Raw genomic sequence first — 48,856 nt, forward strand, 5'->3', positions numbered from 1 at the left:
ATCTCCTGCTGGAGTACTAGATCAGCCTGATGCATTGACACCCATAGCGGTGGCCTTGACGGCTCGGACCCGCTCGCTCGGCCGGGCCGCGGCCGTCTGGCCCAGGTGGAGCGCCCCACTGGACGAACGACCTGGACCAGACGGGCGCGGTTTGGTTGCCTCCGGTGCGCGACCTGCCTCGCTGGATTAGGGCCATCCCAAAGCGCCCAGGGTGGATCGTTGACGACGACCTGTGGAACTTGATCGAACCGCTTCTGCCGCCGTGGCCGGACAAGGCACCCGGACCGCGGCCGGTCCCGGACCGGTGGTGTCTGCAGGGCGTTTTGTGATGACGGTCGCGAGATAGAGCCACCCTTCCCAGGTCGGGATGAATGTGGTCGAGACCTTCTTCGGAATTATTACCCCAAGCCATCCGCCGTGGCACATTCACCAGGGCGCCGGATCTGATCGGCGCAATCCGCACGTTCATCGACGCTTGAAAACTGCGATGCGAAACTTTTCGCCGGACCAAGACCGCCGACCAGATCCTCACCAGAGACCGCGGTCAAAGAGACCAGAAACGCGACACTTGCTTGGCCGCCGAACCAGTTACCGGAGACCTCTTCAGTTATCGACCACCGCCATGCGGTGGCCTTCAAATCGGCAGCTCAACGTTCCAAGAACACGCCCTAGATCTACCAGCAGCAGGAGCATTCCACATGCCTCTCGGCACTGATTGCCAGGACCGTGCCGTCCATCGATTTGATGGTCACCTGACCGTCGAAAATCCATCCGGGAAGAAATGAATCGTGGTAGCGGGCAGGCGCCTCGACGGTGCCATCGGCCTGAACGGTAGTCGTCTCTGCTTCAGACTCCTCCCATATCCTTTGCCCGCTGCTATCCCGGCCCGTCCAGTACGTTCGGACCACGGACACACGAGTGCCGGGCACGAATCCGCTCCCTCGGCCAAACATCTGGGCGCCGCTGTCACAACCCATCAAGGCAACAGCGGTCGGCTCTGCCGCTGATGCGATACTTTGCATCGACGGCTTTTGGCATAGGCCAGCGGCCGTGGCCGCAGCAGGAGGCATGAGTATGGACAATGAGGACGCCAACAGGCCGACCACCATCGTCGCTCCGCTCATTCGCCAGCGCATCTGAACTCCCTTTTGCTGGAGACGATTACAGTAGCTTCCGACTGGAAGCTTCACAGCGTCGAGCATAGAATGTCGTCATATATACCGGCTATATCAGTTTCCACGCAGGCTGCTGTCAACGGTTCCTGAAATTTGACCCACTAGGGATTCCGCCAAACCCACCGGGGTCATTCTTAAGGCTTACTCATTTTTCAAGAAGCCAAGACGGCGTACCGCCGGTGGGGAGCAATAAGCGCGCGACCTCTGTTCCTTCAGGAGTTAGTTCATACCATTCGTATTTGTCTGCGGGATGCGCGGCGGCACAGCCGAGCGAGTGCAGTAACGAGTCACCCCACCAGAGACGTGAGTCGCGCTTCGGGCCTCATGCGCGGCTACCAACGGCTGCAGGGGGTGCACTAGCACGGATACGGTCAGAGCCGGGCTTTCGGAGGCGACTATGTGCGAGTCTGTCTATGACCTTGGTGGCCGCACGTGACGACGGCTTGCCCGGCCGAGATCAGGCGTTGCACGACCTCGCGTAGTTGAGCGGCGGTCACCGTCGCGGCGTCGTTACCGGGGATGAGCCGGCGGGCGTCCAGCGGCGCGGTCCACGAATGACGTCCGCTCTGCAAAGCGACGACTACCGAATACGGCCAGCCCGGGACACCGATGTGGGTGTCCTTGGTGCGGCCGTAGGTATGACTCCGGTGCGCCTCGACGCAAGCTTCAGGCCATCATCGGCACTCCGCTGGACGACATCCTCGACGACATCGCCTGGTTCGAGCAGGATCCGCGTTCGCTACCCGCAAGGTGCATCAGTTCCCGGAATCGAGCGAGCGATGTCGGAACCCAGCAGGGACTTGAAGGTATCGATCCGGCGTCGGGCCTCCTCCGGTCCGCTCACGTCCTGCTCGAACCACTCACCGGGGTAGTCGTGCCAGACGATGCGCAAGGCGTCGAAGGGGCGGCCCTTCGATGCCGAGGGATTGGACCCGTCCTTCAGCTTGACCGAGAAGGAGTAGGTCGTGGCGGAGAAGCGATTGGCCGCGGGCAGCCGCGCCGAATTCTTCATGCGGGACCTGGACGTGGTGGCGAACGGACGTCGCGTGGGGCGCAGCACCCACGGCTCGTGGACGACCCACGTCTGGTCGGAGCGCGCGCCCATGGCGACCTATCTGGCCACCGTCGACGTCGGGCGGTGGCAGGTCCGCAGCGGCGCGACGCCCGGCGGGATCCCCGAGTACGTCGCAGTCGATCCTGCGCTCACCAAGCCGGATCTCGTGTCGCACTTCTGGCGCACGACGGCCGCCGTCACCGACCGATGGGCGAGCAGCTTCGGCCCGTACCCGTTCGACTCCACCGGCGCGATCGTCGTGGGGGCGAGTCACGACGGTGTACAGATCCCGTTCTCCGCGGAGACCCAGACCCGTCCCGTGTACTCGGCGGCGGACAGCGACACGATCGTCGCCCATGATCTCGCCCACCAGTGGTTCGGCGACAGCGTCGGCTTTGCCCGGTGGAACGAGGTGTGGCTCAGCGAGGACATCGCCATGTTCGCGACCTGATACTGGGAGGAGCTGAACGGCAGGGCGAGCGCCCACGACCGGGCGCGGCAGATCCACCAGGACCACCCCGAAGGCGATCCCTTCTGGAGCGTCCCCCTCACCGGCCCGGCGCAGCCGACCGACGAGGCCGGCGAACGGATCTACTTCGGCGGCGCCATGGTGCTGCAGATGCTGCGCGAGGAGCTGGGCGACACGACATTCTTCGCCGTCCTGCGGGCCTGCACGCAGACCTACCGGCACCGCACCGCGACCACGGCGGACTTCACCGCCACGGCAAGCCGCGTGTCCGGCCGCAACCTGGATGGCTTCTTCAGGACCTGGCTGTACTCCCCGGCGCGCCCGCCAGTGGCGTGAGGTGGTCGAAAGAGGCGGGCCCGGATGGAATCCGGGCCCGCCTCGTCGCATCATCTACTCGTCGATCAGCGGCGCAGGGTCAGCAGACCCGGACGGTACGGCAGGATGCCGTAGTCACCGCTCGAGTTCGGAGCGCGGCCCTGGTACAGCAGCTGCAAGTTACAGGGGTCGATGGTGTTGGTCTGGTCCGCGCTGGTGCGCAGCAGTTCACCGTGGCTGATGTCGTTGGTCCAGGTGGCACCGCTGTTGGCCTTGCCCGCGAACGGGTTGTTGTAGGTCACCGCGTTCGGCGTCCAGGTACCGCCGAGGCTGGTCGCCGTGAACGAGCGGAAGTAGCGCTCCCAGGAACTGGTCCTGGCCTCGACGATCATCAGGTACTGGTCGCGGCCCTGCACCTTGTAGACCTGCGGCCCCTCGAACAGGTTCTCCGAAGTGTCGCTCATGATGGTGGTGTAGTTGGATCCGAAGCTGCCCGGGAAGTTCCCGATCGGCATGATCTGGCGGTAGATCCTGCCGTTGTCGCCGGCGAAGAACAGGTACATGTTCTGGCTGTCACCGATGATCGTCTGGTCGATCACGCCGGTGCTGGAGTCGGTGATCTTCGCGGTCGACAGGGGCTGGGGAGCCGACCAGCCGTTGGCGTTCGCCGGGTTGGTCGACGTGCGGTACGAGAACGAGGTCGGGCCCCACTGGTGGGCGAGGACCCAGATGTTCTTCGGCGCGAAGTAGAACAGCGACGGCGCGACGGTGCCCTGGTTCATGGTGTTCTGGGTGGCCGAGCTGAGCTGGTTGAGGTTGTCGACGAGACTGAAGTTCATCGAACCCCAGCTCCCGGGGACGGAGTTGGTGTGCGTGGTGGCGTACACCAGCTGCTTGCCCTGGTACGGGGCGATCGTGAAGTCCTTGAGGGACGCCCAGCCGGACTTCGGCTGCGCCAGCGGACCGGTCGACGTCCAACGGTAGGACGTCGGCAGCGCGCACGTGGCCGGCGGCTGCGAGGTCGGCGGTGGCGACGTGGGCGTGACCGGTGGTTCTGACGGCGGCGTGACTGGTGGTGTGGTGGTGGTCGGCTGTCCGGTGCACGCGACGCCGTTGAGGGCGAAGGCGGTTGGGACCGGGTTGCTGCCGGTCGACGCGCCGTTGAAGCCGAACGACACCTCGCCGTTCGGGCCGATCGCACCGTTGTAGCTGACGTTCCTGGCCGTCACGGCGGAGCCGCTCTGAGTGAGGTCGGTGCTCCATGCCTGGGTCACGGTCTGCCCGGCGGCGAACGTCCAGGTCAGCGACCAGCCGTTCAGAGCGTCTCCGAGGTTCTTGACCGACACGCCGGCGGTGAACCCGCCCTGCCACTCGGAACCCACGGTGTAGTTGACCGCACAGCCCGCCGCGGCGGCGCTGGCCGGCAGCGCCACCGCGAGCGCAGCCGATCCCAGCAACGCGGCTCCGACCGAGGCCAGGGCGACATTCGTACGTCTGGATCTGTTCACAGATTCTCTCCCGGATAGGGGGCAGCGGCTCGCAAAGGCGGGCGCCGTCATTGTTACCGTTAACAGCCGCCACTCGCATGTTACGAGGGTGTTGCCGGACGTTCAACGCGAGCCGGCCCGAAAGTGACAAGTATCGATAAATTTTTGGTTGTCCAGCCCCGCCTCGGCCGCCAGGAGCCGTCAGAACCACTCTGCCGACGTCCACACCGGCGGGCGCTCGTCGAGCTCCGCGCCCCGGACGTGGCGTGGCGCGCCGAGAAGGACCGCCGGTCAATGTCCAACGCGATCGCCGGCCGGGGTCGCGCAGCATCTGGTCCGCGTGGGTCGGCCGCCCGCCGTTCACTGGTTGCCAAGGCCGCGGCTGAGGGCAACTTCGAGATCACCCTCACCTGGGGGGCCGACCAAGCTCATCAACCCGAGTAACAGGTACTTGAACGCGGTTCGGCTCTCCAGTCGTCAGCGGAGTGCGCTTCGGACCCTGGAGGAGTTATTCACACGTTCTGTCGCCGCTGGTCAGCAGGCTGATCCACTCGGGACGCCTTCGATTCGAGGCCACACAGAGACTGTCTCGGGTGCCGTTCGTCCCCCTCGGCGCCGGCCAAGCTCATAGGAGCGCGCGTAGTTGGCTCCTCGAGCGGCACAGGTCTCGCTTGCCGCCGCGGGCGACATGGCGGCGACGCTCCCGGTCGGTGATTCGGCTCCTGGGCTGCACATCACCCCCGGCTGCCCTTAACGAACTCGCCGGACAGCGCGCAGAGCTGAGACCGAAGCGGTTTGATGTCGCCCGGTGCCGAGCCTGGCGCGAGCCGGCGTATCGACACAAACCAATACCCCATTAGGGCAGATCGTCGACCTCGAACTATTCATAGCCTAACCGCTCCGCACCCTGCCCTGCACTCCCCCGACAAAATGACAGAGGGCATGAACCCCGACAGAACCTCGGTTCGGTCACCGCGCCTCGCGCGGTGACCGAACCGATTCCACGGCAGGCGCACCCGGAGGCCAACGACATCCGACATGTCAACGGCGCAACGGCAAGCTCGCGGGCCGAGGAGGCTAGATGCGGCCGAGGACGCGGCCCGCGAGGCCGCGGTCGTGGTAACGCGAGTAGGAGGTTCCCCCGTCGCGCAGCAACGTATCGGTAAGCGCACGCGCAGCGATGCGTAGTTGGCCACGCGCGTAAAGCGAGGCTTACTGCCCTTCGGGTCGGAGGCCGACAGCCATGAGCGCGGCGTCGGCGGCGTCACGGAGGACCGATTCGTCCATTCCGGCCTCAGTCAGCGCCTCCATGCCGCGCAGCACCGCCAGGAGATGATGGGCCGTCCGCCGCGCGTTACGGTCGGCGGGGATGTCGCCCGCGGCTTGAGCGCTTTCCACCTCAGCCTGCAGCAGGTCGGCGATGGTGGCGAACGTCTGCTGTGCCCGGGCGGCGACGTCGGCGTTCGTTGCCGCTAGCTCCGCGGTTGACTTCGCGAGCAAGCAGGCCCGCGGTGGGCCGGACGAACCACTTGCGGCGGCGACCATCATGTCGAACAAGGTCCGGATACGCGCGGCCGACGACGATTCCGGGCCGCTCAGCCGCTCACGCAAGCCTGCTGCCGCGTCCGCGCAGTAGCCGTCGAGGACTCGCTGAAATAGTGCCTGCTTGTCACCGAAGGCGCCGTACAGGCTGCCCTTGCCGAGGCCGGTCGTCCGCATCAGGTCGTCCAGCGACGTCGCCGCGAAGCCGGAAGTCCAGAACGTCTCGGTCGCGGAGCGCAGCACCTGCTGCTCGTCGAACTTCCGGGGACGGGCCACGCTGTGACGATAATGGTTCTGGACCGCACGGTCAACATATGCCAATATCTGACTGAGCAGTCCAGAACTAGAAGGAGCGACGACTCATGACCGAACTCGAAGGAAAAGTAGCCCTGGTAACCGGTGGCGCGTCCGGCATCGGACTGGCGGCGGCTACCCTTTTCGCGGCCGAGGGCGCCCAGGTCTTCATCACTGGCCGGCGGCAGGCCGAGCTCGAGGCGGCCGCCGCGACAATCGGTGCCACGGCGATCCGCGGAAACATCGCCGACCTGGCCGACCTGGACACGATCGCGGCCCGGATCGCCGAGCGCACCGGACGACTGGACGTGCTGTTCGCCAACGCCGGCGGCGGCTCCACGCTCGCCCCGATCACCGAGCTGCGCCCCGACGACTTCGACCGGGACTTCGGCACCAACGTACGCGGGACCGTGTTCACCGTGCAGAAGATGCTGCCGCTCATGCCGGACCGATCCTCGATCGTGGTAACCGGCTCCACCTCGGCCAGCCGCGGAAACCCCGGATTCGGCACCTACTCGGCTTCCAAAGCGGCGATCCGGCAGTACGCCCGGGTCTGGGCCGCGGAACTGGCCCCCCGCAACATCCGGGTCAACGTGCTGGTCCCTGGACCGACCGACACACCGGGCCTGCGCGGCCTCGCGGGCGACGAGGCGTACGTTCCTGCTCTTCTCGCGCAGATGGCCGCCACCACGCCCCTGCGCCGGGTCGCGGACCCCGCCGAGATCGCGCAGGCCGCGCTCTTCCTGGCGAGCACCCGATCAAGCTTCATGACCGGCAGCGAACTGTTCGCAGACGGGGGCGAGGTGCAGGTGTTCCCCGCCGCATAGCGGCAGACCCCGCGAACCTGTGCTTCAGCCCGACGCAATCGTCGTAAGCGAACCCGATCGAGGCGCAATTCGGGCCGCCGCACACGTTCCTGGTAGCCGGCTCGAACCACCCGAACCACGTCACCCGCGAAATCCAACGCGAGCAGCAACCGCTGCTCAGCGACGCTTTCGAAGCCGTGATAGCGACCTGTGCTCACCAGGCACTGAAGCACGGTCCGATGGCGCTGTCTGGTGTGCCACGCAAACCGGCGCACCGGCTCCCACCCCCTCAACGGAAACTCGCCGAGGTCGCGGACCGTGCAGCAAATCGCGGACATGTTCAGCGTCCCCGCTCCATCGTCTACGGCCACCTCGACAAGAACCGGATCGGCACCCGGCCCGCCGTACCCGCCACCGGCCAAGCCGCCCGAAAGGCCAACCTGCCCGTCGAACCCGGCCAGGCAACGCATCCCTTCCCGACGAATTGTCGGCCATGGCGAAGCCGCTGACACTTCGATGGCGAACTGGCGATGACCTCGGCGTGACAACCCCAGAAGGTCGATCAGGGGAGATGGCTGGTGGCAGCGTTGGCGGTGGGTCGAGGTCTCTACGCAACGCGGCCGTCGGACGGTTGTCGGAGCTGGCTGAGGTCGGACGTCCCGCGAAGCGACCGCCCGGCTCCGCGCCGGTCTGACGTGGCCGCGGCGCGCTTCCGGGCCAGCGACCGCACGACGCCGGTACCGCGGGGGTGGCCGCGCGCTACTGTCCCGACCATGGGACAGGTCACCGACGCTTGGTCGGCCATCGAGAGGTGGATGGCGAGACACGCACCGCGGAGCGCGGAGCTGCTGGCCGGCCCCGCCGACCCGGCCGAGATCGCCGCCGCTGAGGCCCGGCTCCGGGTGGCGTTCCCGCCCGAGCTGGTCGAGTCGCTGCGCCGCCACGACGGGCTGAGCCGGTGGGACAACCTGTTCCCCGGGCAGCCCCCGCTCCAGGTCGCTCAGATCGTCGCGCATCACGAAATGTGCATGGAGATCGCCGGCGACGTTGACGGGCTGGAGCCGGTCGAGGAGGGCGGCGAGCCGTGGTGGCACCCGCTCTGGATCCCGTTCGCCGAGATCGACGGCGACGCGCAGATCATCGACCTGCGACCGGGCCCCGGCCACGGGCGGCTGGGCTGGTCCTACCACGACGACCGCGGCACCTTCCGCGACGCGTGGCCGAGCCTCAGCGCCTACCTGGCCGCGACGGCCGATGCGCTCCTGCGCGGCGGCGGCACCAGCGGGTACGCCGACGGTGGACGGTACTGCTTCCCGTACCTGACGCCGGACGACACGCTGTGGTGGGCGTCTCCGGGCACGTCCGACCTGGACGGCGAGCCGCTGCGCCCGGCACCGGTCGGCCTCACCTGATCGCGGACATCAGAGCCCCGGAGCGCCGGCACCGATAGCCCGGCACGCAGCAGCGAGTCGCGGATGCCGATCAGCGCGACCGCGGTTTCCGCGCGTGCCGGCACGGCTTCGGGCATGCCGGCGGGCCGGCTACTGCTCGTCGGCGCCGTCGGGGTTACGCAGCGTCCGGTAGGTGCCCCCACGCAAGTCGGACAACGTGAACGTGTAGTGCCCGTGGACCCGGATGTGGTGGCGCACGTACGGCGAGAGCCGGGCGACGTCGGCGTCGGCGTCGGCGTCGGCGTCGGATAGCCCCGCCCGCGCAGGCCCACAAGGCGAGGTCCAGGTAGACGGGGTTCCAGAGCAGACGATCGCGTTGGTGGCCGACGAAGACCGGTACTCCGGCAGTTCTAATACCCGACGTTGCCAGCAGATGTCGTCGCCGCGGTGCGCGAGACGCTGCCGCCGGGCACCGTGGTCGACGGCGAGCCGGTCGTATGGGACACCAAGTCTGGCCGCACCGTGTTCCCGGCTCTGTTGGGCCGTATTACCGCCGGGCGTCGTCTGTCGCGAGGCGGCGGCTCGGCGGGCGAGTCTCGTGTTGTTCGACGTGCTCGCCGACGCCGGCCTCGATCTCACTGGCCGGCCGCTGCGCCACCGCCGGACCCGACTCGAGGACCTGCACGCGGGCGCGCCAGCCGCGTTGGCCGGGTGCCCGCAGACCCAGGACGTGGATCTGGCGCGGGTCTGGTTCGACGAACTCGCGGTGACCGGCGTCGATGTCCTGGTCGTCAAGGACCTCGACGGCCTGTACCGGCCGGGTCGGGCCGGATGGTGGAAGCTCAAGCGGCGCGTCACCACCGAGGCGATCATCGGCGCGGTCGACGACCCGCGTGTACTGCTGCTCGGCCGTCTCGACGACCGGGGCCTACGACCAGCGCCTGCTGCGCGAGGAGATCCGTCGTAGGGGCATCACCGTCCGGATCGCCCGTAAAGGCGTCGAAGCCTCTCACCGCCTTGGCCGGCACCGCTGGATCGTCGAAGCGTGCCTGGCCTGGCTGCTACGCAACCGCCGCCTCATACGCCGCTACGACCGCAAGGCCGAACACTTCCAAGCCTTCGCCAGGCTCGCCTGCGCCCCTACTTACCTACCGCCGACTCCGCAAAGCCACCAACTGAGACACGCCCTTAACGAAGAGTGAAGCTGAAGTCTCGAAACCGCAAGGCCTTCGTCAGAGCCAACCCTCCTGAGCGCCGGAGGCCGGGCCGATAACGACGCATCATGACCTCGCGGAGCGTACCGGCGGTGGCTGGGTCACAGCGGTGGCACAAGCTCCGAGCAGGTGGACTTCATGTAGCCGCCGACATTCGTACCGTTGCAGACTTCGACGCCGTCGACGAGCGCCCGCACCGGCTGCCCTTCGAAGCCGTTCTTCGTACGCCGGGCGGTGATCTGCACGAACGACACGGCGTGCGGTGCGAGCTCCACTCGCCAGGGCAACTGCTGATTCAACAGGGTCGTGGTTTCCGTACGTGCCGGGTCGGTGTACCAGATGTCCACTCGCCCCTCGCCCGACACCTCGTACGTGACCGCGGCGACTCGCGGGGCTCTGCTCGGCGTAGTGGCGACGGACGCGGACGGCTGCGGGGCCCCAGCCTCGGGTATTGCCTGCCGCCCGTACACCCAGACGACAGCCGCCGTCGCCACCACCAGGACGACCGCGATCCCGACCACCAGCGTGGAGCGACGGCGTCGCCGCCATAGCCGGTTCTGTGCCGTAGCGCCCACCGATTGTCCCCTCGCGTGCATCGTGATGATCGGCGACATTCTCCACAACGACGAGACGTTGCGCGATCCGCACCTGGCCTCGAAACCTCGTCGAAGGCCGCCCAAGAACCGGCCTGAACGTAGATTGCCTTCCGACCGGACACACAGGGCTCATCGAGAGCCCTACGTTCCTGTGCCCAACGACGCCTGCAGAGCGCTGATCACCTAACCGCCCGACGAGGATGGTCGCCTGCGGCAGGCGGGCGTGGCGGGTCGCGTCGGCACATGCCTGCTGGCCGCTCTCGTCGACACGACCGCTGACCACGACCCGATTGGAAGCGGCAAGAAGTTCCATACGCAGCGGGTCCACTGCCGCCGACTATCCGACCACCGTTTACATGAGAACTTCTGACGCCGGATCTTCACGGCCCAACCGCATCCTGCGATCGATGAATGCAACAGTGCCGGACGAACACCCACTACGACGGTGTGCCCGTCGGGCAGATGGGCGGATTGCCGCGGCTGCCCCTGCCGTTCGCCAGGGACGGCTTATCGAGGCTGAGTGGTGAGCAGCGCCGCACCGTCCACCGAGACGGTCGCTTTCTCGTCCTGCACGACAACCTCGACGCGACGTACACGTCCAAGCTCAGTACCGGTCAACGCGGCCTTGACCTCGTCGGTGACGCCGTCCTTGGTGTCCACGCCCAGCCGGACCTCGGTCTCGCAGAGCGACACCAGGTAGGCGTTCGCGCCGACCGTACGGAACCAGATTACCGCGCATGCTCCCGGTGTGAGGATCCCCGCGTCGACGCTGATCGCCTGGTCGTTCACGAAGGACTCCTGCGGCCCCTCGCACCGATACTCCGGTGACATCCCGGTCCGGGCCTCGAGCCGCCCCCTCGCAAAGACGCACCGGCCTTCGTCGTCGTTCCGCGTATCTCTCCATTGGCCCGGGCGGTCCAGGCGGTCGATGATCGCCAGGCCGCCCGCGGCCCGCCGCCAGGACGGCGCCGGCGAGGGCGTCGGCGCGGTCGTGCGCGCGGTGCCCGTCGCGGTCGGGTTGTCGGTCGGAACGTTCGACCCCATGCCCAGCTGGGGCAACGATTCAGCGATGACGAGACCGGCCACGGCCAGCACCAGGAGTGCCACGCCGACCAGGGCCATCCAGCGAATCCGGCTCGGTCGGGAGCCGCCGAGCGCAGGGGTCCGCTGCGCACCCGTAGCTGCCCGGAGCAGCTCCGGGTGGATCGGCTCGGTTTTGTCGTCGGCGTCCAGCAGCAGTTCAAGCAGCTCGTGCGCGGTGGGCCGCCTTGCCGGGTCTTTCGCCAGCGTCCGGGCGACCACCCGCCGCAGCGGATCCGGCAGCCCTGAGAGCTCCGGCGGCTGGGTCAGGATCCGGGCCGCGGTAGCCGCGGACGAGTCCGCGTTGAACGGGGTGCGCCCGGTGCCGGCGTACGCCACCACCGCACCCCAGGCGAACACGTCTGCGGCAGGACCCACCGCGCCCCGATGACCGGTGTCGAAGCGTTCCGGCGCCATGTAGGCGACCGTCCCGACCATTTGATCGGTACGGGTGTGCTGACTGGTCGCCTCGAAGGCGCGGGCGATACCGAAGTCGATGACCTTGGGGGTGCCCAGCGCGAACAGCACGTTGGCCGGCTTGAGGTCGCGGTGGATCACCCCGGCACCGTGGATCGCGGCGAGTGCGGTGGCCACCCCGACCGCGACGCTGTGCAGGCTGCCGCCGGTGAGCGGGCCGTGCTCGGCGATCACCTGCGCCAGGCTCGGCCCGTCCACGTACTCGACCACCAGGTACGGCGTGCGATGGTCGGGGTCGGCGTCGAGCACCTCGGCCGTGCAGAACGGCGGCACCTGCCGGGCCCGGTTGACCTCGCTGCGGAAACGATCGCGGAACTCGGTGTCGTCGGCGTACTCGGGCCGAATCATCTTGACGGCGACCAACCGGCCATCGGCGTGCTGTCCGAGGTAGACGGCGCCCATGCCTCCCTGGCCGAGCCGCTCGAGCAGCCGGTAGCCGCCCAGCTCGACTGGATCCCCCGGCAGAAGTGGATCAGTCACCCGCGGGACGTTACGTCGAGGGCCTCAAGCCGCTGGGCCGCGCCGCGCGGGTCAAGCGGCGCGCGGCAGGGCGTCGAAGTCGCGTTGGTCCTTGCGTCTCCCGCGAAGTCCATCGTGCTCAACTGGCCAGGTTGGCGAGAGCGAGTGCCGTCACACCGTCGAAACCGTCGGTCGGTGTTGCCGGAAAGCGCCCGCCGGAGGCACGGACACGGTCGAGCACTCGGGCCGCGGCCTCGTCGGCTTCGGCGAGCAGCTTCGGCAGGTCGTGGCCGACCAGGACGCCGTCACGTTTGACGAACTCGCCGTCGACGAGCACGTGCCGGACATCGGTCGGCGTGGTCTGGAAAATCAGCGTGCCGGCGCCGTCGATGACTGGATGCTGGCCGATGCCCGGGCCGCCGACCACCATGAGGTCCGCTCGCTTGCCGACCGTGATGCTGCCAACCTGGTCGCCGAGCCCGCACGCCTCCGCGCCGTTGATCGTCGCCCACTGCAGCGCCTCAAGCGTCGTGGTCGTGACCTGCTTGACGTCCTTGCCCGCCAGATTCAGATGCTCGGTGTCGGCCCAGCGCTTGAAACCCAGCCCGAACCGCGCCTGGGAGAACAGGTCCCCGTGGTTCAGCGACACCACGTCACACGACAGTGTCGGCTTCACACCGTGCTCGACGCATTGGGCGAAGACCGGCCGACCCATGCCCATGTTGAGTTCCGTCTCGACCGAGATCGAGACCTTGGCACCCGCATCGGCCAGCCGGGTCCACTGCTCGCCGGTCAGCGTGTTGCAGTGCACGAGCAGCAGATCGGAGCCGAGTAGGCCGGCCCGGGAGAGCTCGTCGAATCCGGACGGCATCTGCCACACGGTTCCCATGTGGGTGGCGATCAGCGCCCCGTGCTCACGGGCGACCTCGATCTCCCTACGGGTGTTCGAGAACGGCACCAGACCGGGCTCGTTCAGGGACACGCCGAGCGTGACCCGACCGGCCCCGCTGAAGTAGCCGGCGGAGATGCGCTCGAAATCCTCCACCCTCTTGCCGTGGTCGGTGAAGTACGGCGGCCCGAAAGGGCTGCTCTCGAAGAAGCCGTAGCAGAACTTCGCCCGCACTCCGGAGTCGAGCAGCCCCGTGACCGCGGCGTCGGAGTGCTCCGGAGTGTTGTTGCAGTGCGAAAAATCGAGCATCGTCGTGACGCCCGCATTCAGGGCCTCGAACGCACCAAGTTTGTTGCCCAGGTACACATCCGCAGGCGTGTAGGCGGGCGAGACCGCGAGACGGATGCCGTAGAAGTAGTCCGCCAGGGTCCAGTCCACGCAGATGGCCCTGGCCAGGGTCTGCCAGGTATGCCGATGCGTGTCCACCATGCCCGGCGCGATCACGTGCCCGGACACGTCGACCACCTCGGTATCCGTTACGTCGAGATCCTCGCCCACCGCGACGATGACTCGATCTTCGATCAACAGGTCACCCCGTGGCACCACGCCGACGGCAGGATCCATGGTGACAATCTGAGCGCCGCGGAGAAGCAAACGCACGGACATGATCATGATCCGTTCTCTTCATTGAGCGGGCAGAATGAAGCCGAGGAGCACGGTGAGACCGCAAGCACGTCCTCGGCGGAACTCTTGCCGGCCAGCAACATCGACCGAGCTAGGCCTTGCACTGTCGACGGTGTGCTTGCCGATCACGACCGTAGGCACTGATCTACCCTCCGGCTCAGATGCCGGCGCACACTACTATTCACACCGCTTCGATCTCGATCAGGCTGTAGAGCGACCGCGTCGGGCTGACCCCGGTCCGGCGCCATCCCGACGCCGCGAACAAATCGTCGAATTCGGCCAGTTCCCGCTCCCGTCCGTCGTGCATGGCGAGCATGTTCATGTCCAGCAGCGCCACCGTGCCCGGCTGGGCTCCGCCGCTGATCAAACCCTCGACCACCAGGGCACGGGCACCCGCCTGGGCGCTGCGCCGACAATTGCGGAGGATTTGCAGGCAGTCATCGTCGGACCAGTCATGCAGGATCCACTTCAGCAGGAAGTAGTCGGCCGGCGGAACCTCCTCGAAGAAGTCTCCGGCGACCGCGGTGAACCGATCAGTCACCCCGGCCTCCCCGGCGGCATGCCGCGCGCCGTCAACGGCATGCGGCAGGTCCAGGACAACGCCTTCGATTCCCGGGTTCGCCCGCATCAAGCCGAGCAGCAGCATGCCGTTTGCGCCACCGACGTCCACAACGCGGCGGGCGGCACCGAGATCGAGAAGCGCGACCGTGTCCTCAACCACCAGACCCGTCATGTTCGACATCGCCTTGGCGAACAACTCCCCTTCCTCGGGATGCGCGGCCAAGTACTCGAACATGCCGGTGCCGATCGCCGATTCCACCTGGGTCCGCCCGGACCGGACCGCGGCCGGCAGCGTCGCCCACACCTGCCACATCCCGTTCGCGTTCTGCACCAGAGCCGCGTTCCGCAGCGAACCCGGGACGGTTTCGCGCAGCAGACTGCCCAGCGGGGTCGCCCCGAACCGCCCATCGCCGAGAACGTCCAGCAACCCGAGAGCCACACCGGCACGCATCAGACGGTACGTGGTGCCGGGATCGCTGCCCTCCAGCTTCGCGATCGCATCGGCGCTGTCGGCACCGGCCACCACGTGATCGACGACCCGCAACTCCGCCGTGGCGCGGACCGTCTGCGCCACCCAGTGCCCGGTGAGCATCTGGAACAAGGTGTCGACGTTCCGGCCGATTTCGGCCTCGACGGCACTCGTAGACGGCAGGGACCCGGACAACGGCATGTGACGGTTCCAATCGCTAGAACTCTCAACTGACGAACAACGTTGTCCACCGTAGGTTCGCCGTCATGCACCCGTGTGCCGATGCCTGCAGACCTCTTGCCGTTCCCTGCAGGATCGGCCATGAGCCGCCGCGGCCTGGGCACGTGCCGGCCGTGCAGAAGGCCGATCCCGATCGGTTCTACCCCTCGACCGGCAGAGCGTTGCTCGTTTCGGGCCCGATGGCCGCCGGTGTCAGAGACGGCGGGCGATGACCCCCGTCTGAAGCGGCCCGTATGCGGAGACCGAGACGAAGCCCGCCGCCTCCAGCTCGGGACGAATCTCGGCGGCGTTCGGGGCTGGGATATCCCAGGCGTGCAGTCGCAGGACGTTGATCGAATTCTCGCCCTCCGACCCGGCGGGGCACGTTGGCAGGACCGGCGCGACCAGGATGCCGCCCCGTCGCAGCGACCGTTACGCGGTGGCCAAGGTCTTCCCGGCTCGACGCCGGGAAGTAGAACTGGCTCCAGAAGACCATGTCGAATGGCTCAGGGTCGCTGAAGACGGTGGCGTCGTCGACCACGAAACGGACCCGGTCGGCCGAACCGAGCGCCTCGGCTTCGGCCCTCGCCCGCCGGATCAACTCGGCTTGGACGTCCACGGCCACGGCGGTGAGGCGCGGGTAGAGCTGCATCAACGTGAGGAGGCGACCGCCCAGGCCGCAGCCCAGTTGCACGGGCTGATCCGCCGGCGCCGCCTGCACAAGGCCCGTAGCGACCTCGGCACCCCCGACCGCAGCCAGCTCCCGATCGCCGCCATTGCCACGAGCTGGGGGTTCGTGGACGCGGGGCATTTCAGCCGAGCCTTCAAGGCCGAGTACGGCCAGACAGCCACCGACTAACGCAGAGGAAAGCGGGAGGCGCGGCCGTCTGACTGGCCGTTCGGACGCCGCGATCTATCAGTGACGGTCACGACCCAGATCTCATTAGCCGGATGACGGTGCGGAACATGGCGATGATCGGTGATCCGCCGTCGAGGATCGGTACCAGTTCGTGGGTGAGGCCGAGCCGAGGCGGTACCGTGCGGTATGGCTAACCTGTCGGCGGGCGCACCGCCACGCCGGACTCAGGCGCAGCGGCGGGCCGCGACCAAGAATGTGGTCTTGGAGGCCACGATCGACTGCCTGGTGCAAGACGGCTACCACCGGTTGACGACTGGCCGCGTCGCGGATCGGGCGGGTGTCTCCCGGGGGGCGCAGCTGCATCAGTATCCGACCCGGCAACAGCTGGTCGTGGCTGCCATCGAGCACCTCACCGAACTGCGGGCTGCGGAGTTGCGTGCCGCCGCGGATCGGTTACCCTCCGGAGCCGATCGAACGACCGCCGTACTGGACCTACTCTGGTCGCAGTTCTCTGGACGGTTGTTTCAGGCCGGGGTCGAGCTTCTCGCGGCGGGGCGAACCGACGCCGCGCTTCGGGAGGCGTTAGTTCCGTTCGAGCGGCAACTGCGCCGCATCAACCGCGGTGTGCTGGCCCAGCTTTTCGGTCCGGAAGTGACCGAGCACCCGGACTACCGTGAGATCGTCGGCCTGGTGGTCAACGCCATCTATGGGGCAGCGCTACTGCGGGTGGTCCAACCGAATCTGAACCTCAACCCCCAACGCGACCTGCTCGAACGCATGGTGCGCATGCTACTGGGATAGGACGCCCTACTCCATCCGCAGCGGCAGCCGGCTCAGGCCCCAGATCGTCATGAACGCCTGCCGCTCCGGTGGGCCAGCCAGCTCGATGGTGTGAAAGCGACGCAGCAGCTCGGTGAAGACCATCCGCGCCTCCAGCCGGGCGAGCCCGGCTCCCAGGCAGTAGTGGATGCCGTTGCCGAAGCTCAGTGGCGGCGCCTCGGCGCGCCTGAGGATCAGCCGTTGCGGCTCGGTAAAGACTCGCGGGTCGTGGTTGGCGGCACCGAGGACCACGAGCAGGAACCGGTTCTCCGGAACGATCGTGCCGTCGGGTAGGACGATCTCCGCGCTGGTGACCCTGCTGGAGGCCTGGACCGGCGAGTCGTAGCGCAGCATCTCCTCAACGGCCGACGCCATCATCGACGGGTCCGCGCGCAGCGCTGCGAGCTGGTCCGGATTTTCCAGCAGGGCCAGCATGCCGTTGCCGATGAGGTTGGTGGTCGTCTCGAATCCGGCGGTGAACAGCTGCACCAGCGTGGCCACCAGCTCATTCTCGCTGAGCCGGTCGTCGTCGTCGCGTGCGCTGATCAACGCGGAGGTCAGATCTTCGCACGGGCGTGTCCGGCGTTCCCGGACCAAGTCCTTGAAGTATGCCTCGAGGGCGTCCGCGGCAACGTCGGCTGCGGACAGGTCGCCGCTGTCGGCCAACGGCTCAACCACGGCATTGAGGTCACGCACCATCTGCTGGAAGCCCGGCTGTTCCGCGGCCGGAACCCCGAGCATCCTGCCGATCACCGCGACCGGCAGCCGGAACGCGAGCCCCGCCATGAGGTCGACGACCGCACCGTCGGCGGCGCGCTCGGCGAGGTCATCCATCTGGCTGGTGAGCAGCTCCGTGATCGCCGGCGCCAGCCCGGTGACCGACCGCGGGGTGAACGCCTTGCTGACCAGGCGCCGCAGGCGGGTGTGGTCCGGCGGGTCGACCATCAGCATCGTGCGGCCGATAAGCCGTCGCGACGAGTGTTCCTCGACGCGCGGCAAAATCGATCGGCCGTCCGGCCGGTTACGCCTGGCCGCGGGGTGGCGTAGCACCGCGTCGGCCGCACGGTAACCCGTAACCAGCCGGCCCACGAGCCGGGACCGGTGAAACTCGCCGAGCCCGTGCAGCTCGGTGTACAGGGCACCCATTTGGCTACGGCCCTGCGGCGTGAGGACGTCCGCGAAGATCTCATCGGCCGTGCGGTCTGAGCGGTCGACATCAGTCACCATGGTCAAACAGTCCCAGTCCCGCAAGATACAGTCAACCCTGCTTGTAAGTCATGGGCGTAGGTCATAATGTGCTCACCAGCAGCTGTGGCCGAAGTCGCGCCGCTGCCCGCCTAGTCGATCCGTCGACGGGCTTCGCCGGGCCGGTTGGCGCAACCCGTACTAGTGCCGTAGGGGTGGGTGTGGCGGCGTATCCTGATCTTCATCGATCCCGCGCAGCGGTGGCCCCTCGTCGGCAGAACGCCACGGTCGTGAGCCAGCACAGGATCGACCAGTGGACGGCGGTCCTGGCGGATTCGTATTTGATCGTGCGGGTGGATCCGCCGGGCCGGACGGCCGATGTTCTGGACACTGCTATGGAACTGCACAGCTTGGGCGTGTTCGCTGCGCTGGACAGCAACGGTGGCCAGGGGATCCGCTCCGTGTGGCGGCCGAGCGGTCCGATGGATCCGGCCAACACCATCGCGATGATGGTGGTCGAGTCCGGACGGGCGGTGGCGGAGTATGAGCAGCGCAGTTTCGTTGTCGTGCCCGGCGATGTCGTGTTCTGGGATGGTGGGGTGCCGCTCGCCCTCGAGGTGACGGAGACGGTACGGCGGCGGATCCTGTTGTTTCCCAGGGCCTCGGCCGTGCGGTTCTGCCCTCGGTACGAAACCCTGCTGGGCCGGGCGATCGCGGGCCGCGGTGAGCTGATTGGCACCCTGTTCGAAGTGGTGGATCTGCTCCGTCCGCGGTTGGGGGAGATGGCCGTGACGGTGCGCCAGGCCGCCGCGAACCTGCTCGCACAGCTCGTCTCGGGACTCGATCCGGAAGCCGGCCGGCCGAACAGCGAGCCAATGCTGGAGGCGATCCTGCGCCACATCGACGACCACCTCGGTGATGCCGACCTCAGGCCGGCTGGAATCGCTGCCGCGCACAACATCTCGGTCCGGACCCTGTACTCGTTGTTCGCCGAGGTCGGCTCGCCGGTCAGCGCCTACATCAGGCAGCGCCGGCTCAGCCGCAGCTACCACGATGTATTGCACGATGACGGCGAGTCGATGGGGGTGATAGCGCGTCGCTGGGGATTCACGAACGCGGCCCAGTTCAGCCGGCTCTTTCGTGAGCGGTACGGAATCCCGCCGAGCCATCTACGTGGGCTGCGGAACCCCATCGGATTGAACGTCCCGGCCGACCGGCAACCCAAGAGCACCCGCGGGCAGACAAACTCCTATGGTTCGAGGGTCTTCCGTGGCCCACCCGGACGGCTTGAAGTAGTCCCACCAGTCGAGTGAATCGGATTTTGTGACGGCCTGATGTGGCCCCAACGGGCCGGGAACGGGAGTATCGACTCTCCGTAGTGGAGGCCGTCGGGTGGCCCGTTCGCGTGTGGAGTTGTTCGAGGCGATTCGCCGGGGCTACCGGCGGGCGTCTCACTTCGTGGTCTCGCGGAGCGGTATGGGGTGCATCGGCGGGTGGTGCGGCAGGCGGTCGATTCGGCGGATCCGCCGCCGGCGCGGAAGGCGCCGGCGCGGGCGGCGCCGAGGCTGGAGCCGTTCAAGGCAAGAAGGCAACGCAGGCGCGCCTCGGTCTGACCGAAGCGCCGCCACAGCGAATGAGCGAGGAACAGGTCGCGGCAGTCGTGGAAGCCTTCGGCGGGTTACTCGGTCTGCTTCGACAGGCAGAGCCGCATGACCGCGCGGAGATCTACACGCGCATTGGCCTGCGGATGAACTACCGTCCGGGCACCGAGACGGTGCTCGCAGAGGTTCGATCGACTAACGCCGATCGTTTACCGATGCGGTGTTTGAGAGGGACTTGAACCCCAACGAACGCACTGCCACTGACCTAGGATAACACTATCTGTCCGGGTATGACACCGTCAAACTTGTAGCCCTGTGTGGCTGATTGTGGCCTGCGCGCTCAAGTGGTGTTCCCCGCGGGAACACCGATGATCTTGGAACCGGAGTCCATCCCTCGTCGTCCAGGATGAGGCGCCGGCGCAGTTGACTGGTCCGACAGCGGTCGTGCTCAGCCGCGTTCCCACACGGCGACGGCATCCCCGTCGGGTTGCGCCACCCAGCCCAGGGCCTCAGGTCGTGCGGGGGTGCCGGTGAACGTCAGGGTGAGCGCGGCGGTGCCGGCCCCGAACCGTACCGGCTTGCTCTGCTCCGCCTCATTCTCCCAGCCCTGGGCGTCGTAGAGGATGAACATCGCCGGGTCGACGATGATCGGACGGGTGGCGGTGACCTCGAGGACGGCCGTGGCGGAGTGAGCCGACCAGGTGGTCGAGGCGAGCGTCACGGTGGCGACCGGAGTGGACCTGCGGGTGACGGTGACAATGCGGCCGTTCTGCGCGAACGCGAGCGACGGGTCGCTGTCCTTGATCGCCGGAGGTGCTGGCACGGCCACGCTCGCCATCGGGGTGGAGGCGACCACGGCCGGCACGGGCTGCTGGCCCGCCGAAGCGACCCCGATGGAGTTGAGCGACGCGGCAGCCGCCAGACCGATGACCACGAACGCAACGCCAAGGGGCTTCTTCATGGCTCCACCCTATCGGGACCAATCTATTCCGCCGCCTCCGATCCCGAGAATCGGCCGGGAGCTCGCCGACCGGGAGCGGGAGAACGATGCCCGTGGGCGGCCCGCCGACCGAACCTCGATGACGAGACCGCCGCGTGGTGCTGTCCTGCCCAGCGGGACAGGAGCGATGGGATCGTCGCGGCTGTCGCTACGCGGCGTCCGGTAGCGGCATCGACCGGCCGTCGACGTTCAGCTGCACGTTTACCGACAACTTCGACACTCGGCTGCGTCTGTCCTCTCCCGCTCGGGCAGAAAGGACCGGAACGCAGCAGCACCGGGTCAGGACCCCAGGATGGGTACCTGGACCGGCGTCCGCATCCCAGGGATGCCACCGCGCGCTGCGGCGCATCGCGCCATCAGCACCTCAGTCCAGCTGGTCGTCGTCAATCCCTGTCACCGGCCAGTGGACGCGACTGACCGGCCAACACCAACGATGGGATGAATCAGCGAGTCGCGTCGTCCTCACCGCGAGGCAAACCGACTCTGGCCAATATGGGCGTCGTCGTTGCAGTGAGGTGATCTGATCATGTCCGACACCACCACTCCCCCGGACCCGCATGACAGCCCGGACCTGTTCACTGCTTTGCTAATTAGGTGAGACGACAGAGAGGCGACACCATCAGCAAGCCCATCCTCTGGCCCACGGCGAAGCAGTCGCCGATGCCGCCGCCCGGTCCCCATTCCTGTACGAGCTCGGGGCCACCCAACGAAGACGGCATCGCCCGACTGAAACGCCACCGCGGTGTCGCCACCTGCTACGACAAGTTGGCCGTCCGCTTCCAAGCCGGGAGTGTCAAGAAAAACGGTGTAACTCGATCTTGTGATGGGTTAGTTGCGGCCTGCGGACAGGCGGCCTTCGAAGGCGAGGTCGAAGGCGTTGAGGGCGGGTTTCCAGCGCATCGTCCAGCGGCGGTGCCCGGCGCCGGTCGGGTCGAGGGCCATCACGGCGAGGTAGACGCATTTCAGTGCGGCTTGCTCGTTCGGGAAGTGCCCGCGGGCCCGGACGGCCCGGCGGATGCGGGCGTTGACGCTCTCGATGGCGTTGGTTGAGCAGACGACTTTGCGGATCTCGGCGTCGAACGCGAGGAACGGCACGAACTCGGCCCAGGCGTTCTCCCACAACCGGACGATGGCCGCGTACTTCTCACCCCAGGTCTCGGCGAACTCGAGGAACCGTTGCTCGGCGGCGGCCTCGGTGGGTGCGGTGTAGACCGGCTTCAGCGCTGCGGCGATGGCGTCCCAGTGCTGCCGGCCGGCGTACTTGAACGAGTTGCGCAGCAGATGGACCACACAGGTCTGGACCACCGTCTTGGGCCAGACGGTGTTGATCGCGTCGGGCAGCCCGGTCAGGCCGTCGCAGACGGCCATCAGCACGTCCTCGACACCACGATTCTTCAGCTCGGTGCACACCTGCAGCCAGAACTTGGCGCCCTCGCCGCCGTCGCCGGCCCACAGCCCGCCGATGTCGCGGGTGCCCTCGCCGGTGACCGCCAGAGCCACGTAGATCGGCCGATTCGCGACTTTTCCATCCCTGATCTTGACGTTGATCGCGTCCAGGAACACGACCGGATACACCTTGTCCAGGGGCCGGTTCTGCCACTCGGCCATGCCATCCATCACCTTGTCGGTGATCGTGGAGATTGCCTGCCGCGACACCCACTGAAACCCGCGCGCAGAAACCGGGGCCCGAACCCCTGCCCAAACGGGACCGCTACTCGCGCTCAGAGTCAGGGTGTCGGCGGCACGATGGCGGAATAGCGATCAAGCGGTACTTCAGCGCGGTCCGTGCTGACCGCTTCGGGCAAGGCGCATGGTGGTGATGACGTGGGGCGATGGCCGACCGCGTCCGCGGGCAGCGTGATGGTGAATCGAGTGCCGCCGCCCGGGTTGGCCTGAGCTTCGATGTGGCCGTGATGGCGCTCAATAATGCGGTGGCAGATCGCCAGCCCGAGACCGGTGCCGCTGTAGCCTTCGCTGCCGCGGGCACGCCGAAAGGCGTCGAAGACCGTGTCGTACTCGTCGTCGTTGATGCCGATCCCGCGGTCGGCGACGGTAATCTGCCAAGCGTCGACGGTATGTCGCCGGGCGGAGATCTCGATACGGGCCGGCCGTCCGTGCGGGGTGTACTTGATCGCGTTGCCGATCAGGTTGTCGAGGACCTGACGCAGCATTCTGCCGTCACCGGCGACGGTGGGCAGGGCGCCGACGTCGATGCCAGGCGGTCCTCCGAGTCCAGGTGCGAAAGGCGTTCGGTGACGATCTCCGCGGTCAGGGCGGCGAGGTCGACCGGTTCCCGGCGTATCTCGGCATTCTCCGCAGTGGCGTAAGCCAGCAGGTCGTCGATGAGATCGGACATGCGGCGCAGCCCCGACTCGACGCGGTGCAGGTAATAGCCGGTTGAGTCGTCGAGGGAGTCGCGGACGTCGTCGCGCAGCAGCGCAAGGTAGCCAGTGGTGGCGGACAACGGCGAGCGCAGGTCGTGCGCGACCACACCGGCGAAACCGGTCAGTTCGGCGTCGCGCCGGCGTAGCGCGGCCTCGACCTTCTCACGGCGGGTGATGTCCTCGTGCAGCGCGGCCGTGGCTTGCATCACGCGCTTGACGGCGCGGTCACGTGAGGTTGCCAGCACCACCACCAGGCCCGCGAGCAGCACGCTGATGATGAACCCGCCGGCTCCGACGGCCTGTACCAGCTGGCTCTGGCTACGCTCGATCAGCGCTGTGGTCGGCTGAACGGACAAGGTCCATCGCCGTTGAGCGACCTGAGCCGAGACCACGCGGGCCGGTCCGCTGTAAGGCTTGCCGGGAGGGCGCCATTCGGCGACGGGGATGCCGGGCCCGGCGGTGGAAGTGTCCAAGAGCTTGACACCCGCTTTGTCCTGGGCGACTCGTGACAGCACTTGCGACAGGAAGTCGCCGCCGCGTACGCCCATGAGCAGCCATCCGCGGACGCTGATCGCGTCCGGCGCGGCGCCGACCTCGTACACCGGCGCGGTCAGCACGAACGACAGCTGCTGTTCGCCAGCCGGCGCTGCGCGATCGCGTAGCAGCACGTAGGTGCGACTCGCGGTCACCTGCCCGGTGTCGCGGGCCATGTTCATCGCCTCGACCGCCTCGGGTGAGGCTGCCGTATCGACACCGAGAATGGCGGTGTCCGGGTCCAGGCTGCGGCTCAACACCACGAACCGGTGCTCGGCCGGGGTAGGTCGCGCCGGTACGAGGCTCAGCGTGGTGCTGCCCTGGCGCCGCCATTGCCGCTGCAGTTGCGCCACCTGGCCCGGCGGTGAAGCCACCACGAAGGAGATACCTGTCGCCCCGGAGAGCCGACCGCGGCTGACGGGCCGGGTGATGGCGGCGAAGTCCGCTGCGGTGAGGTCCTGCTGAGCACCGACCGCCGCCGCGACGTCGAGCAGAGCATTCACATATCGGCGCCCCTCGGTGGTCACCGCCGTGACAATGGCATCGGTGCGTCCGTTCAGAGCCTCGGCCTGCACCCGACGCTCGGCTCGCTGCAGCCCAGTCACCGCTACTGCCGACATGGCCAGACCCCCTACCAGCACTGCCACAGCGAGCGCAATCCGCCACGCTCCGGGCAGCCTCGCGCGCCAGCCGGCAGCTCGGACATGCCAGATGCGCCCGATCTGCCCCATGCTTATCAGGCTAGGACCTGCATCCGACGCGCATGGCCGATTCGACGACCGAACAACAGCGCACTCGCACCGATCGGACGCCGGCCGATGCGATGATTCAGATGTCGGCGCCGGGCACCGCCCGGAGGGTTCGTGCAGAAGCCGCTCACAACAACTGTCCCCGACATTTTCGGACGCCGAACCGGACATCGCCGCATTGACTGCCGCGGTCGAACGGGAGGACCTGGCCGGCTGCGTGCAGAACATCGGCTGGCAGAACTGGCAGTGCACCCGCCGCAGCGGGCAGGTCCAGATCGGCATCGTCGGCCGTTCGCTGAGCCTCGAGGCGCTGCGCGTCCAGGTCTGACCTTCTCCCCCATACGAATACGCCCGCGGAAGCCCTCCGACTTCCGCAGGCATACCCGTTGCTCAGCCGGCGGTCCCCGCCATCAGCACCGCCACCACCAGTGAGCGTCCGCGCCGCACACCGCACGTCAGGAAGCCCCGGGCGCCTGAAGAGTCAGGACACCCGGACGATGCCACTGATGGCACCCGTAACCGTCGTCGTACCGAAAACCACCACGCGGTAGCGCTGGCCGCTGGTCAGGCCGGTTATGATGCGCGTCGGCCGGATGGTGTACGTCGACACCGTCACCCAGCGGTGCCTGGTGTATCGCTGCACACGGACGAGCTGGCCCGCCGCACCGCTCACCGATGCGGTCAGCGCCCCGGTCGACCGCTTGGTGAGCACGGCCCGGGATCCGACGGTGATGACGCTCGTCGGTGACGTCACGGGCAGGAGACTGGCCGTCTCCCTGATCACCAGCCGCATCCGGAACAGGGCGGTGGCGGCCCGGGTGACGACGACCCTACCGCTGGCGTCGGTGATGCCGTCGCGGAAGGCGAAGGCGCGGTTGCCGACCGAGATGCCGACTCGCACGGGCAGGTGGACAGCTGCCTTGTCCCCGACGGTCACGGCGTAGGTGACGGTCACGGTGCTGCCGTAGACCGCCCTCAGATGCGAGGACTTCACCGTGATGACCGGACGTGCCTTCGGCGCAGATGTCGGCGTCGGACCGACGGTGCTCGTGGGTACGGGCGTCGACGGGGTCGGGTCGGCCGACGGGGTGGTAGTGACGCCGGCCGATGGGACAGCACTCGTCGTGGTCGGCGCAATGGCGCTCGGTGCCGTCGTCGGTGCGCTGGTCGGTGGCGTGGTCATGGTCGGGGCCGTGGTAGCCGGGGTAGTCGTGGTCGGGACGGTGACGGCGGCGAGGGCGGCTAGAGCGTCGATCCGGCCGTGGCCGTAGTCGCTGTCCTTACCGGCGGGCCCCAGGTCCTTGGCCGAAGTGGAAAGAGCCGCCTCGATCTGGTCCGGGGTCAGTGCCGTTCGGTACGCCTTGAGCAGCGCGGCGACCGCGGCGACGTGCGGGGCGGCCATCGAGGTGCCGGACATGGTCGCGTACCTGTCGCCCGGGTAGGTGTTGTAGATGGCGCTGCCAGGTGCGGCCACATCGACGTAGCTGCCCTGGTTGGAATAGGAAGCGACCGCGTCGGTGCTGTCAGTGGCCGCTACGGCGATGACACCGGCGTCAGCGGCCGGGTAACTCGTCGGGCTGCCGCTCTGCCGCGAGTTACCGGCTGACGCGACGACCGTGACGCCCTTGCTCCGGGCGTAGGCGACGGCGTTGCTCACAGCCGTGATCTTCGAGGTGGATCCCAGAGACAGGTTGATCACCGTGGCGCCGTGATCCGCCGCGTAGACGATGCCGGTCGCGGCATCGGACATGTAGCCGGTGCCGTCCGCGTCCAGCACGCGGATCGGCAGGATCTTCGCGTACGGTGCGACGGCGCTGACTCCGGCGCTGTTGCCGGTGGCCGCGGCGATGGTTCCCGCTACGTGGGTACCGTGGCCGTTCTCGTCAGTAGCGGTTCCCGTGGTGTCGGTGATGACGTCGTAGCCGGTCAGCACCTGACCCGCGAGATCGGGGTGGCTCGCGTCGACGCCCGTGTCGACGACCGCGACCGTGACACCCTGGCCGGTGGACTGGGACCAAGCATCGATCGCCCGGATCGTCGCCAGACCCCATTGCCTGCCGCGGGACGGATCAGTGCCGATCGGCTCGCCGAATGCCGTGGCGACCGCGTCCACCTCGACACCCACGGCATTGCTGGCCCGCTGAGCATCCTTGACCAGGGACACGGCGGTGCGCTCGTCAATGGCGGTACGCACCGCGATGACCGGCCGTCCGACGCTGTCCAGAGTCGTGCTGACCACGCGGACGGGATGGGCGCTGGACACGTTGTCCGGCAGCAATTGCTCGGGAGAGGCGCTCAGTCCGTACCGGATCGGCTGCCAGGACGCCGCCTCGCCCGGCAGCGCAAGAGCCACGCCACCGGCCATCAAGCCCACGCCGAGAGCGCCGGTCGCGCATTTGCCCAGCTGATTCCGCATCGTCGTCCTCTTCCGCAAGCAGGGGTCGACAACAACACTCGGCAGGCAGGCACCGTTCTCCACAGAATCCGAGGAGCGAACAGGTTGCACCCGCGTCACCTGCTGGTGCGATCCGGTTGCGCGGCGAGGAAAAGCCATCAGTACGGCCACCGGATGCCGACTGGACAGGCATGACGGCATCACAGAACACACCCGGTCTCACCCGCCGTCGCGTCGTCCGTGGTGCCGCCGCGGTGGCCGCGGCCACCGCGGTTCCACTCGCGCTGACCACGACGGCGGCCGACGCAGCCACCGGTGCGGCCGCTGCCGAAGGCCGGGCCCTCGACTTCGTTCCCGCGGACCCGCTGCTGCACCTGCTGCGCCGGGCCACCTGGGGGCCGACGCCCGCATCGGTAACCGAGATCCGCCGGCTCGGCGCTGCGGCGTGGCTGAACCGGCAGCTCGCAGCGGGCACCATTCCCGACAAGGTCTGTGACTCGGTGCTGACCCGGCTGCCGCTGACCCGGCTGAGCGTCGGCGGTGTCCGCGCCAAGGTCAAGGCCGGTGCCGTCAAAATGTACGGGTGGGACACGCTGCTCCAGGTCGGCTACGCCGCGATCGCGCGGGCCACGTGGAGCAACCGGCAGCTGTTCGAGGTCATGGTCGATTTCTGGTCCAACCACCTGAACGTGACGTGCCCGTCGGGTGATGTGTGGGACAGCCGGCAGGACTACGACCGGACAGTGATTCGGGCGCACGCCCTGGGGCGGTTCTCCGACATGCTCAAGGCCAGCGCCCGGCACCCGGCGATGCTGACGTACCTGGACAACCGGTTCTCGTCGAAGGCCGCGCCGAACGAGAACTACGGTCGCGAGCTGCTCGAACTGCACACCGTCGGGCTCGTCTACTCGGAAACCGACGTCAAGAACGCCGCCCGGCTGCTCACCGGCCGGACGGTCAGCTGGCAGACCGGCACCTACCGCTACGACCAGAAAGCACACGCCACCGGGCCGGTGACAGTACTGGGTTTCAGACATGCCAACAAAACCCCGGCCGGTGGCGAGGCCGCTTCCACGGCGCTGCTGGACTACCTGGCGACGCATCCGGCGACCGCGAAGCGGATTGCGACGAAGCTGTGCATCCGGTTCGTCTCCGACGAGCCGCCGGCCACCCTGGTCGCTGCGCTCGCCAAGGTGTACCTGGCCAACCGGTCAGCGATCGCGCCGGTGTTGCGGGCGCTGTTCACATCGGCCGAGTTCGCGGCGTCCGCCGGGGCCAAGACCCGGACACCGTTGGAGGACGTCGTCGCGACGGTCCGGATCCTGGGGTACGGACCCGAGACGACCGGAATCAAGGGTGTGCAGGCGCTGTACTGGATGGCCCAGGAGGCCGGTCAGGCACCGCTGGCGTGGGCCCCACCGAACGGCTACCCCGACGTCGCCACCGCATGGGCCTCACCGTCCGGGCACCTCATGCGCTGGAACATGCACCTGAACGTGGCGGCCGGGTGGTGGCCCAACACGCTGGTCCGGCCGGCGAACCTGATGACCGGCCTCATCGGGACGCTCCCCTCCACCTACGGCGGTCTCATCGACGCGGTGGCGGTACGGTTGTTCGGCCGGACCCTGAACACCGAACACACGGCGGCACTGACCGCCTTCTACGACAAGAGCCCGGCCAGCGCGCTGAAGCCGAGCGACGCTGCGGCCGGATGGGCGTCCCCGTACCTGGTGGCGCTGATGCTGAACTCCCCCTACTTCGCGGTCAGGTGACGACGATGAGCCATGCAGACACAGTGAACGAGCCGGATTGCGGCTGCGCCGACGACCGGCGTACCGCCGTCAGCCGGCGCCGGGTCCTCGCAGCCGGTGCGGCGGGCGCGTTCGCCGCGCTCGCCGGTGACCAGCTCTCCACCCAGCTCGCGTTCGCCGCGGAGGCATACACCGGCGACGTGCTGGTGGTGCTGTCGCTGCGGGGCGGATTCGACGGCCTCAGCGCGATCGTCCCGGCCGGCGACGCCGCGTACTACGCGGCCCGCCCGACCCTGGCCGTGCCGAAGTCACAGCTCATCGGGGGCAGCGGGGGCTTCGCGCTAAACCCGGCGCTGCGGCCGCTGCTGCCGTTCTGGCAGGCAGGCACGTTCGGTGCGGTGCACGCGGTGGGTCAGGCGGCTCCGAACCGGTCGCACTTCGCCGCGATGGAGGAACTGGAACGCGCCGCTCCCGGTACGTCGGTGCGCACCGGCTGGCTCGACCGGATGCTCGGCGGGCTCGGGGCGAACAGCCCGTTCGCCGGCGTCTCGCTGGGCGGTGCCATGCCGGCCCGGACAATGGCCGGACCCCTTCCTGACCTGGGCATCAAGTCGATCGACAAGTTCGATCTCGGCGGCGAGGACAAGCACCGGCCGATGGCGGCGACCATGGCGGCGCTGTACTCCGGCGCACCCGCTACCCTCGCGCGGACGGCCGGGCAGGTCACCGGCGCGCTGGCCACCACAAGGCGGCTCACCGCGGCCGGCTACACCCCGGCCTACGGTGCGGTCTACCCGGACACCGATCTCGGCAAGGCGCTGCGTGACGTCGCCCGGCTGATCAAGTCGGACGTAGGGCTGATGTCGGCGTGCGTCGACTCCGGCGACTGGGACATGCACGAGAACCTCGGCGCGGCCGTGCCCGGCAAGAAGATGTACGACAACCTGAGCAAGCTCGCCACAGCGCTCGCCGCGTTCGCCACCGACCTGGGCGCGGCCGGGCTCGGCCGGGTCACCGTGGTCACGGTCAGCGAATTCGGCCGCCGCGTGCAACAGAACGGATCCGGCGGTCTCGACCACGGCTACGGCAACGCGATGCTGATGCTGGGCGGTGCCGTCAAGGGCGGCCGGGTGCACGGCCGCTGGCCTGGCCTGGCCCCGGCCAAACTGGTCAACGGAGACCTGGCCGTCACCACCGACTACCGGGCCGTCATCGGCGAGATCCTGCAGAAACGCTGCCGGGTGTCCGACGTGCGAAGTGTCTTCCCGGGCGTCACACCGACATCGCTGGGCGTGGTCGCGCCGGCCTGAGCCGGCGCGCTACCGAAGGATCACGAACCTGGGCGCGCGGACTGAGGAACAGTCAAGCGGCTCTGACTGCAGTCGCGCCTTCCGCGGCGGCCGTGCGCCTGATTTCCGACGCCGAGGACAGGTACGCCGGTGCTGTCCGCAACTCGCCGGAGGCTGACCCGGGCACACCCAGGGACCCGCCGAGGCCATGATCGAGTCTCCACACAACAATCATCCTGACGAAATCTCCGGCGGAATGAACCGGCTACTGGACCGCGAAGTGGGGCTGGACCAGTTCGATGCTCCCCAACCGCGGGACTGATCAAGGTGCTTGGGGAGTGATCGGTTCGACTACGCCAATCTGCGGCGTTACTTCCGCGGAAGTGCGTCGGCTGACCCCTTCAGTACGACTCAGGGCCTTGGTCGTGAAGCTGGGGCACGGCCACCGATTCGCCCGAGGCGGGCGACTGCGGTGCAACACCGTATGGATCCGGCCCGCGGCTGCCCAGCGAAGCCAACCGGAACGTCCACAGCAGGCGGCACAAGCGAGGATTCCGGCCCGGATCTGAGTGCGTCGAAGGCCTGAGGCCTCGGGCCCAGTGGGCACTCGCGGCGCAGATTCGCGTCCGCGCTTCCCCTGTAGACAGCTCTCCTGCCCTCAATTCAGCCGATCTCCTCTCGGAGCATGACGACGGTCCCGGGAGGAGCCTCCCGTTTTACCCCCGTAGAGCCGACAAACGACTGGTAGCAGTGCGGACCGGCGCGGTTCCGGGGTGTCAGTCCCTGCGATAGAGCAGGTTCTCCGTATGTTCGGCCACGTTCATCGCCCACTCGTCGCGGCCCACCAGGGTGCCGACCGGATACCTGGTGGCGGCCTCGGCCAGCGAGTCCCTCTTGTTCCGGAGGTGCTGCGGTGTCGCCGTACCCGCGCGGTGCGGCGAGTCCGCACGTGCAGGCATTGGGAGCTGAGACCGGGCGGAGGGGCCACGGCGCGAAAGATGACGTCGGTCCGTCCCCGCCCGATGTCGGACAGACCGCCCGCGAGCGTGTCAGTCGGGTGCCGGAGCCAGCCCCGGCACCCGACTGAACCGCTCCGCCGCGACGGGATCCAGCGCTGCCGTCGGTGATCCCGACACCGCCCACCGCTCCACCGCCCGCTGCAACGAGGAGACCGCCAGGTCGTCGAACGGTACATGGTCCCGATCCGATTCTTCCGGCGACAACTCACGCAGCAGCAATCGCCGCTGGGCCGTCTCCAGCACCTTGAACCGGGTTCCGGGGCGGAACAGCACCCGCGCCGGCACGCCTGTGCCATCCCCGAACTCCAGCAGTCGCGTGCGGCGGCCGGTCATCGACCAGATGAGGATGTCGACGGAGCCCCGCAGGGCGGCGGCCGGTTCGGTGAGTGCGTTGGTGAATCCCCAATCCGTGAGGGTGCGCCGGGCCGAGATCGCCGCTAGGTCCGCCGTCGACAGGTCCGCCCGCAGCATGGCGATGCCCCGGTGGGTGGGGAGCCGGGCCAGCCCCGCTGCCACGCAGCGGGCGAACGGGACGTGCGGCCCCGGCTCTCCGCCGCGCAGGGCCGCGTCAAGACCGACGGCGACCGGCGACAGATACAGGCGTACGGCCACCGCGTCGGTCATCGTCTCTTCGCCGGCGTGGAACCCGGCGTGCGAAGCCAGGACTCGGGATACCGAGCCGGCCGCCGCGTCGAACTCCTGGCGTAGTTCCTCGCGGAGCCACTTGCGTTCCGCGACCAGGCCGTCCTCCCCCGGTAGCCCACGGGCGGCGGGCGGCGGATCGTTCTGGAAGCGCAGCCCCCGGTCCGTGGAAACGCTCTGCAGCGAGTTCAGCACCCGGAACGCCACGTCGGCGGTGAGAGACGGCGGCGGCTGTTGGCTGCGGGCGGGCGCGGCGCGGCGGGAGGGCAGCTCGGGCTCGGCCGGGCCTTGTTGCCAGAGCGGTACATCGCCGCTGACCGGTGGGACGACAGTCGGTATGGGCGTCGCGGGTCCGGCGCCCGGCCGTTTCCTTTCGGACAGGACCGGCAACGCCACCGTCGGGCCGTGGATCTCCTCGGCGACCTGGTGGAGCATCAGGTCCGCGGCGGTGAAGCGGTAGGTCGCACCGTCCGGCAGCGCACCTCCGGCCGGCTGGGCGGGGCGGTTCGTCGTGATCGCGACCGTGCTGGCCAGGTGCAGCATGCTGCGTTCCCGGGTCGCGTCGTCGAGCCGGGCCACGAGATCGTCGGCGAGCGCCCGCAACCGCGGCACCACAGCTGGTTCGGCGTCGTCGACGATCACCGCGTGCCCGGCGGGGTCCGCCGGGCGGGCCCGGATGAGGTCGGCATACCGCGCCGGCTCGGGCGGCCTGATCCACAACCCGGACTGGACGATCTCCACCACCACGTCGTCCGTGTACCGATAGACCATCGGCGCGACCGGTTCGCCGAGCACCAACGGCGCACGATAGCTGAGGATCTTCGGTGTCCTGGCCTTCGCCGACGGCCCGGAGCGGGGCTCGTAGGCCAGCTCGCGGGTGTACACCTGCCAGCCCAGCCGGCCGTCCGGGGTGACCGTGTGCATCCGGGGCCGGTCGGGGTTGCCCACGGGTACGCCCGTGAAGCACACCACCTGGGTGGCGAGCACATCCGCCAGGGCCTGACCGACGTGGTCCCCCTCGGGTATGCGGACCGGTCCGTAGTGGACGAAGCGGGCAAAGTCGCGGCCCTCGTCACCCAGGCCGTGCCAGAAGCGGGCGACATCGTCCAGGGCCAGCGGCGGGGTGCCGGGACAACCCAGCACGACCGTGAAGGCCTGCGGCTGGCAGGGTACGGCCGAGGTCAGCCACTGCCAGTGCTCGGCCACCGCGGCATCGTCGCGGGTGTCGCGGAGCCACACTCCGCCGGGCAGCGGCTCGCTGACGCCGTACGCGCTGGTCGGTAGGTACGTGGCGGCCGCGCCGTCCCAGGCCGGGCGGGGATGGCGTTTGCCGTCCCAGTCGGGCCCGCGACCGGGAGTGTGCCGGATCCAGCCACTTTCGTGCTCGGCGTGGACGAACAGCGCACCCGCGGTGCCGCGGATCAGATGACCGTAGGGCACCACGACCGGGCGGGCGAGCCGGTCCGACAGCCATTGCCCGGCCAGGCTCGACACGTCCTGGCCGGCGCCGCACACCATCAGACGGATGCCGCGGCGGCCCCGGGGCAGGGCCGCGGCCACCGATTCCCAGATGCCCGCCGGTAGGTCGTCGTGCAGATCCAGCACGACGATGTCGTGGTGCGGGTCGTCGGCGACGGCCAGGGCGAGCGCCTGCGCCTCGGAGCTGATCCGGTCCCGTGCGTGCAGGACCAGGGCGTTGCCGACAGTGTGCCGGCCGACCGTTGCCGTCAGCCCCGAGCCGCGCATGTTGTCCTCAGTGGAGCGCAATCTCGATCGGGCCCATTTTCTGCTGGGCCAGTCTGCCGGCGTTGTCGGCCGCTGCCTGGACAGCCTCGGCGATGGCGGTCTGCAGCGCCACGGCGTCGCGCGCGTCGTAGACCTTCGGGTCCACCCGTACCGCTTGGAGTTTGCCCATCCCGCTGGCCATGACCACCACGGTGCCGTCGCCCGAACGCCCGGTGACGACGGCCTTGGCCAGATCGCTCTGGGCGGTCCGCATCCTCTGCTCGAAGTCGGCGGCTCCGGCCAAGAACTCCGAGATGTCAGGCTTGTCGATGTCCATGATTCCTCCGGGTCGGATCAGCCGACGGCGGCGAGGCCGCCGGTCGGGAGGGCAGGGGCGGTGCGCTCGGCGAATCCGTTCAGATCGGCGAGGGCCAGGGTCCGCGAGGCGGCGGTACGGGTGAGCCCCCAGGAGAACAGGTGTGCCGCCCGGACAGTGCGCTCGGGCAGTCGCGCCGCCAGACCGGTCAGCGCCGCCCGGACGTCGTCGGGGACCTCGTGGCCACGCCGGACCAGGTGCCTGACGACGATCTCGGCGAGCTCCTCGGTGGAGTAGGCCGGCACAGCCCACTCCTGTCCGAAGACCTCCGTCAGCAGGGGTACGGCCGAGCGCAGATTCCGCAGTGCCGCGTCCTCACCGATCAGCACGACCACGGTGTCCCCCATCGCGGTCCGCATCTGGTCGGCCACCTGTTCCAGCACGTCCGGCGCAGTGCCGGTGCCGTCGTCGGTGTAGTCGATCATCAGTACGCCGCCGGCGGCGTCCGTCAGCGCTGCCCGGACCAGGCTCTGGGCCTGGCCGGGCCACTGCGGCGCCAGCTCCTGGGCGGTAGACACCCGGATGAGCTGACCCACCGGGACCAGGTCCAGCTCGGACAGTCCGGCGGCGTACAAGCGGGCGAACTCACTACGGCCGCTGCCGGCCAGGCCGGTGACCACGACATTGGCGTGCTTGCCGTACGCGCGGCGCCGGTTGCGCAGTTCGCACAGCTGCAGCAGGGTCGCGCCCAGCGCGTCGCGGACCGCAGGCGCCCCGACGAGCCGGCACACCCGGCCCCAGCTGCGGGTGGCGTTGATCGCCCCGGCCGGGTTGTTCGCCGCGTCCGGCTGGTCGGTCTGTTCCACCGGCAGGTCCTCGAGCAGGGCCAGCTCCGGGGCGAGGTCGGCCCCGGTGAGCCGGCTGAGCTCGATGTCCTTGGTCGGCGGCGTCTCGGCGAGCCGCGAGGCCTGGTTGTTGATCAGCGCCTCGAACAGTTTGCGGGCGACCCGGCCGTTACCGAACGTGGAGTTGCGCGGCACCCGGGTGAAGTACGTGTTCAGCGCCTCCATCGCGTCGTCGGTCAGTTCGTAGTAGTGCTTGCTGCACAGGTTCGAGGTGATCGTGACCAGTTCCTCGACCGAGTAGTTCGGGAACTCGACGGTACGGGTGAACCGGGACGCGAGACCGGGGTTCGACTCCAGGAACCGTTCCATCAGCTCCGAGTAGCCGGCCACGATGACCACCAGTTCGTCGCGGTGGTCCTCCATCATCTTCATCAGCGCGTCGATGGCCTCCTGGCCGAAGTCGGGCCCCGACCCGCCCGACCCCGCCGACAGCGTGTACGCCTCGTCGATGAACAGCACGCCGCCCAGCGCCTTGGTCACCAGCTCGGTCGTCTTGATCGCGGTCGAGCCGATGTACTGGCCCACCAGGTCGGCCCGGGCCGCCTCGACCATGTGGCCCTTGGTGAGGATGCCGAGTTCCTTCAGGACCGAGCCGTACAGCCGGGCGACCGTGGTCTTACCGGTGCCGGGCGGGCCCGCGAAGACCAGATGCCGGCTCATCGGCGGCATCGACAGGCCCATCCGGGACCGGACCTGGGACATCTTGATCAGATTGATCAGTGCGGTGACCTCGTGCTTCACCCCGCGCAGGCCGATCAGGCTGTTCAGCTCACGGAGCGGGCCGGCCAGCTCGTCGTCGGGCTCCGGGGCCGCCTGTGGCGGCGGTTCCTCGTCGCGACCCAGCGGCGCCGGGGACACCGGCGCAGAGGCGGCGGGCTGCGGCGGCCGGCCGGTGTCCAGCGCCTCAACCTCGAGTTGCACGCCGACCGCCTGCCGGAGGTTCTCGCCGGCGCTGTCGTGCACCGCGCACCGGGTGATCGTCACCGGCTCGGTGGTGTCCACGTCGAAACCCGCCGCGCCGCTGCTCAGCACCTCGCAGCCGGTGAACCCGCCCTGGCCACCGGGTGCCAGGGCGACACCGTTGCGGCGCGCCCGGCGGATCCTGGTCTGGGTCGCGGTCACCGCACCGCCGGCCCCGATCAGCACACCGTCGGCGGATGCGTCCACGATCTCGCTGTCCCGCAGCTGCAGCCGGCCCTCGCCGACCGTCAGCCCGGTGCCGCGAAGCAACGCCGACTGCAGTTCCAGGGCGGAGCCGCCGCCGACGACAACCGCGGCTGCGGCCGTACCGGTGAAACGGGCCTCGCGGACCGTGCCGTGCGCGGCCTCGCTCAGCTCCAACGCGACCGCGCCGCCGGCGTCCACCGCCAGGTCCGTGCCGTCCAGCCGGGCGCCGCCCTTGACCAGCAGCCCGGCGCCGGAGGTGACGGTGGCGCGCAGCCGCTGCACCACCGCCGACGCGGCCCCGCCGATCACCGCGAGCTGTTCCCTGGTGCCGCGGACGGTGACGCCCTCCAGCCGCGGGGCGGCCTCGCCGTCGACGTTCAGGCCCACCGGAGAGTCGGCGAACGTGCAGTCGGTGAAGGTGGGCCGGGCCCCGCCGGTGACGTGCACGGCAGTGTGTCCGGTCTCGCCGAAGGTGCACCGCTCGAACCGCGGGGCCGCCTTGTCGGCGATGTGCGCGCCCTGCAACGCCGCGCCGGTGAACCGCGAGTCGCTGATCAGGACGTCGATCTCGCCGCGAAGGAACAGGTCGACGTTACCGCTGCCCGTCACGGTGAGCCGCTGCAGCCGGGCGTAGCCGCGCTGCTCGATCACCACGGCGGGCTTGCCCGCCCCGCTGATCTCCAACTGCTCGGCGGTCAACCGGCCGTCGCCGTTCACGCACACACTGTTCGCGCCGGCGTCGCGGACCTGGCAACGGCGCAACGTCAGCACGCCCTTGTCGGCCACCACGATGCCCGACGTGGCCACCTCGACGACGGCGGTGTCCTCGATCGTGCTGGGCGCGGTGGAGGTCACCACGATGCCGGCGCCGGCCGAGCTGCGCACCTCGCAGCCGCGCAGGGCCAGCGAGCCCTGCAGCCGGGAGAGCAGGGTCGCCCACGAGGCCCCGGAGATGACGCAGTTGTCCAGCGCGACCTCACCGGAATACACGTCCACGGCGGCGAGTTGCGCGTCGGCGCTGGCCAGCGAGATGCCGCGGAGCTGCGCGCCCTCACCCTGGACGACCAGGACGCTACCTTCCTCGACGCGTACGTCGACCGGACCGTCCTCGGCGGCGCAGATCGTGATCCGGTTGCCGACGACGAGCTTCTCGACGTAACGGCCGGGGTGGACCGTGATCGTCGCCCCGGCCTCCGCCCGGGCCAGCGCCGCACCGATCGTCGGGTACGCGCCGGCCTTGCCGCCACCCACCACGAGCACCTGTCGGCTCATCGCCCGCTCACCTCCGCCCGTACCGGCCGGCGGTCGAGGCCCGGCAGCGTGCCGAACCGCCCGGTGGATCCGGCGCCGATCCGGCGGCGGGGCTCCGCGCCGGCCCAGCGTTCGACGCTGCGCCGCAACGACGTCACGGCCAGCTCGTCCAGCGATACCCGGTCGGCGGCGACGCGGCCGTCCGTGCCGACCTCGTTCGCACCGATCTCGCGCATCAGGATCGCTCCCCGTTCGCCCCCGGACGGCTGCCGCAGCTCCAGGATCTTGAAATGGGTGCCGGGCAGGAAGAGCACCCGGTCCTCGACCCGCTCGTCCCCTTCCGGCTCCAGCACTGACGCGCGGCGGGCGGTCATCGACCAGACCAGCACGTCGGTGTCGCCCTGCTGGCTCTCGCACGGCCCGGTGAGCACGTTGACGAACGACCAGTCGGTGACCAGCCGGCGGTCCTGATACTGCCCCCACTCGGCCGCGTCCGGTGACGTGCGGTAGACCGTGGTGCCCCGGTACGACGGCAACCGCGACAGGCCGGCGACCGCGCACCGCGCGAACGGCACGTGCGGGCCGGCCGCGCCGGACCGCAGGCCGACGTCGATGCCGGCGCCCCGGCGCGACAGGTAGAGCCGCACGGCCACCGAGTCGGCGAGGATGTCGGCGGCGCTGATCGCGCCGGAGCCCTGCAGGCCCGGGTGCTCCGACATGAGCCGGGAGACGGAGCTGGCCATGGTGTCGAACTCACGGCTGAGGGTACGGCGGAGCCACGCGCGCTCTTCATCGAGGGAACGCTTGCTGGGCAGCAGGGCGGAGGCGGACGCGGACGGGACCGGCTGCAGCCTGGCCAGCGGCTGGTCATCCGATGTGGACGCTACGGCGGCGACGGTACGGGCCACTGGTGGGGCCGGGGCGGGGTCGGTCAGGGCGGCCACCCGGCTCGTGATGTCGTCGGGGCCGGCGAGGGCCGCGAGACGGCTGGTGATGTCGTCCGGGCCGGCCAGCGCGGCGAGGCGGCTGGTGATGTCGTTGTCCGGCTCGGCGACGGCCGGAGTCGACGGCCCGGCCGCCGCGGCCCGCACGGACGGCTCGGACGGCTCGACCGGCTCGGACGGCTCGACCGGCATGGAGTGAGGCGCGACCGGAGCGGGCGGCTCGACCGGCGCCGAAGGGTCGACCGCGAGCGGGGCCGCGACCGCCGCCGGCGGCTCGACCGCCACGGGCGGCTCGACCACGGCCGGCGGCTCGACCGTCACCGGCTCGACCGGCTGGCTCGGGATCGGCCATCCGGCCCGCTCCGTCTCCACCGGTCCGACCGACCCCACCGGTCCCACCGGCTTCACCGGCACAGAACGAGCAGCCGACCCGTAATGCGGAGCCGACCCGGAAGGCGCATCCTGCGCGTGCGGAACATCCGGCGTGGCAGGCACATCCCACGCAGCGGGATCATCCTGCGCGGGCGGAGCAACCGGCTCGGGCGGTCCAGCCGCCCCGGGCGACGCAGCCGGCTCAGGCGGGACAACCGGCTCAGCCGGAGCAACCTCAACCGGAGCAACCGGCTCAGGCGGAGCAACCGAGCCGGGGAACAGCTCAGCCCGCGAGTAGGCCCGGGTCACCCGGTCGGAATCCGTGATCTGGCGGGCAGCTGCCGGTGCAGACAGCTCGACGCGCACCGCCTCGACCGCGGGCGGCATGAAGTACGTGGTGGTCGGCGCGGCCGGCATCTCCACCGTGGCCTGCACCACCGGCGCGCGAACGGGCTCCGGCTCCGCCGCCCGCAGCACCGATTCCGCCCGCCCAGCCGGCCGCTGGCCCGGGACCAGCAACGACGCCGGGTACAGCGCCGTCTCCTGGCCGATCGCCGCCTCGACCCGGGCGGCCAGGTCCTCGGCCAGTTCCCGCATCCGGGCGGTCCGCTCGGTGGTGGTGTCGTCGAAGACCAAGGTGCCGCCCTCGGGATCCAGCGGTGTCGCGCGGACCCGTTCGGCGTTCTGCGGTTCCTCGGTCGGACGGATCCAGAGTCCCGCCTGCACGACCTCGATCACCGCGTCCGGGGCGTACCAGTAGACCCGCGGCGTGACCTCCTCGGTCCAGGCCAGCGGAGCGCGGTGGCTCACGACGGTGGGGCGGCGGGCCTTCGAGTTGGGGTGCGCGCGCGGGGCGTACGCGAGCTCGAGGGTGAACGGGGGCCAGCCCAGGACGCCGTCGTCGCGTACCGTGCGGATCTCGAACTTGCCCGGGGCGCCGACGGGCACGCCGGTGTAGCAGATCACGTCGGTGCCGAGCAGGTCGGCGAGGGCCTGGCCGAACGCCTCGCCCTCGGGCAGCCGGATGTCGCCGTACTGCACGAACCGGGCCCGGGCGCGGGTCTCGTCGTCCAGCTCGCGCCAGAACCGCACCACGTCGTCGAGCGACAGCGGGGCGGTGCCGGGGCAGCCGAGCAGCACCGTCATCACCTCGGGCTGGCACGGGACGTCAGCGACCAGGCGCTCGCGATGCTCGACGATGATCTCGGTGGCGCGGACGTCATGGATCCACACGCCGCCCGGCAGCGGCTCGATCTCTCCGGTGGAGCTCGAAGCCCTCTGCTCCGTGGCCGCCCGGTCCCACAGCGGCGCCGGGTAGCGCTTGGAGTCCCAGGCCGGTGGCTTGCCGGGCCGGAACCGCACCCAGCCACTACCCGGGGTGGAGTGCACGAACAATCCGCCGGCGGCTCCGCGGACCAGTTCACCGTCGGGCGCGATGACCGTACGGTTCAACCGCTCGGACAGCCACTGGCCGGCCATCGCCACCGCGTACCGGTGCTCGCCGCAGGCCATCAGGCGGATGCCGCGACGGCGGCGGGGCAGGACGCCGGCCATCGACTCCCAGGAGCTGATCGGCAGGCCAGGGCCCAGATCCAGCACGACCACGTCGTTCTCGGCGTCCTCGACCACCGTCAGCGCCAGCGACTGCGCCTCCGCGCTGATCGAGTCCTGGGCGTGCAGCACCAGCGCGTTGCCGACGGTGTGCTGGACCACCCCGTCGCGGGGGCCGTCCGGTCCGCCGCGGAGCAGGTTGCGGATCACTGAAGCCATGTTTTGCTATCCCCTCACCAGGGCTGTGACGGCATTGCGGCTCAGCAGCGGCCCCTGGGGCAGAGCTGACAGCAGTTCCTTCGGGAAAGGCACGGGCGGGGTGCTGCCGAGTTTCAGCGCCGTCACCGTGGTGGAGTCCGCGAGGTTGTAGGCGACCCCGTCCTCGGAGATGAAGGTGACCTTCTTGGTGGCGGTCTTCTCGCCCGCCGGTACTGGCGTCACGACCATGCCGGCGCCGCGTCGCGCCTGCACGGAGGTGGTGCCGTCGCCGTAGACGCCCGAGGCCCAGTGCGGGGCGAGCGCGACCACGCTGATGACGTTGTCCCCGTACGGTCTCTGTTGCTGGCAGACGGCCTGGCCGGCGGTGTCCTGCAGTTTCAGCGCGGCGAGGTCGGGCAGCCGGCTCAGCAGGGTGCGGTCGGCGGAGCGGGCCGCGGCGACGACGTCCGCCGGGTCCAGGTCGACCGGTGCGGCGCGGTCCGCGGCGTCGGCGATCCGGAACTCGGTGCGGCTCATCGGCGCCAGACCGTCCTCGCGCAGCACGAAGAGCTGGTCGTCGCCCTGCCGGAACAGCGTGCCGACCGGGTACGGGCGGCCACCCACCTCGGGCCCGTTGCTGCCGGCGCCCGGAATGTCGGCCGGTCCCAGGTCGGGGCCGTCGGGCAGCCAGTTCAGCCACATGTCGGGCGCCGACGGCGGGTTGGTCGCGCTCGCGCCGATCGCCGCCAGCACGGCGTCGTCGGTGACCCGGTACTTCAGGTAGTTCGCCAGCAGGTACGGCCGGCCCTTCTCGTTCTGCACGACCAGGAACCGGTCCTGCGGCAACAGGGTGGCGGGCAGGTCCGGTTCGAGGTTGACGCCCAGCCCGGCGATCTTCCGGCCGGTCACCACCGAGCCGGGCAGGCAGGTCAGCCACGGGCCCTTGGTGAGCGCGTCGGCCGCCGGCAACTGCCGCGGCGCGCCGGTGACACCCAGCGGGACGCCGCGCGGCACGTCCTTGATGGAGTTCTTCGAGATCAGCTTGATCTTCGAGGAGGCGCCCTGGATCAGCATCGCGGAGGTGAGGTCGGGGACCTGGTGCAGCGCGCCCTCGCGGTAGATGAAGCGGTTGCCGGTCTCCTTCTCCACCAGAATCACGCCGGCCTGGCGGTACGCCTTGCTGCCGCCGGGGATGATCCAGCCGTACACGGCGAAGCCGCCGACGATCAGCAGTACCAGGATGACGCCGACCAGCAGGCCGGTCTGGGCCCGCCGGCCGGGGATCTCCGCACCGGTGGGATCGCCCTCGACCAGAGCCGAACTGAGCCGGCCCATCATGAAGGTGTGGGCGTGGACGTGGTCGCGCTGAGTCTGCATGCCGGCTACCCGAACAGTCCGCGGGCCCAGACGTACAGGCCGAGGATCTGTGCGAGCACGGGCAGGACGGCCACGCCGGTCGCCACGTCGAGGAACGTCGCCGAATACTCCCAGAACGGCAGCATGCGGCGCGGCCAGGGACGCATGGCCGCCAGCACCAGAGGCACGACCACCGCCAGCAGCACGCTCAGCAACACCCATCGCCAACCACCGGGCAGCATCTGGGAGAGCCGCATGATGACCATGATGAAGCCGACAGTACCGGCGGCGGTCAGCGCGATCCGCTGCCAGAGACCCAGGAAGGTACGGGCGCGCAACAGGATTGCACTGGCAACCACCAGTGCGAAGGTCCATCCCGCCCAGCCCGGGACCTGGATGGTGAAGTGGAAGAGCACCGGCAGCACCAGGGCCGCGGTGACCGTCGCGACGGTCAGGTAGGTGTCCGCCTCATGGGTCCGGTCGCGGACCACGTCGGCGTCGGCCGGCTCGATATCGTAGGCCATGTCCACGCCGGTCTTGGGCAGCTGCGGCCCGCGCAACCGGGCGAACTTCACCGCGGCCCGCGGCGCCAGCACGATCACCGCGAGGACCATGGCCACCGCCGCGGCGGAGGTGCGTTGCACGGTCATCCCGGAGCCGGTGCGCAGCAGCAGCACGGCGATCGAGACGACCGCGGTCACGCAGATCACCAGCATCGGGGCGAAGGGCAGGTGCGGGGTGACCGTCCGCTGGGTCAGCAGCAGCAGGGTGGCGACCAGCGCCACCCCGACCGCGGCGCCCAGCAGGGCCGGGCCGGTCAGGGCGATGCCCTCGGGATCACCGTCGACGGCGCTGGCGGCGGCCAGGCCGGCGAAGGCCGCCGCACCACAGCCGAAGAGCAGCGAGAACGCGCCGTCGGTAACCTTGCGGGCATAGACCAGCGCGGCGGCCAGGAACGCGATCGCGAGCACCGCGGCCCCGACCACCTGCGGCAGGACCGGGCCGCGGTCGGTGAGCACCGCGGCCAGGGCGCCCATCGCGACGATGGACAGCACCAGGAACATGACCCGGCGGTACTCGGGCTGCCACCGATCGGAACGCCGGTTGATGACGGTGGCGATGCCCTCGGCCACGTCGTCGAAGTCCAGCTCTGGCAGCGGATCCTCAGCCCGGCTCAGGTAGAGTTCCTCACCCTCGAGCCAGTCCAAGCTCTCCGGGGTGCCGGCCAGCTCGAACGGATGCTGGCCGAGCCGCTGCAGCACCCAGGCGACCTCCGGGTCGTCGCCCTCCATCCGCCGCCCCGACGAGGTGTGCTGCAACAGCACCGGCAGCAGGCTCGCCACCGGGGTCGTCGACGGTACAGCCAGGTCGATCTTGCGGTCCGGACCGATCACAGTGATCCGGCACAGTTCCCTGTCCAGCGCGGTACTCACCCGCGGTCTCCCTTCCCGTGGGTGGTGGTCATGCCACGAATCCGGTCTGCATCAGTGAGACGCCCCGCCGGGTCACCAGCTGCGCCCGACCGGCCGGCAGCCGCCGTGGTGCGGCCTCGCCGAGGAACTTGCCCTCTTCCTTCGGGTACGACAGCAGCGCCGCCGGCGTACCCAGCTCCCACATCCGACGGATGACCGGGTCCATCATGGCCCGCATCGCGCCCGAGGTGCTGCGGGCGACGATCACGTGCAGGCCGATGTAGATGCCCTGGGCCAGCAGCGGCAGCAGCGGGTCGAGCGTCGATCCCATGCCCTGGCCTTTGGTCATCAGGTCGTAGTCGTCGACCACGACGAACAGCTCGGGGCCTTCCCACCAGTCCCGCCGGCGCATCCGCTCCGACGAGATCTCCGGTCCAGGCACCCGGCGGTTCATCGACACCGACGCCTGCCCGGCGAGCTCGAACAGCTTGTCGCCGGTGAACCCGAAGCCGACCTGGTACTCCGGCGGCAGCGCGGTGTCGAGGTCACGCCGCGAGTCGCCGAGCACCACCTTGGCCTCGTCGGAGGTGTAGCGCTCCTGGATCGCGCGCAGCACCAGGCGCAGCACGTTCGACTTGCCGGTCTCGTTGTCACCGAAGACCAGCAGGTGCGGGGTCGCCATGAAGTCGTGCCAAACCGGGGCGAGGCGCTGCTCGTCCTGGCCCAGGCACACCTTGAACTCCGGCTCCGGCTGCGGCAGCTGCTCCACCGGCAGGCGGGTGGGCAACATCCGTACGCCCGGCGCGGCCGGCCCGGTCCAGAAGGTGTTGATCTCCTCGGTGACCGACTTCGTGGCCTCGGCCAGGTCAGCCGTCTGCGCGCTGCCGTCCATCCGCGGCAACGCGCCGAGGAAGTGCAGCCCGTCGGAGGTCAGGCCGCGACCGGTCTGGTTCGGCACGGTCTGCGCCTTGCGCGAGCCGACCTCGGACTCCATCGCGTCACCGAGCCGCAGCTCCAGCTTGGTGCCCATCACGTCGCGCAGCCAGGTCCGCATCTCCGACCACCGGGTCGCGGTGATGATCACGTGGATGCCGAACGACAGGCCCCGTGACGCCAGCTCCTGGAACCGGGTGTCCAGCTCGGGGAAGTCCTGCTTCATCGTGTACCAGCCGTCGATGACGAGGAACACGTGGCCGAACGGGTCGTCGATCTCACCGCGTTCGCGGGCCGCCAGGTACGACGCCATCGAGTCCAGTCCGCGCGCCGCGAACTCCGCCTCGCGCCGCTCCATGACCTGCCCGATCTCCTGGATCGTGCGGACCACCCGGTCGCGTTCCATCCGGGTGGCGATGGAGCCGATGTGCGGCAGACCGGCGATCGACGACAGACCACCACCGCCGAAGTCGAGGCCGTAGAACTGCACCTCCTCCGGCGTGTTGGTCAGGGCCAGGCCGAGGATCAGGCTGCGCAGCAGCGTCGACTTGCCACTCTGCGGCGCGCCCGCGATGCCCACGTGTCCGTCGGCGCCGCCCAGGTCCACCATCAGCAGCTCACGCAGCTGCTCCTGGGGCCGGTCCACGATGCCGACCGGCACCCGCAGCTTGCCTTGCGCCGTCGGATCCTCCACCGTCATGCCCCGCACCGGGTCCGGCACCACGCTGGCCAGCAACGAGTCCAGGCTGGGCGCCGCCGACAGCGGCGGCAGCCACACCTGCCGGGCAGGCGGCCCGGACCCGGTGAGCCGGTCCAGCAGGACATCGGCCAGGCTGGGCCCGGTCAGCGACTCTGCCGGCTCGGCCGGGACAGCGTCGGCCGCCTCGCCGGTCCGGTCCCGGCCCGGGTCCTGCCGCCCCGCCACCTGCCGGGTCGTGAACGGGACGACGTCGAGCGCGGCCGGCTCCTCGCCCGGCTCCACGGCGACCGGGCCGCGGCCGCTGTACGGGCCGGACACGTACGCCGACTTGAACCGCACCAGGTTGGTGGTGTCCAGCTTCAGGTAGCCGTTGCCCGGCTCCGACGGCAGCTCGTACGCCTTGCCGACACCGATGACCGACCGCGACTCCATCGACGAGAACGTCCGCAACGCGATCCGGTACGACAGGTGGCCCTCGACCCGGTTGATCCGGCCCTCGTCCAGGCGCTGCGAGGCGAGCAGCAGGTGCACGCCGAGCGAGCGGCCCAGCCGGCCGATCGACACGAACAGGTCCATGAACTCGGTCTTGCTGCTCAGCAGCTCGCTGAACTCGTCCACGATGATCAGCAGGACCGGGAACGGCACCAGCTGGGCGCCGGCCGCCCGCGCCTTCTCGTAGTCGAACAGCGACGCGTAGCCGCTGGCCCGCAGCATCTCCTGGCGCCGGGTCATCTCGCCGTTCAAGGCATCCTGCATCCGGTCCACCAGCGGCAGCTCGTCGGCGAGGTTGGTGATGACCGCCGAGGTGTGCGGCAGCTTCTCCATGCCCAGGAACGTCGCGCCACCCTTGAAGTCGACCAGGACCAGGTTGAGGATCTCCGAGCTGTGCGTCGCCGCCAGCGCGCAGACCAGCGTGCGCAGCAGCTCCGACTTGCCCGAACCGGTCGCGCCGATCAGCAGGCCGTGCGGGCCCATGCCGCCCTGCGCCGACTCCTTCAGATCCAGCTCGATGACCTCGCCGTCCTCGGTCACCCCGATCGGCACCGTCAGCCGGTTGCGCTGCGGTGCCCGGGAACGCCACAGCGCCGGCACATCGAACGTGTGCGCGTCGCGGATGCCCAGCAGCGCGGTCAGCTCGAAGCTGTTCTCCATCGGCTCGTCGACCACGTCGAGGGTGCCGCTGGTCCGCTTGGGCGCGATGATCCGGGCCAGCGCCTCGCTCTGCACCAGGTCCAGGCCGTCGCGGATGGCCGACCCGACGGTGTCCCCGGCCGGGAACTCGACCTTGTCACCGTCGACAGTCAGCCGCAGCACCTTCGGACCACCGGGCATGTTGCCGGTGAGGTCCAGCAGCACCACGTTGCGCATCCCGGCGCCGACCAGCCGGGAACTGTCCGGCAGATCCACCAGGTGCGCGACGATGACCAGCAGCGGCTCGGTCGCCGACGGCCGCACGTTGCGGTCGTGGTCACCCCGCTCGCCGACCTCAGAACCGAGCAGGTCCATCAGCTCGTCATGGCTGCCGGCGAACAACCGGGTCGGCCCGGCGGCGTCGAACGCGGTCGGATGCGCGTTGTGCGGCAGCCACTTGATCCAGTCCCACGGCCCGCGATGCACCTCCGCGGCCAGCACCGCCACCCGCAGCTCGTCCGGGGCGTGGAAGGTCACCAGCTGCGCCACCATCGCCCGGGCCAGGTCGATCGCCGGGTCGGCCGCACCGGAGAACTCGATGCTGGTGAACGAGCGCAGCCCCACCGAGATCGGGATGCCCGGCACCGTCCGGTAGGTCTCCGAGAACCGCCGCAGCGAGATCGACGCCAGCGGCTCCAGATCCTCGATCGGCTTCGTCGACGGCGGCGAGAACGTCAGCATCGCGTTCTGCCGGCCCAGCCCGATCCGTACCCGGCCGAAGTCGTCATGGCTCGGCCGGCGCTCCCACAACCGACTGCTCATCGCGATCGACCAGAGCCAGCTGGGCTGCGGATTGTTCCAGAGCACGAACTGCCGCTGGTCGTCCGCCGCCCGGCGGGCCTGCTTGCGCAGCTGAGCGATGTAGCGCAGGAAGTCCCGGCGTTCGCCGCGCATCTTGCGCTTACGGTCGGCGGCCGCCCGGCCGATCTGCATGACACCCATGAGCAGCATGCCGGCGGCCATCGCGCCGCCCATCACGTACATGATCGGCGCGCGGCTGTAGAGGCCGAACATCGCCATCATGGCGCCCATGCCGAGGCCCATCGGCACGATGGACGCGAACGAGCGGAAGTCGAGCGGGGCCTCCTCCGCCATCAGCGGCGGCTCCTGCAACTCGACCCGGCCCTCGGGTGCCTCCGGACCGGCCGCGCGGGGTGGCCGCTTGACGGTGACCGTACTCATCCGATGTCCCCCGGCCCGGCGCCGCCGCCACCCCAGGCGGCATTGTCCTGCTGCAGCAACTTGACCGCGTAGCGGTCATTGCGGAATCGTTCGGCGGCCTTGTCCTCGTCCACGTCTTCCCCGTCCCGGGCCCGGCGAGCGGCCTCCTTCGCCTGCGTCTCGTCCTGCTCGCGTTCGAGCGCCTCGGCCTCCTTGCGCTTGCGGCGCCGTTCCTTCATGAGCTGATAGCGCTCCTCGATGTCAAGATCACCGCCGCAGCGGCGCGGCTTGCCCTCCCCGCTGACGGCCTCGGCCGAAGGGGCCGCGCGCCGCCACACCTGCCGCGTGCCCTGCGACTCGTCACCGGCGTCAGCCATGCGGACTCGCACCCGTGAGCCAGGCCGCGCCGTCGACGTCGTCCCAGCCGGACATGTCATCGTCATCCACAGTGATCACCGGCACGAAGTCGTCGCCGGCCGGCGTCCCGTCGACGGGCCCGGCCGCATCCCAGGCGCCGGTGCCGTCGTGCAGCAGTTCGGCGGACTCGGGACGCTCGGGAGCTTCCCGGTCGTCCTCTGGTTGTGGCCGCCCCGGAATCGCGGCGGCGAGTCGCGGATCGTGTGGAAGCGTCCCCGCGGCGACCGCGTCGCGGCCCAGGACAGCCGGTGCGGACGCGGCCGACGGTGGTGCCGGCACGACCGGCTGCGGAACGGGGAACACCACCGCGGGGAAGCTCTGGGCTGCGGCGTCGTCCTCGCCCGGGCCGGTCGGGGCGGCGGACCCGTTCGGATTCGCCGGCGCCGCGTTGGCCACGGTCACGGCCATCTGCTGCACGGCCGGCCTTTCTACGGGTACGGCGTCAGCGGCGTCCGGCGGCGTCTGAAGGCCTGTTCCGTCACCCGGCACCAGCTCGGCGGGCAGGAACGGCTCCGGGGCCGGTACGGCGACGACGGGGTCGGCCGCGACGGGCTCAGCCTGGACGGGCTCAGCCTGGACGGGATCGCCCTGGACGGGATCGCCCTGCACGGGATCGCCCTGCACGGGATCGGCCGCGACGGGGTCGGTCTGGACGGGCTCTGGCATCGCGGGATCGGTAACCGCCGGCGCCTCGACAACACCGGGGTTTGCCGTCACCGGCTCGGTCACGCCCGGGTCCGCCGCCACCGGCTCAGTGACGACGGGAGCGTTCGTGGCCGGACCGTCCGTGGCCGGACCGTTCGCTGCCGGTCCGTCCACGACCGGCCACTCCGCGGTCGGTCCGTCCGTGGCCGGTCCATCCGTGGCCGGCCACTGCGCAGGAGGCCCGTCCGTGGCCGGCCAGTCCACGACCGATCCGTCCGTGCCGGGCAGCGAGACCACCGACTCTACCGGGATCGCCGGTGGTGGGACGTCGATCGAAGTCTGCAGTCCCCCGCCGCCCGCGGCCGCGCCGTTCGGCGCGAACGGGATGGTGCCGGCCTCGGCGGGTTGCCAGTCGACGGTGTCCGCATCGATCAGCTCGGATGCGATGGTGCCGTCCGCGGGGGACAGCGCGCCGGGCGGCGCTGTGCCACCGGACAGGCCGGGCATCGCCGGCATCCCGGCTGGTGTGTCGCTCGAGCTTTCGGTGCCGCCGTACTCCGGGAGCGTCACATCGTCCGCCGCCGCGAAGGCCGAGTCGGTCGCGCTCGGCAGGTCGCCGGACTGCTCCCACTGCGGAACTTCCAGGCCCGCGCCACCGGCGGCGGTTCCCTGCGGGGCGCTCGGATCGCCGAGGTCACCACCGGCCGGCTGCCAGTCCACCAGGTCCGCGTCGACCAGGCCCTGGGCATCGGGCGCGTCGGGGATCCCGGCGCCGGCACCCGGCTGGCCCGCGCCGGGCTGACCGGCGCCCGGCATCATCGGCGGCTGCCCCGCCAGGGGCACCCCGCCGCCGGCGGTCTGCTGCGGCACCGTCTCGTCCGCACCCTCGGCGGCCGGCCCCTCCACATCGGAGGCGAGGCCGGTACCGCTGGGCGGCTCGTAGCCGGGAACGGTCAGGCCCCCGCCGCCGGCCTCTGCTCCGCTCGGCGAGCCCGGCACCTCGTAGTCGGCGCCGGACGGCCGCCAACTGGACACGTCACCGGTGACCAGGCCCTGCGCATCGGGCGCCTCGACGGAGCCGGAACCCGCGGAGCCGGGACCGCCACCGGAGCCCGGCATGCCGGGCATCATCGGCGGCTGGCCGAGGCCGCCACCACCGGGCGCGGCACCCAACGGCGCGTCCGGGGCATCCACCGCACCGATC

At 69.5% G+C, this 48,856-nt stretch carries 31 protein-coding genes and 5 pseudogenes; 11 read left to right on the top strand and 25 right to left on the bottom strand.

All coding sequences use genetic code 11. The features are described from left to right. Nucleotides 1-1,618: 1,618 nt before the first annotated feature. Nucleotides 1,619-1,816, bottom strand: a pseudogene (locus Aau02nite_RS46805) (transposase); the annotation flags it as partial. A 98-nt stretch (nucleotides 1,817-1,914) separates the two neighbouring features. Further along, complete coding sequence (locus Aau02nite_RS32380) at nucleotides 1,915-2,187, bottom strand: hypothetical protein (RefSeq protein WP_212992405.1); 273 nt, start codon at nucleotides 2,185-2,187, stop codon at nucleotides 1,915-1,917. 91 nt (nucleotides 2,188-2,278) lie between these two features. On the opposite strand from Aau02nite_RS32380, the pseudogene Aau02nite_RS46810 reads away from it, so the two are divergent. Continuing rightward, nucleotides 2,279-3,034 (top strand): annotated as a pseudogene (locus Aau02nite_RS46810) (M1 family aminopeptidase). A 65-nt stretch (nucleotides 3,035-3,099) separates the two neighbouring features. Here the strand turns inward: Aau02nite_RS46810 and Aau02nite_RS32395 are convergent. Together Aau02nite_RS32395 and Aau02nite_RS32400 are read right to left on the bottom strand one after the other, a co-directional pair. Next, complete coding sequence (locus Aau02nite_RS32395) at nucleotides 3,100-4,521, bottom strand: non-reducing end alpha-L-arabinofuranosidase family hydrolase (protein WP_246595604.1); 1,422 nt, start codon at nucleotides 4,519-4,521, stop codon at nucleotides 3,100-3,102. Between the two features lie 1,191 nt (nucleotides 4,522-5,712). Further along, a complete protein-coding gene (locus tag Aau02nite_RS32400; protein WP_212992409.1) occupies nucleotides 5,713-6,318 on the bottom strand; it encodes a TetR/AcrR family transcriptional regulator in 606 nt (201 codons plus the stop codon). A gap of 86 nt (nucleotides 6,319-6,404) precedes the next feature. Here Aau02nite_RS32400 and Aau02nite_RS32405 point away from each other — a divergent pair, with 86 nt between their 5' ends. The 4 genes and pseudogenes from Aau02nite_RS32405 to Aau02nite_RS32420 form a co-directional block, all read left to right on the top strand. After that, complete coding sequence (locus Aau02nite_RS32405) at nucleotides 6,405-7,163, top strand: SDR family NAD(P)-dependent oxidoreductase (protein WP_212992410.1); 759 nt, start codon at nucleotides 6,405-6,407, stop codon at nucleotides 7,161-7,163. A 794-nt stretch (nucleotides 7,164-7,957) separates the two neighbouring features. Further along, complete coding sequence (locus Aau02nite_RS32410) at nucleotides 7,958-8,554, top strand: SMI1/KNR4 family protein (protein WP_212992411.1); 597 nt, start codon at nucleotides 7,958-7,960, stop codon at nucleotides 8,552-8,554. Nucleotides 8,555-8,966: 412 nt separating this feature from the next. Continuing rightward, entirely contained in the window at nucleotides 8,967-9,500 is a 534-nt protein-coding gene (locus Aau02nite_RS32415; protein WP_246595607.1) for an ATP-dependent DNA ligase, read from the top strand. After that, nucleotides 9,460-9,735, top strand: a pseudogene (locus Aau02nite_RS32420) (hypothetical protein); the annotation flags it as partial. The gene Aau02nite_RS32415 and the pseudogene Aau02nite_RS32420, both read left to right, overlap by 41 nt. Nucleotides 9,736-9,848: 113 nt before the next feature. Here the strand turns inward: Aau02nite_RS32420 and Aau02nite_RS32425 are convergent. The 5 genes from Aau02nite_RS32425 to Aau02nite_RS47920 all read right to left on the bottom strand — a co-directional run bounded on the left by Aau02nite_RS32425 (nucleotide 9,849) and on the right by Aau02nite_RS47920 (nucleotide 15,833). Further along, entirely contained in the window at nucleotides 9,849-10,361 is a 513-nt protein-coding gene (locus tag Aau02nite_RS32425) for an MmpS family transport accessory protein (protein ID WP_212992414.1), read from the bottom strand. A gap of 489 nt (nucleotides 10,362-10,850) precedes the next feature. Next, complete coding sequence (locus Aau02nite_RS32430; protein WP_212992415.1) at nucleotides 10,851-12,380, bottom strand: serine/threonine-protein kinase; 1,530 nt, start codon at nucleotides 12,378-12,380, stop codon at nucleotides 10,851-10,853. A gap of 118 nt (nucleotides 12,381-12,498) precedes the next feature. Next, nucleotides 12,499-13,920: an amidohydrolase family protein gene (locus Aau02nite_RS32435; RefSeq protein ID WP_212992416.1), complete on the bottom strand. Its 1,422-nt coding sequence runs from the start codon at nucleotides 13,918-13,920 to the stop codon at nucleotides 12,499-12,501. A gap of 193 nt (nucleotides 13,921-14,113) precedes the next feature. After that, nucleotides 14,114-15,163, bottom strand: a complete 1,050-nt coding sequence (locus Aau02nite_RS32440) for a methyltransferase (protein ID WP_212992417.1) — start codon at nucleotides 15,161-15,163, stop codon at nucleotides 14,114-14,116. A gap of 178 nt (nucleotides 15,164-15,341) precedes the next feature. Continuing rightward, entirely contained in the window at nucleotides 15,342-15,833 is a 492-nt protein-coding gene (locus Aau02nite_RS47920; protein WP_212992418.1) for a class I SAM-dependent methyltransferase, read from the bottom strand. 36 nt (nucleotides 15,834-15,869) lie between these two features. On the opposite strand from Aau02nite_RS47920, the gene Aau02nite_RS47925 reads away from it, so the two are divergent. Together Aau02nite_RS47925 and Aau02nite_RS32455 are read left to right on the top strand one after the other, a co-directional pair. Continuing rightward, the gene (locus Aau02nite_RS47925; RefSeq protein ID WP_212992419.1) at nucleotides 15,870-16,040 is read left to right on the top strand and encodes a helix-turn-helix domain-containing protein; all 171 of its coding nucleotides are present in this window, start codon (nucleotides 15,870-15,872) and stop codon (nucleotides 16,038-16,040) included. Between the two features lie 261 nt (nucleotides 16,041-16,301). Continuing rightward, nucleotides 16,302-16,841, top strand: coding sequence for a TetR/AcrR family transcriptional regulator (locus Aau02nite_RS32455; protein WP_212992420.1), 540 nt, complete (start codon nucleotides 16,302-16,304; stop codon nucleotides 16,839-16,841). 6 nt (nucleotides 16,842-16,847) lie between these two features. On the opposite strand, the gene Aau02nite_RS32460 is transcribed toward Aau02nite_RS32455, so the two are convergent. After that, nucleotides 16,848-18,110, bottom strand: a complete 1,263-nt coding sequence (locus tag Aau02nite_RS32460) for a cytochrome P450 (protein WP_212992421.1) — start codon at nucleotides 18,108-18,110, stop codon at nucleotides 16,848-16,850. Between the two features lie 224 nt (nucleotides 18,111-18,334). Between Aau02nite_RS32460 and Aau02nite_RS32465 the strand changes: the two genes are divergently transcribed. Next, complete coding sequence (locus Aau02nite_RS32465) at nucleotides 18,335-19,357, top strand: helix-turn-helix domain-containing protein (protein WP_212992422.1); 1,023 nt, start codon at nucleotides 18,335-18,337, stop codon at nucleotides 19,355-19,357. A 736-nt stretch (nucleotides 19,358-20,093) separates the two neighbouring features. On the opposite strand, the gene Aau02nite_RS32470 is transcribed toward Aau02nite_RS32465, so the two are convergent. The 4 genes and pseudogenes from Aau02nite_RS32470 to Aau02nite_RS32485 all read right to left on the bottom strand — a co-directional run bounded on the left by Aau02nite_RS32470 (nucleotide 20,094) and on the right by Aau02nite_RS32485 (nucleotide 24,294). Further along, the gene (locus Aau02nite_RS32470) at nucleotides 20,094-20,606 is read right to left on the bottom strand and encodes a hypothetical protein (protein ID WP_212992423.1); all 513 of its coding nucleotides are present in this window, start codon (nucleotides 20,604-20,606) and stop codon (nucleotides 20,094-20,096) included. An 867-nt stretch (nucleotides 20,607-21,473) separates the two neighbouring features. Beyond that, nucleotides 21,474-22,301 (bottom strand): annotated as a pseudogene (locus Aau02nite_RS32475) (IS256 family transposase); the annotation flags it as partial. Nucleotides 22,302-22,372: 71 nt separating this feature from the next. Beyond that, nucleotides 22,373-22,816 carry a sensor histidine kinase gene (locus Aau02nite_RS32480; RefSeq protein WP_212992424.1) on the bottom strand — a complete coding sequence of 148 codons (444 nt, stop codon included), beginning with the start codon at nucleotides 22,814-22,816 and terminating at the stop codon, nucleotides 22,373-22,375. Then, entirely contained in the window at nucleotides 22,789-24,294 is a 1,506-nt protein-coding gene (locus tag Aau02nite_RS32485) for a CHASE domain-containing protein (RefSeq protein WP_212992425.1), read from the bottom strand. The genes Aau02nite_RS32480 and Aau02nite_RS32485 overlap by 28 nt, the downstream gene beginning before the upstream one ends. Before the next feature lie 196 nt (nucleotides 24,295-24,490). On the opposite strand from Aau02nite_RS32485, the gene Aau02nite_RS32490 reads away from it, so the two are divergent. Then, on the top strand, nucleotides 24,491-24,640 hold the full coding sequence (locus Aau02nite_RS32490) for a hypothetical protein (RefSeq protein WP_212992426.1): 150 nt from the start codon (nucleotides 24,491-24,493) through the stop codon (nucleotides 24,638-24,640). A gap of 153 nt (nucleotides 24,641-24,793) precedes the next feature. On the opposite strand, the gene Aau02nite_RS32495 is transcribed toward Aau02nite_RS32490, so the two are convergent. Continuing rightward, a complete protein-coding gene (locus Aau02nite_RS32495; RefSeq protein ID WP_212992427.1) occupies nucleotides 24,794-26,728 on the bottom strand; it encodes a S8 family serine peptidase in 1,935 nt (644 codons plus the stop codon). A 170-nt stretch (nucleotides 26,729-26,898) separates the two neighbouring features. Here Aau02nite_RS32495 and Aau02nite_RS32500 point away from each other — a divergent pair, with 170 nt between their 5' ends. Together Aau02nite_RS32500 and Aau02nite_RS32505 are read left to right on the top strand one after the other, a co-directional pair. Then, on the top strand, nucleotides 26,899-28,479 hold the full coding sequence (locus Aau02nite_RS32500; RefSeq protein WP_212992428.1) for a DUF1800 domain-containing protein: 1,581 nt from the start codon (nucleotides 26,899-26,901) through the stop codon (nucleotides 28,477-28,479). 5 nt (nucleotides 28,480-28,484) lie between these two features. After that, a complete protein-coding gene (locus Aau02nite_RS32505) occupies nucleotides 28,485-29,768 on the top strand; it encodes a DUF1501 domain-containing protein (protein WP_212992429.1) in 1,284 nt (427 codons plus the stop codon). Nucleotides 29,769-30,523: 755 nt separating this feature from the next. On the opposite strand, the gene Aau02nite_RS32510 is transcribed toward Aau02nite_RS32505, so the two are convergent. The 10 genes and pseudogenes from Aau02nite_RS32510 to Aau02nite_RS32555 form a co-directional block, all read right to left on the bottom strand. Further along, nucleotides 30,524-30,706 (bottom strand): hypothetical protein, encoded by a 183-nt coding sequence (locus Aau02nite_RS32510; RefSeq protein WP_212992430.1) that lies wholly within the window; start codon nucleotides 30,704-30,706, stop codon nucleotides 30,524-30,526. A 90-nt stretch (nucleotides 30,707-30,796) separates the two neighbouring features. Further along, nucleotides 30,797-33,154 carry a hypothetical protein gene (locus Aau02nite_RS32515; protein ID WP_212992431.1) on the bottom strand — a complete coding sequence of 786 codons (2,358 nt, stop codon included), beginning with the start codon at nucleotides 33,152-33,154 and terminating at the stop codon, nucleotides 30,797-30,799. Between the two features lie 7 nt (nucleotides 33,155-33,161). Further along, nucleotides 33,162-33,470: a YbaB/EbfC family nucleoid-associated protein gene (locus Aau02nite_RS32520; protein ID WP_212992432.1), complete on the bottom strand. Its 309-nt coding sequence runs from the start codon at nucleotides 33,468-33,470 to the stop codon at nucleotides 33,162-33,164. A 17-nt stretch (nucleotides 33,471-33,487) separates the two neighbouring features. Continuing rightward, a complete protein-coding gene (locus tag Aau02nite_RS32525; protein ID WP_212992433.1) occupies nucleotides 33,488-36,793 on the bottom strand; it encodes a right-handed parallel beta-helix repeat-containing protein in 3,306 nt (1,101 codons plus the stop codon). After that, complete coding sequence (locus Aau02nite_RS32530) at nucleotides 36,790-39,858, bottom strand: hypothetical protein (protein ID WP_212992434.1); 3,069 nt, start codon at nucleotides 39,856-39,858, stop codon at nucleotides 36,790-36,792. The genes Aau02nite_RS32525 and Aau02nite_RS32530 overlap by 4 nt, the downstream gene beginning before the upstream one ends. A 6-nt stretch (nucleotides 39,859-39,864) precedes the next feature. After that, the gene (gene eccB / locus Aau02nite_RS32535) at nucleotides 39,865-41,214 is read right to left on the bottom strand and encodes a type VII secretion protein EccB (RefSeq protein WP_212992435.1); all 1,350 of its coding nucleotides are present in this window, start codon (nucleotides 41,212-41,214) and stop codon (nucleotides 39,865-39,867) included. Between the two features lie 5 nt (nucleotides 41,215-41,219). Beyond that, the gene (gene eccD, locus Aau02nite_RS32540) at nucleotides 41,220-42,626 is read right to left on the bottom strand and encodes a type VII secretion integral membrane protein EccD (protein WP_212992436.1); all 1,407 of its coding nucleotides are present in this window, start codon (nucleotides 42,624-42,626) and stop codon (nucleotides 41,220-41,222) included. A 28-nt stretch (nucleotides 42,627-42,654) separates the two neighbouring features. After that, the gene (gene eccCa, locus Aau02nite_RS32545; RefSeq protein ID WP_438841196.1) at nucleotides 42,655-46,611 is read right to left on the bottom strand and encodes a type VII secretion protein EccCa; all 3,957 of its coding nucleotides are present in this window, start codon (nucleotides 46,609-46,611) and stop codon (nucleotides 42,655-42,657) included. Beyond that, nucleotides 46,608-46,967 (bottom strand): hypothetical protein, encoded by a 360-nt coding sequence (locus Aau02nite_RS32550; protein ID WP_212992437.1) that lies wholly within the window; start codon nucleotides 46,965-46,967, stop codon nucleotides 46,608-46,610. Before Aau02nite_RS32550 ends, eccCa begins: the two co-directional genes overlap by 4 nt. Next, nucleotides 46,960-48,856: pseudogene (locus tag Aau02nite_RS32555) on the bottom strand (hypothetical protein); the annotation flags it as partial. The gene Aau02nite_RS32550 and the pseudogene Aau02nite_RS32555, both read right to left, overlap by 8 nt.

Origin of the sequence: Actinoplanes auranticolor, from assembly GCF_018332655.1 — a bacterium.
GTDB classification, from domain to species: domain Bacteria; phylum Actinomycetota; class Actinomycetes; order Mycobacteriales; family Micromonosporaceae; genus Actinoplanes; species Actinoplanes auranticolor.

Bases quoted from the DNA above. Each gene is read 5' to 3' on its own strand.
- Aau02nite_RS32485 (WP_212992425.1), bottom strand. From the start codon at position 24,294: ATGGGGCAGATCGGGCGCATCTGGCATGTCCGAGCTGCCGGCTGGCGC.
- Aau02nite_RS32470 (WP_212992423.1), bottom strand. From the start codon at position 20,606: ATGAAGAAGCCCCTTGGCGTTGCGTTCGTGGTCATCGGTCTGGCGGCT.
- Aau02nite_RS32435 (WP_212992416.1), bottom strand. From the start codon at position 13,920: ATGATCATGTCCGTGCGTTTGCTTCTCCGCGGCGCTCAGATTGTCACC.
- Aau02nite_RS32380 (WP_212992405.1), bottom strand. From the start codon at position 2,187: ATGAAGAATTCGGCGCGGCTGCCCGCGGCCAATCGCTTCTCCGCCACG.
- Aau02nite_RS32500 (WP_212992428.1), top strand. From the start codon at position 26,899: ATGACGGCATCACAGAACACACCCGGTCTCACCCGCCGTCGCGTCGTC.
- Aau02nite_RS32425 (WP_212992414.1), bottom strand. From the start codon at position 10,361: ATGTCGCCGATCATCACGATGCACGCGAGGGGACAATCGGTGGGCGCT.
- Aau02nite_RS32525 (WP_212992433.1), bottom strand. From the start codon at position 36,793: ATGAGCCGACAGGTGCTCGTGGTGGGTGGCGGCAAGGCCGGCGCGTAC.
- Aau02nite_RS32505 (WP_212992429.1), top strand. From the start codon at position 28,485: ATGAGCCATGCAGACACAGTGAACGAGCCGGATTGCGGCTGCGCCGAC.
- Aau02nite_RS32480 (WP_212992424.1), bottom strand. From the start codon at position 22,816: ATGCTGCGTCAGGTCCTCGACAACCTGATCGGCAACGCGATCAAGTAC.
- eccCa (WP_438841196.1), bottom strand. From the start codon at position 46,611: ATGAGTACGGTCACCGTCAAGCGGCCACCCCGCGCGGCCGGTCCGGAG.
- Aau02nite_RS32415 (WP_246595607.1), top strand. From the start codon at position 8,967: ATGTCGTCGCCGCGGTGCGCGAGACGCTGCCGCCGGGCACCGTGGTCG.
- Aau02nite_RS32520 (WP_212992432.1), bottom strand. From the start codon at position 33,470: ATGGACATCGACAAGCCTGACATCTCGGAGTTCTTGGCCGGAGCCGCC.
- Aau02nite_RS32515 (WP_212992431.1), bottom strand. From the start codon at position 33,154: ATGCGCGGCTCGGGGCTGACGGCAACGGTCGGCCGGCACACTGTCGGC.
- Aau02nite_RS32550 (WP_212992437.1), bottom strand. From the start codon at position 46,967: ATGGCTGACGCCGGTGACGAGTCGCAGGGCACGCGGCAGGTGTGGCGG.
- Aau02nite_RS32495 (WP_212992427.1), bottom strand. From the start codon at position 26,728: ATGCGGAATCAGCTGGGCAAATGCGCGACCGGCGCTCTCGGCGTGGGC.
- Aau02nite_RS47920 (WP_212992418.1), bottom strand. From the start codon at position 15,833: ATGCAGCTCTACCCGCGCCTCACCGCCGTGGCCGTGGACGTCCAAGCC.
- Aau02nite_RS32410 (WP_212992411.1), top strand. From the start codon at position 7,958: ATGGCGAGACACGCACCGCGGAGCGCGGAGCTGCTGGCCGGCCCCGCC.
- eccB (WP_212992435.1), bottom strand. From the start codon at position 41,214: ATGCAGACTCAGCGCGACCACGTCCACGCCCACACCTTCATGATGGGC.
- Aau02nite_RS32510 (WP_212992430.1), bottom strand. From the start codon at position 30,706: ATGCCTGCACGTGCGGACTCGCCGCACCGCGCGGGTACGGCGACACCG.
- Aau02nite_RS32530 (WP_212992434.1), bottom strand. From the start codon at position 39,858: ATGGCTTCAGTGATCCGCAACCTGCTCCGCGGCGGACCGGACGGCCCC.
- Aau02nite_RS32405 (WP_212992410.1), top strand. From the start codon at position 6,405: ATGACCGAACTCGAAGGAAAAGTAGCCCTGGTAACCGGTGGCGCGTCC.
- Aau02nite_RS32440 (WP_212992417.1), bottom strand. From the start codon at position 15,163: ATGCCGTTGTCCGGGTCCCTGCCGTCTACGAGTGCCGTCGAGGCCGAA.